Origin of the sequence: Xanthobacter dioxanivorans (assembly GCF_016807805.1) — a bacterium.
Lineage (GTDB): Bacteria > Pseudomonadota > Alphaproteobacteria > Rhizobiales > Xanthobacteraceae > Xanthobacter > Xanthobacter dioxanivorans.
The window spans coordinates 5,325,994-5,383,041 of the sequence record NZ_CP063362.1 but is presented as its reverse complement, the minus strand read 5'-3'; the positions used below and the strand labels follow the sequence as shown (position 1 = coordinate 5,383,041).

The window sequence follows — 57,048 nt, the reverse complement described above, 5'->3', positions numbered from 1 at the left end:
GCGATCCGGCAGCCCTTCGTCTCGGACTGGTGGGGAGTGTTCGAAATCGCATGTAGTAGTAAAATCTGGAACGGGTCTAATATTTCAAATGCGGCCCGGATGCTGATTTACTAAAATTGCTCCAAGGTTCAACCTCAATCTGCAATCGTGCCGCCCGCCGGATGGCGAGGGGGTGAAATTCCAAGCGCCTTCATGCGGTGTCGTGACAGTTCTAAATTTTAATAATTACAGACAGTGGCGTGCCTTTCGCCGGCCCCGGCCAATTGCTCTTTCCTTTCATTCCGATCTGGCCCGCTTTCATCCCGCCGGAGGTTTGACTACTACAGGCCGAGCCGCGACACAGGCGGACAGGAGCCGGCGGCGTCGGGAACGGGCAAGGAACGGGATCGGTGCTTGAACAGCGGGCAGGCGCTCCGGCGCGGGAGGCGGGGGCACCGCGGATCACGGTGGACGCCCTCAAGGCCGGCTACGGCCACCGCCTGATCGTGGACGACGTGAGCTTCACCGTCCCCGCCGGCCGCATGACCGCGCTCATCGGGCCCAACGGGTCGGGCAAGTCGACGCTGCTCTCCACCATGGCGCGCCTGCTGAAGCCGCGCGGCGGCGCGGTGCGGCTCGACGGCCGCGCCATCCACGATCTGCCCACCAAGGCGCTGGCCCGCGCCCTGGGCATCCTGCCGCAGGCGCCGCTGGTGCCGGAGGGGCTCAGCGTGTTCGACCTGGTGTCCCGCGGCCGCTACCCCCACCAGGGCCTGCTCGGCCAGTGGAGCGCGGCGGACGAGGCGGCGGTGGAGGCGGCGCTGCGCCTCACCGGCACCCTGGATTTCGCCGCCCGGCCGGTGGATGCCCTGTCCGGCGGCCAGCGCCAGCGCTGCTGGATCGCCATGGCGGTGGCGCAGGAGACGCAGGTGATCCTGCTCGACGAGCCCACCACCTTCCTCGACCTGCGCTACCAGTTGCAGGTGCTTGACCTGCTGCACCGCCTCACCCGCCTCCACGGCCGCACGGTGGTGGCGGTGCTGCACGATCTCAACCTGGCGCTGGCCTATGCCGACCAGGTGCTGTGCCTGAAGGAGGGTCGCATCCGCGCCGTGGTGGAGGAGGGCGCGCGCCTGTCGCCGGAACAGGTGCGCGACATCTTCGGCGTCGAGGTGGTGGCGGTGGAAAACCCGCGCACCGGCGCGCCGGTGTTCATCCCGGTCGGCGCGGCGGACGACGCACGATGACGCTCGCGCCATGAGATTCGCGCCATGACAGTCGCCGCCTCGCCCGCCGCCCGCCGCCCACGGCTGCGGCCCCTGCGCCTCGGCCGCGTCGCCGGCATGCTCGGGCTCGTGGCGCTGCTGCTGGCGCTGGCGCTGGCCCATCTCGGCGTCGGCGCGCGGCCCGTCGCGCCGTGGACGGTGGTCGAGGCGCTCCTCGCCTTCGATCCCGACAGCTTCGACCACAACGTGGTGGTGTCCCTGCGCCTGCTGCGCTGCCTCGCCGGCCTTGCGGCGGGCGCGGCGCTGGGCCTGTGCGGGGCGCTGGTGCAGTCGGTCACCCGCAATCCGCTGGGCGAGCCGCACGTGCTGGGGCTGAATGCGGGGGCGGCGCTGGCGGTGGTCTCGGCGCTCACCTTCGCCCCGGCGCTGGAGCGCATCCTGCCGGGCCTGTCCGGCCCCGCCGCCCGCCCGTTCCTGGCGGCGCTGGGGGCCGGCGCCGTGTTCGGCCTCGTCGTGGCCACGGCGCGCGCGGGGCGGGGCGGCCTCACGCCGCTGAAGGTGACCCTGTGCGGCGTCGCCTTCTCCGCCTTCGCCGCGGCGCTCACCTCCGCCCAGCTCATCCTCGACGACCAGACGCTGGCGGCCGTGCGGCTGTGGCTCGCCGGCGATCTCTCCGGCCAGTCCTACGCGGCGCTGCAGATGGCGCTGCCACCTCTGCTCTTCGGCCTCACCCTCGCGCTGCTTTTGTCCGGTCGGCTCAATGCCCTGGCCCTGGGCGAGGATGTGGCGCGCGGCCTCGGGGTGGACCTCGCCCGCACCCGCTTCGCCGCGCTGGCGGCGGCGGCGCTCCTGTGCGGGGCGGCGGTGTCGCTGGCCGGGCCCATCGGCTTCGTCGGCCTCGTGGTGCCCCACGCGGTGCGCGGCATGGCCGGGCGGGACATGCGCCTCGTCTTGCCGCTCTCGGCGGTGGCCGGGGCGGCGCTGGTGCTGGCCGCCGACCTCGCGGCGCGCACCCTGTTCGCCCCGCGCGAGCTCGCCACCGGGGCGATGACGGCGCTGGTGGGCGTGCCGGTGTTCCTCCTGCTTGCCGCGCGGAGCCGCAGGTGACCGCCGCCCGCGCCGCCGGCTATGCCCGCTTCGCCTGCGGGCCCTTGGCCTTCCGGCTGCGCCCGCGCGTGGTGGCGACCTGCGTGGGGCTCGCATGCGCCATCGGTGCCGGCGCGCTCGTGGCGCTGTCGTCGGGCAGCCTGCCGATCCCGGCCGCGCAGGTGCTCGCCGCGTTGGTCCGCGCGCAGGTTCCGGCGGAGGTGGCGCAGGTGATCTGGGACATCCGCCTGCCGCGGGTGCTGCTCGCCATGCTCGCCGGCGCCATGCTCGGCCTCGCCGGCGCCGCCATGCAGGCGCTGACCCGCAACAGCCTCGCCGATCCCGGCCTCATCGGCGTGAAGGAGGGGGCGAGCGTGGCCGTGCTCGCCCTCATCCTCGCCGTGCCGGCGGCGGGGGTGGGCCTGCGCCCGGTGGCCGGCATGGCCGGCGGCCTCGCCGTGGCGCTGGCGGTGGCGGGGCTCGCCCGCGACCTCTCCGGGGTGCGTTTCGTGCTGGTGGGCATCGGCATGTCGTGGCTGCTCTCCGCCGCGCTCCTCGTCTTCATCACCACGGCCGACATCAACGACGTGGAGACCGCGCTCGTCTGGCTGGCGGGGAGCCTGCACGCCGCCTCATGGCCGCTGCTGCCGGCGCCGGCGGCGTGGGGCGCGGCCGGCGCGGTCCTGCTGCTGGCCACCGCCCGCGGCGCCGACGCGGCCCTTTTGGGCGACCCGGTGGCGACCGGGCTCGGCGTGCGGCTGAAGGCGCTGTCCGCCGCCCGCCTGGCGGCGCCGGTGCTGATGACGGCGGCGGCGGTCTCGGCCGTAGGGAGCCTCGGCTTCGTCGGCCTCATGGCGCCGCACATGGCGCGCTTCGCCGTGGGCGGCGGCCAGTCGGCGCTCCTGGTGGCGAGCGCCCTCGTGGGCGCCGCCATGGTGCTGGCCGCCGATACCGTGGGCCGCCTCCTGTTCGCCCCCCTCCAGATCCCCGCCGGCATCGTGATGACGGTCGCCGGCGTGCCCTTGTTCCTGTTCCTGCTGTGGCGCCGCCGCGACCAGCTGTGAGCCCTCCCGTGAGGCCCCGATGATCCCCCGCCTGTTCTGCACCCTTCTTCTCGTTGTCCTCGCCGGCGGTGCCGGTGCCCAGACCCGCCCCTTCACCGATGATCTCGGCCGTACGGTGGAGGTGCCGGTTCATCCCCGGCGCATCGTCTCCCTGCATGACCTCGACCTCACCCTGCCGCTCATCGAGCTCGGGGTGATGCCGGTGGCGAGCCACGGGCGGGTGCGGCCGGACGGCACGCGCTTCCTGCGCGCCGGCAAGCTGCTCACCGGGGTGGATTTCGACACGGCGCCCATCGCCTTCCTCGGCGCCAACGCCATCGACCTGGAGGCGGTGGTGGCGGCGAAGCCCGACCTCATCGTCACCTCGCCCACCCGCGACACGCCGCTCGCCCAGCTGGAGGCCATCGCCCCCACCGTGAGCATCGAGCACCTGAAGGGCGGGCCCGCCGCCATCTACGGCAAGCTCGCGGCGCTGACCGGCAGCGAGGCGCGCCTCGCCGCGCTCCAGCAGCGCTATGCGGCGCAGATCGCCCAGCTGAAGGGGCTGGTGGACACCGCGCGCATCACCGTCTCCGCCTTCCAGGCCAACCAGGGCAAGCTCACCGTGTTCCACACCGACCGGGCGCTGGGACGCGTGCTGCGCGATGCCGGCTTCCGCTTCCCCCCGATCATCGACGCCATCCCCGAGGGCGGGCGCATGGACGTGAGCGCCGAACACCTGCCCGACCTCGATGCCGACTTCATCTTCGGCACCTTCCGCTCCGACCAGGGCGGCGGGCCGGGCGAGGAGGTGGCCGCCCTGGAGAAGGTGATGCCCGGCTGGTGCCGCATGCTGAAGGCCTGCCGCGAGGGCCGCCATCTGCTGCTGCCGCGCGACGAGACCATCTCCAACACCTATGCCGCGCTCAGCCTGCTGGTGGCGGTGGTGGAGGCCCAGGTTCTGCGGCGGGAGGTGTTGCGGCGGGAAGCGCCGGGGCAAGCGGGGCCGGGGCGCTAGGGGCCGCCGGGAGCGGGTTTGGTTCTGTGCGGATGACGATGTCCAACCGCGCCGTCATCCCCCGGCTGGTCCGGGGGATCCGCGCCGGGGCCGGGCTTGATGCCGGCCGGTGAGGGCGGAGCGGGCTGCTGGATGGATGCCCCGGACAAGCCGGGGCATGACGCGGCGAGAAAGGGCGAGGGCCGGGGCACAGGGCGGCGCGCGCCGGCCTCCGGCTCCGCCATTGGTGTTCCGCTGTGCCCTGTGCCAGCATGGAGGACGTGGAATGAGGAGAGGAGCGGGGGCGGGCGCCATGACGACGCCGTCGCAAGGGCGCAAGAGCCGGGTGGATCGTTTCGGGGCGCGCCTGCGCGCCCGGGGCGCGACGCTCTCGCCCCGTCTCAAGGTGGTGGCCGACTATATCAACGAGAATCGCCGCGCCGTCCTCGGCCAGTCCGCCCTGGAGATCGCCGCCGAGACCGGGACCTCGGATGCCACCGTGATCCGGGCGGTGCAGGCGCTGGGCTTCGACGGGCTGAGGGACCTGAAGCGCACGCTCGCCGGCTTCCTCGGCGAGGTGATCTCCTCCGTGGACAAGATGAGCGCCACCACCGAGGAGCTCACGCGGGACGTGGACGCCTCCATCGATTTCGTCCGCGCCGGCCACCTCGCCGGCATCGAGCAGGTGACGAAGCCGGAGAACCGGCGGGCCATCGCCGCCGCCATCGAGCTGATGCGGGGCGGGGCGGGGATCGGCCTGTTCGGCATCGGCGCCTCCGCCATCATCGCCGACTATGCCGCCCGGCTGCTGGTGCGCAACGGGCGGCATGCTTATGCGCTGAACCGCACCGGCATCGCGCTCGGGGAACAGCTGCTCGCCATGCGGCGCGGCGACGTGCTGGTGATGATGGGGCAGGCGAGCGCCCACCGGGAGGGAGCGGCCACGCTGGAGGAGGCGCGCCGGCTCGACGTCCCGATGATCCTGCTCACCGGCTCGGCCTCGCCCGCCTTCGGCCGGCAGGCGCGGGTGGTGATCCATGTGCCGCGCGGCAAGTCGGAGACGGTGCCCCTGCACGGCCTCGTGCTCATGTGCATCGAGATGCTGGTGTTCGGCCTCGCCGCCACCGAGCCCGAGCGCTCGGTGCGCTCGCTGGAGCGCCTCCACACCCTCTACGAGGACATCCGCAAGCCGCCGCGCGGCGTTTGAGCGTGACCCACCCGGCATCGGTCGAAGGCCGAGGCCGACGGCACGACATGTCGGGTGCCGACACCGGGGCGACACCGTCCCGACATGCGCGGTGTCGGGACGGTGTCGGCTTTCCCGGCCGGCCGGTCAGCTCATCTCGGGCAGCCGGTCGAGGTGCTTGTCGAGGGTCAGGGGATAGTCGCGGATGCGCACGCCGGTGGCGTTGTAGACCGCATTCGCCACCGCCGCCCCGACCCCGCAGATGCCCAATTCGCCCACGCCCTTGGCCTTCATGGGGGAGGAGAGGGGATCGGTTTCATCAAGGAAAACAACGTCCTGGTGCGGGATGTCCGCGTGCACCGGCACCTCGTAGCCGGCGAGGTCGTGATTGACGAAGAAGCCGTGCCGCTTGTCGACGACCAGCTCCTCCATGAGGGCGGCGCCGGCGCCCATGGTCATCGCCCCGATCACCTGGCTGCGGGCCGATTTCGGATTGAGAATCCGCCCCGCCGCACACACCGCCAGCATCCGCCGAAGCCGGATTTCCCCCGTGGCCACATCCACTCCAACCTCGACGAAATGCGCGCCGAAGGTGGATTGCTGGTGCGTCTTGTCCAGGTCGCCGTATGCGATGGCATCCTCGGCCACGATCTCGCCTTGGGCCGCCGCGCCGCCGAGCGGAGCCGCCCTCTGGCCGGCGCGCACCTCGCCATCGGCGAAGACCGCATCCTCCGAGTTGAAGCCGAGCCTGCGCGCCACCTCCTCGCGCAGCTTCATGCAGGCGGCATAGACGCCGGCGGTAGCATTGTTGGCGCCCCACTGGCCGCCCGATCCCGCGGACACCGGAAATGCGGAATCCCCCAGGTGCACGATGACGTTCTCCATGGGCACCCCCATCATTTCGGCCGCGGTCTGTGCGATGATGGTGTAGCTGCCGGTGCCGATGTCGGTCATGTCCGTTTCCACCGTCACCATGCCGCGCCCGTCGAGGCGAACCCGCGCCCCCGACTTGGTCAGCAGGTTGTTGCGCAAGGCCGCGGCGACCCCCATGCCGCGCAGCCACCGCCCGTGGCGGGTGCGTCCCGGCAGCGGGTTGCGCCGGCTCCAGCCGAAGCGTTCGGCCCCGGTCCGCAGGCAGGTCGCGAGCTGGCGCTGGGAAAACGGCCGCTGCGGCTCTTCCGGGTCCACCTGCGTGTCGTTCAGGATCCGGAATTCGATCGGGTCGAGGCCGAGCTTCTCGGCCATCTCGTCCATGGCGATCTCCAGCGCCATGAGCCCCGGAGCCTCGCCGGGCGCGCGCATGGCGTTGCCCTCCGGCAGGTCCAGCACGGCGAGCCGCGTCGCGGTCATGCGGTGGGCGCCGGCATAGAGCAGGCGCGTCTGGTTGACCGCCGTCTCCGGGCCGCCGCCGGGCAGGTCACCGGACCAGCTTTCGTGCCCGATGGCGGTGATCGTCCCGTCCGGTTTGGCGCCGATGCGGATGCGCTGGATGGTGGCGGGGCGGTGGGTGGTGTTGTTGAACACGAACGGACGATGCAGGGCCACCTTCACCGGCCGCCCCGTCGTCCGCGCCGCCAGCGCCGCCAGCAGCGCATCCGCGCGCACGAACAGCTTGGCGCCGAACCCGCCGCCCACATGATGCGAGATGAGGCGCACATTTTCGCGCCGGATGCGCAGCATGCGGGCGACGTCCGCGACGCCCCAGGCCAGCATCTGGTTGGAGGTCCACAGGGTCAGCCGGTCGCCGTCCCAGGCCGCGATGGAGGCGTGCGGCTCCATCATGGCGTGGGCGTGGTCGGGGGTGGTGTAGGTGGCGTCGAGCTTCACCGGAGCCGCCGCATAGGTGCCGGCGAAATCGCCGATGGCGGTGTCTGGCGAGCCGCCGAAGCCTTCCGCGCTCGGCCTGGCCGCGGAGTCCCGGGCCTCGGCGAGGTCGAACGCGCCCTGCTCCGCCACATATTCCACACGCACGAGCCGCGCCGCGCTCCGCGCCTGCTCGAAGGTCTCGGCAACCACCACGGCGATCGCCTGGTGATAGTGCTCGATCTCGGGACCTCCAAGGAGCCTGGCGGTGTTGAGTTTGCCCTTTTCGAGCCGGCCCGCGTTCTGCGCCGTCACGATCGCCAGCACGCCGGGCGCGCGCTCGGCCGCCGCGAGGTCCATGGCGGCGATGCGGCCCTTGGCGATGGATGCACCCACCACATAGCCGTAGGCGGGATTGGGGGCGGCATCGTTGTGCTCATAGGCATAGAGGGCGGTGCCTGTGGTCTTGAAGCGGCCCTCGATCCGGTCGAGCGGCTGGCCGACGATCTTGAGCCGGTCGATGGGGTTGGTGGTCGCGGGAGCATCGAATTTCATGGTTCAGCCCCTTGCTTCCGCCATCACCGCGCCGAGCGTGCGCTCCACCAGCGTGAGCTTGAAGGCATTGTCAGTGGTGGGTTTCGCGTCGGCGAGGAGATGAGCGGCCACAGTCCTGGCGCCGCGGGCCATCTCCGCCTCGGCGGCCTCGACCCGCCACGGCTTGGGCGCCACGCCGCCGAGCGCAACCCGCCCGGTCCCGTCCTCTTGCCGGATCATCGCCACCGAGACGAGGGCGAACGCGTAGGAGGCGCGGTCGCGGACCTTGCGGTAGACGTGCGTGCCACCCACCGGCTTGGGCAGGGTCACGGCAGTGATGAGCTCGCCCGGCACCAGCGAGGTCTCCAGGTGGGGCGTCTCGCCGGGCAGGCGGTGGAGGTCGGCAATGGGAATGCTCCGCGCGGTGCCGTCGGGCCGCACGGTTTCCACCCGCGCATCGAGGGCGCGCAGGGCCACCGCCATGTCGCTCGGATGGGTGGCGATGCAGGCCTCGCTGGCGCCGATCACCGCCAACTGGCGGGTGAAGCCGCCGATGGCCGCGCAGCCACTGCCGGGGCGGCGTTTGTTGCAGGCCTGGTCGGTGTCGTAGAAATAGGGGCAGCGCGTGCGCTGGAGCAGGTTGCCGGCGGTGGTCGCCTTGTTCCGCAACTGGCCGGATGCGCCGGCCAGCAGGGCGCGCGACAGCAGGGCATAGTCGCGGCGCACCCGAAAGTCGGCCGCCAGTGCGGTGTTGCGCACCAGCGCGCCGATGCGCAGGCCGCCGTCCGGCGTTGCCGCGATGGTGTCCAGGGCAAGCCCGTTGACGTCGATGAGCTGGGAGGGGGTCTCGATCTCGAGTTTCATCAGGTCGAGGAGGTTGGTGCCGCCGGCAATGAACCGCGCCGCCGGATTGCGCGCCGCCGCGGCGGCGGCTTCGGCCGGCGAGGAAGCGCGCTCGTAGGTAAAGGGCTTCATGCCGCGCTCCCTGCCACTTCGGTGATGGCCTCGACGATGTTGGAATAGGCGCCGCAGCGGCAGATGTTGCCGCTCATGCGCTCGCGCAGCTCGTCCGGGGTGAGGGGCGGCGGCGCGGTGAGGTCGGCGGTGACGTGGCTGGGGATGCCGGCCTTGATCTCGGCAAGGACGGCGACGGCCGAGCAGATCTGGCCCGGCGTGCAGTATCCGCACTGATAGCCGTCATGCCTCACGAAAGCGGCCTGCATGGGGTGCAGCGCCTCGGGCGTGCCCAGGCCTTCGATGGTGGTGACCGCGCCGTCTTGGTGCATCACCGCCAGGGTGAGGCAGGAATTGATGCGCTGGCCGTCCAGGATCACCGTGCAGGCGCCGCACTGGCCGTGGTCGCAGCCTTTCTTCGTTCCCGTCAGGTGCAGGTGTTCACGCAGGACGTCGAGCAGTGTCGTACGGGTGTCGATGTCAAGTTCCCGCGCCACGCCGTTCACCCGGAAAGAGACCCGTCCGATCACCGGCGCGTCCGGGCCGGACAGGGGAGCCTTGGGGGTGGCATCGGCCACCGAGGCGGCCCCCGCGACCGGGAGGTCGCGCCGGGACACATGGGATGCGCAGGGCCTCTGCATATGGCGTTCCTTCGAGGGTGATGTGGCGCGCCAACGCGGGCGGCAGCCCGGACACGGGGTGCAGCAAGGGGACACGCGGTCCCGATGTTAATGCAAGTGGCCCCGATGCGTTCCCCCCTTGGGGGTGGGGGCGGGGCACGCTCGCGTGAGCAGAGCCGGCGCGAGCCACACCGGGAAACCGCTGAATTAGACTTTAGTCTGAAGCCGGAAAAAGGCTCTGGCCTTTGCGGAAGGAGGCGTTAGCCTCCCTACAACGTTTTAAAAACCTCAGGGAGCACGCCCGTGCAACGCATCATCACCACAGTCCGTGCCTCCAGGGCGGCGGCTCGCCTCGGCGCGCTCGCCCTTGCCTCGACGCTTGTCCTTGCCCCGGGCGCGGCGAGGGCGGAATTCGTCAACGTCCTCACCGGCGGCACGTCGGGCGTCTATTATCCCCTGGGGGTCGCCATCTCGAAAGTGATCGGCGAGAAGGTGCCGGGCACGCGGCCATCGGTGCAGGCCACCAAGGCCTCGGTGGAAAATCTCAACCTCATCGAGCAGGGCAAGGGCGAGGTCGCCTTCACCCTCGCCGACAGCCTGGCGGACGGGGCGGCCGGCAAGGAGGAAGCGGGCTTCAAGGCGCCGCTGACCAAGGTGGTGGCGCTGGGCGGCATCTATCCCAACTACATCCAGATCGTCGCCTCGAAGGATTCGGGCATCAAGAGCATCGCCGACCTCAAGGGCAAGCGCATCTCGGTGGGCGCACCCAAATCCGGCACCGAGCTCAACGCCCGTGCCATTCTCGGCGCGGCGGGCATCAAGTATTCTGATCTCGGCAAGCTGGAATACCTGCCCTTCGCCGAATCCGTGGAGCTGATGAAGAACCGGCAGCTCGATGCCACGCTCCAGTCGGCGGGTCTCGGCGTCGCCTCCATCAAGGACCTCGCCAATTCGGTGCCGATCGTGGTGGTGGAGGTGCCACCTGCGGTGATCGAGAAGATCGGCGCGCCCTATCTCAAGGCGACCATTCCGGCCAACACCTATGAGGGCCAGGTGGCCGACGTCGCCACCGCCGCGGTGCCCAACTTCCTCGTCACCCGCTCCAGCATGAAGGACGACGACGTCTACGCCATCACCAAGGCGATCTACGACAACCTGCCGGAGCTGGCGGCGGCGCATGCGGCGGCGCGGGGCATCAAGGTCGGGGATGCCATGAAGGGGTCCCCGGTGGCGTTCCATCCGGGCGCCGCCCGGTACTTCAAGGAAAAGGGCGTGACGCCCTGAGGGACCGGCGGGTCGCGGTCTCCGTGCCGCGGCCGCCGGTGCGCGGAGGGACGGGCCGACCCCGGCCTTCCCCCGAGCGCAAGACACCGCGCCAGATGACGATGCCGCATGAGATGAAGGCGTCGCGGAAAGTGACGTATCCCGACCGCAGGCCGGGCTGGCAAGGACCGCTTGAGGCAGAGTTCCGATGACATCCTCGCTCCACACCCCCGCCACCACGCCTCCGGTCAGCCATGACATCAGCACGCCCGGCCATGGCGCCGCGGTGGTGGTGGACGATGCTCTGCTGGACCTTACCTGGGGTCCCGGCGGGTGGGGGCGGACGGTGTTCTGGATCGCGGTGGCCTTCTCCACCTTCCAGGTGATCACCGCCGCCTGGAGCCCGCTGCCGAGCCAGATCGTGCGGTCGGTGCATGTGGGCTTCCTGCTGCTGGTGGTGTTCGCCATCGCCGGCAACCATCTCGCTGGTGGCCGGCGCCTTGCCTTGTGGGGGCTCGGCGTCGTGTCCTTCATCGTCGGCCTGTATCACTGGGTGTTCTATTCGGACCTGATCCAGCGCGCGGGCGACCCGTCCACCATGGACATCGTGGTCGGAACCCTGGCCGTCGCGCTGGTGTTCGAGGGATCGCGGCGGCTGATGGGGGCCTCGCTGCCCCTCATCTGCGGCGTCTTCATCCTGTACGGCCTGTTCGGCGAGTATCTGCCGGCGCCCCTCGACCATCGCCCGTTCGACTACGTGCAGGTGGTGGACCAGATGTTCCTCGGCACCGAGGGCATCTACGGCACGCCCACCTACGTGTCGTCGTCCTTCATCTTCCTGTTCATCCTGTTCGGCGCGTTCCTGGAGCGCGCGGGGATGATCCAGCTGTTCAACGACCTCGCCATGGGCACGGTGGGCCACGCCAAGGGCGGCCCGGCCAAGGTGGCGGTGATCTCCTCGGCGCTGATGGGCACCATCAACGGCTCCGGTGTCGCCAACGTGGTCACCACCGGCCAGTTCACCATCCCGCTGATGAAGCGCTTCGGCTACAAGCCGGCCTTCGCCGGCGCGGTGGAGGCGACAGCCTCCATGGGGGGCCAGATCATGCCGCCGGTGATGGGGGCCGTGGCCTTCATCATGGCCGAGACCATCGACGTGCCCTATGCCACCATCGCCACGGCGGCGGTGATCCCGGCCTTCCTCTACTTCTTCACCGTGTTCGCCATGGTGCATCTGGAGGCGGGAAAGGGCGGCCTGTCCGGCCTGCCCAAGGCCCAGTGCCCGGACGCCTGGCGGGCGCTGACGACCCGCTGGTACCTGATGTTGCCCCTGGTGGCGCTGGTGTGGCTGCTGTTCTCCGGCTACACGCCGCTCTTCGCCGGCACGGTGGGCCTTGCCCTCACGGCGCTGATCGTGCTCGGCACGCCGGTGGCGCGGGTCATCGGCCCCCAGGGCCTGCGCATCGTGTTCTGGATCGTGCTCGGCATCGCGGCTGCGAGCTTCCTCGAATATGGCATCAATGGCGTCGCGGCGGCGGTGGGCGCCCTCGTGGTGATCCTGCTGTTCGTGAAGGGCGGGCGCGAGACCCTGCGCATCAGCATCGAAAGCATGGCGGACGGGGCGCGCAACGCGCTTCCGGTGGGCATCGCCTGCGCCCTCGTGGGCACCATGATCGGCGTGTTCACCCTGACCGGGGTCGCCACGACCTTCGCCACCTTCGTGGTGGAGGTGGGCAAGAGCTCCCTGTTCCTGTCCCTCGTGCTGACCATGATCGCCTGCCTCATCCTCGGCATGGGGCTGCCGACCATCCCCAACTACATCATCACCGCCTCCATCGCCGGGCCGGCGCTCCTCTCCCTCGGCGTGCCGCTCATCGTCTCGCACATGTTCGTCTTCTATTTCGGCATCATGGCGGACCTCACGCCGCCGGTGGCGCTGGCGGCCTTCGCGGCGGCACCCATTGCCGGGGCATCGGGCCAGGCCATCGGCTGGATCGCCACCCGTATCGCCCTCGCCGGCTATGTGGTGCCGTTCATGGCGGTCTATTCCCCGGCGCTGATGCTGCAGGATGGAGATCCCATGGCCGCGGTCATCGGCTTCTGGCCGGCGGTGGCCTATGTGTTCGTGAAGGCGGTGGTGGCCATCATCCTGTGGGCCGGCACCGCCACCGGCTATCTGCTGGGCCCGCTGAACGTGGTGGAGCGCTTCATCGGCTTCGCCGCGGCGGCGCTGCTCATCCTCTCCTTGCCCTGGACCGACGAGGTGGGCTTCGCCACCGCGGCGGCGTTCATCGCCTGGCACTATTGGCGGACCCGCAACGCCACCCCGGCACGAGCCTAGGCCGGCGCGTTGGCCGCCGTCGCCTGCCTGGTCGCCGGGGCGCAGGTGGTGCGGCTCGCCGCCGTCTTCACCCTCGCCTGGACCCACTCGGTGCAGAAGAGCGAGTGGCAGGAGGACTGGCGCGCCACCCCCGGCGGCCTGGTGCTGCAGGAAGTGCGCGTGCAGGGCTCCGGCGCCGGCATGGAGCCGCCCGAGGGCGCGGTGCGCGCGGGCGGCTTCTATGTGGCGCGCCCGCAGCTGGCGCCGCAGCTTTCGGTCATCCTGCGCCGCTCTGGCGCCACCGCCGACTGGCGGGTGTGCACGCAGGGGCGCTGCCGCCCCATGGGCGACCTGGTGGCCGCCGACGCCGACCCGGTCGAGCTGAAGATCTGCGATTGAGGCACCCGGCGACCGGAGCTTCGAACGGGCGAACCTGGGCGCTACAGCACCATGTCCGCTTCTTCCGACAGCCCGAACGCCACCGGCTGCCCGGCGGCGATGGCCTCGGTGAGCTGGCTCCGGCGGGCGAGCGGGTCGGCCGCCGCCAGTGGTCCGAAATCATATCCGGTCGCCGCCGCAAGGTCGGCGATCGTGATCGGGAAGGTCCGGTAGGCGCCGAGCAGGGCGCCCCTCCCGCGCACGCCTGTAGTGGTTTTTGCGGCAGGTCGCCCATATCCACCTGCTGGGCCGTCATCGCCCCGAGGCTCTGATCTCTGCCGCGTGATGCAAGCATTCGCGTCTGCGTTATTTCAAGCAGCCAGCATGTGTTGGTGAAGGGGTGCCTCTATCGATGTCTATAACGTTCGGAAACTAAATAAACCCATCCCATCCCGTGCGCCTAATCTTGCGCGGGCGACGCATGCGGGCAAGGTGCCCCGCGCGGGCTTGCAGCTCATGGGTGCAGGTCGCTGCTCCGCAGTGAAGCCGCCGGCGGTGGGTCCGCTTATCTGCGAGGGCCGGAGAGGGCCGCCAAGTCGTTGGCCTGGAGATGCAGCCGCGTGCGGCGGATGTGGCTTTCCAGCAGGTGCTGCACGTCCACCGGGTCCCGCCGCCGGATCGCCTCCATGATGAGCCGGTGTTCGGCGTGGATGATCCACTGGCCGTCCTTGCCGATAAGGTGGGAATAGGCGCGCCGGTAATGCTGGGTGGTGTTCCAGAAGCGCTCGATCATGGCGAGCAGGGTCGGCATCGCCGCCGCCTTGTAGCTCAGGAGATGGAACTCCCTGTCCAGCTTCAGGAAATCCTCCACCTCCGTGGAGGCCTCGATCTGCGCGCACAGCTCGGCGAGGCGGGCGATGGTCGCATCGTCCATGCGGCGGATGCTCTCGCTGAGGGCGAGGGGCTCGATGCGCTCGCGGATCTGGTAGATCTCGACGCACTCGTTGATGTCGGTCTTGGCGATCCACGCGCCGGAGTTCGGCACCAGCACCACGAGGCCCTCGCTTTCGAGGTCCCGCAAGGCTTCGCGGACGGGAATGCGGCTGGTGCCGTAGCGCTCGGCCAGTTCCTCCTGCCGGACGCGGGTGCCGGGGGTGAATAGCCCGTCGAGAATCCCGGCCCTGAGATCCGCTGCAATGGCGTGGCTGCGCACGCCGGCCTCCCGGTCGGGACTTTCGTTGGCTTTTTCGGTCTTCATCGCATGCCCTTGGGATCATCCCGGCGCGCCGTTCAGGGCCGGCGACCCTTGAAATTGGATACCATGATCCACGGCTTGACGGCAATTGTATCCAAACAGATGGATTTGCACCCGGATTTTGGGTTTTGCACTGCATCATCGGATACATTGGTGTTGACAGCGTATGTGGTGGCCACTATCGGTCGGGAAACGGCGGAGATCGTTGGACGACAGGAGGGAATGCCGGCGAGGGGCCTGGCCGCCGCATGGTCGGCGGGTGCCGCGGTGCCTTGATCCCCCTCTCCTTCGTCGGACGGCGCGCCACCCCTTTGAACGGGTCGAACCATGGTCATCGAGGATCAGCATTTCCAGGCGGCGGACGCGCACGGGCTTCCCGGCCTGCGGGGCACCGACCATATCGGCTTCACGGTTCCCGATATCGATGAAGCGGTGCGCTTCTTCGTCGACGTCATCGGCTGCACGCCGGTCTACGAGCTCGGCCCCTTCCAGGCGGAGGACGACTGGATGGCGCGCCAGCTCAATGTCGATCCGCGCACGGTGATGAAGAAGCTGGTGTTCCTGCGCTGCGGGTTCGGCTCGAATTTCGAGGTCTTCCAGTACATCGCCCCGGACCAGCGCAGCACGCCTCCGCGCAATTCCGACGTGGGCGGCCATCATCTGGCGTTCTACGTGGACGACATGGACGCCGCCGTCGCGCACCTGCGCCGTCACGGCGCCACCATCTGCGGGGAGCCGGTGCTGCGGCAGGCCGGCCCCAGCGGCGGGCAGACCTGGGTCTATTTCCTCACGCCCTGGGGCATGCAGTGCGAGCTGGTGAGCTTTCCGCACGGCAAGGCCTATGAGCGCACCTCCGCGCTCCGGCTCTGGCATCCTGCCGACCCGGCGGGCGGGCTCGAGGCGGCGCCGCCCGGCGCGCCCGCGGGCTGAGCCGGCGTGTCCGCGGCCCGATCGAATTCCTTCCCGCGGGGGCACTGCCTCCCGCCATTCCCCGTGTTCCCGGAGCTGCCGTGATGGCGACCCATGCCGACCTGATACCCGCCGCCCCCTGGCGTGAGCTGACCACCACCCGCGAGGACTGGAACGCGGCCGATCCCGCTCTGCTCGGCACCATGCTCACCTCCATGGTGCTGATCCGCGCCTTCGAGGAGAAGGTGCTGGAGCTGGCCGGGCAGGGGCTGGTGCACGGCCCGGCGCACTCGGCCATCGGGCAGGAGGGCGGCGCCACCGGCTCGGCCGTGATGATGCGGGCGTCCGACCAGGTGAACGGCTCGCACCGCGCCCACCACCAGTTCCTCGCCAAGTCGCTGGCCTATGTGGCGCCGGACGGCCTTGCCCCCACCGCCCCATTCGCCGGCGACGTGCGCGATCTCTCCAAGAAGACGCTGGCGGAAATCCTTGGCCTTGCCCAGGGCTTCTGCAAGGGGCGCGGTGGCTCCATGCACCTGCGCTGGGCGCAGGCGGGCAATCTCGGCACCAATGCCATCGTCGGCGGCGGCGTGCCGCTGGCGGCGGGGGCCGCCTTCGCCCACAAGCGGGCGGGCACTGGCGATGCCGCCTTCACCTATTTCGGCGATGGCGCCACCAATATCGGCTCGGTGCTGGAGACCATGAACCTCGCCTCGGCGTGGAAGCTGCCGCTCTGCTTCTTCATCGAGAACAACCGCTATGCGGTTTCCACCCATGTGGAGGAGTCCACCGCCGAGACGCGCCTGTCGGCGCGCGGACTGGGCTTCGCCATCCCCGCCTGGAAGGTGGACGGCATGGACCCGCTGGCGGTGGCGCTGGCGACGGCCGAGGCGCTGGAGGTGATGCGCTCCGGTGGCGGTCCCACCCTCATCGAGGCGGACGTCTACCGTTTCTTCCACCAGAACGGACCGCTGCCGGGCAGCGCCTTCGGCTATCGCACCCGCGAGGAGGAGCAGGCCTGGCGCCGGCGCGATCCCATCGACCTCGTGGCCCGCGAGATGGCCCAGCGCCAGCTCATCGGCGAGGCGGAGGTCGCCGCCCTGCGCGCCCGCGCCAAGGCGCTGATGGAGGACGTGGCCGGAGAGCTGGTGGAGATGGTGGACGGCAAGCGCCGCATCGTCCCGGCCCTGTGGCCCTCGCCGGACTTCCGCGACTTCGGCATCCGCGGCGACCTCTCGGAGCTCGCCGGCGTGCGCACGGAGGAGCTGGAGACCTTTTCCGGCATCATCGACCCGCAGGCACGCTTCGTGGACGTGGTGGCCGACGTGATGCACCGGCGGATGGAGCAGGACCCGCGCATCGTGGTGATGGGCGAGGACGTGCACCGGCTGAAGGGCGGCACCAACGGCGCCACCCGCGGCCTCAAGGAGGCGTTCGGCGACCGGGTGCTCGGCACCCCCATCAGCGAGAACGCCTTCGCCGGCCTTGCCGGCGGCGCGGCCATGGACGGGCGGGTCGTCCCGGTGGTGGAGTTCATGTATCCCGACTTCATGTGGGTCGCCGCCGACCAGGTGTTCAACCAGATCGGCAAGGCGCGGCACATGTTCGGCGGCGACATCGAGGTGCCCCTGGTGCTGCGCTCCAAGGTGGCCATGGGCACGGGCTACGGCTCGCAGCATTCCATGGACCCCGCCGGCATCTACGCCACCGCGGTGGGCTGGCGCATCGTCGCCGCCTCCACCCCGTTCGACTATGTGGGGCTGATGAACAGCGCGCTGGCCTGCAAGGACCCGGTGCTCGTGCTGGAGCACGTGGACCTTTATAATTCCAAGGGCCCGGCGCCGGTGGACGACCTCGACTATTTCATCCCCCTCGGCAAGGCCAAGGTGGTGCGCGAGGGATCGGCGCTGACCATCCTCACCTATCTGTCCATGGTGAAGCCGACCCTGGAGGAAGTGGAGCGGCTCGGCGTCGACGCCGAGGTCATCGACCTGCGCAGCCTCGACCGCGCCGGCCTCGACTGGCAGACCATCGAGGCCTCCATCGCCAAGACCGGCAACGTGCTGGTGGTGGAGCAGGGCTCGCTGGGCACCTCCTATGGCGGCATGCTGGCGGCCGAGATCCAGGCCCGCTGCTTCGACGCCCTCGACCAGCCGGTGCAGCGCGTCCATGGCGGGGAGGCCTCGCCCTCCATTTCCAAGGTGCTGGAAGCCGCGGCCTGCGCCGGGCCGAAGGACATCGAGGCCGGCATCCGCCGCGTGATGGCCGACCAGGGCCTCGCCCTCGCCTGATCAGGAGCCAGAGATGCCCAAGGAAATCCTGATGCCCGCCCTCGCCGCCGGAATGGAGGAGGGCCACCTCGTCCGCTGGCTGAAGAAGGAAGGCGAGCGGGTGAAGCCCGGCGACCTCCTCGCCGAGATCGAGACCGACAAGGCGGTGATGGAGATGGAGGCGGACGGCGAAGGCCGCCTCGGTCCCATCCTCGTCGGCGACGGCTCGCGCGGGGTCGCGGTGGGGACCCTTATCGCCTCCATCCTCGCCGAGGGAGAGGTGGCGCCTGAGCATCCCGTCGTGGCTCAGGCGCCGGTGGCCGTGGCTGTAGCGGCGCCGGCCCCGGTCGCGGCACCTGCGGCGCCCCTCCCGGCGGTGCCGGTGGCGCCCACCGCCGCTCCGACCCTTGCGGCGCGGGCGCCCTCCATCGCCGCCCTGGTTTCCGCCCGCAAGGTGGCGGCTTCGCCGCTCGCCCGGCGGCTCGCCGACGATTACGGCGTGGACCTGTCCGGCCTCGCCGGCAGCGGGCCGAAGGGCCGCATCGTGCGGATCGACGTGGAGCGGGCGCGTCCCACCGTCGCCCGGCCGTCCCCGGCGCCGCATCGCCCGGCGTTTTCCCCGGCTGCGCAGGGCCTGCTCAACCACGCCTGGCTGCGGCAGGGGGAGGGCCGGCCGCTGGTGCTGGTGCACGGCTTCGGTTCCGAGCTCAACGGCTGGCGGCCCTTCCTCGCGGGCGCAAACCTTTCGCGGCCTGTGCTCGGCATCGACCTGCCGGGTCATGGCGGGTCGGCCGGCCACGGCGCGGTCACCTTCGAGGCGCTGGTGGACGCCGTGGGCACGACGCTGGAGCAGCTCGGCGTCGGCGGTCTCGACCTCGTCGCGCATTCGCTGGGCGCGGCGGTGGCCACCGCCCTGGCCGCGGAGGGGCGCCTTGACGTGCGCTCCTTGTTCCTCCTGGCGCCGGCCGGCCTCGGGCCGGACATCAACGGCGCCTTCATCGCGGGCTTTGCCCGCGCCCGGTCGGCGGAGAGCCTTGCGCCCTGGATGGGCGAGCTCGTCGCCGATCCAGCCGTGCTTACGCCCGCCTTCGTGAAGGCGAGCGCGGCGGCGCGGGCCGACGACACGCTGGTGGCCGCCCAGCAGCGCCTCGCGGCCGGCCTGTTCCCCGATGGGACGCAGGCCTTCAGCGTGCGCGCCGCCCTCGAGCGTCTGCCCGTTCCGGTCGCCGTGGTCTTCGGCGGCGCGGACCGGATCATTCCGCCCAGCCACAGCCGGCGCCTGCCCGGAGCCGTGGCCCTGCACCTGTTCTCCGGCGTCGGCCACATGCCGCAGCTGGAAATCCGCGACGCCGTCTGGCGCCTGCTGGAGCGCCACCTGCGCGCCGCCGGCTGAGCCGGGATCGGCCGAGCCAATGCCCCGAGAAGAGCCAGTACCCCCAAGAAGAGCCGCCTAAACCGAACTCCGATCACCTCTCAGGGAGGACAGACATGAAAGCCAAACATTTCCTCGCGCCCCTCGCCGGCGCGCTTCTGGCATCCGTCGCCGCCGCCGCGTCCGCCGAGCCGCTCAAGATCGCGGTGATCGAGACCCTGTCGGGCCCGCAGGCCTCCACCGGCCTGATCTTCAAGACGGCGGCGAAATACGGCATCGACAAGATCAATGCCGGCGGTGGCTATGGCGGCGAGCCCATCGTGCTGCTCGAATATGACAACCAGGGCGGCCCGGTGGGCGCGGCCGACAAGGTGAAGGCCGCCATCGCCGACGGCGCCCGCTTCATCGTGCAGGGGGCGTCCTCGGCCGTCTCCGGCCAGATCACCGAGGACGTGCGCAAGTACAACATCCGCAACCCCGGCAAGGAAGTGATCTTCCTCAACGTGGGCGGCGAGGCGCTGGAGCTGACCGGCGCCAAGTGTCACTTCCACCACTTCCGCTTCAACCCCAACGCCCAGGTGCGCGTGAAGCCCATGGTGCTGGCGCTGAAGGCGGCGGGCACCCTCGGCACCCGCGTCTATTCGATGAACCAGAACTACAGCTGGGGCATCGACATGCAGGGCGCCATCGAGGAGTACGCCAAGCTCGGCGGCTACGAGGTGGTGGAGAAGACCCTCCACGACGTGAACAAGATCCAGGACTTCTCGCCCTACGTGGCCAAGGTCGCGGCGGCCAACGCCGACACGGTGATCACCGGCAACTGGTCCAACGACCTGCTGCTGCTCATGAAGGCCGCCCACGGCGCCGGCCTGAAGGCCCGCTTCGCCACCGCCTTCCTCGACCAGCCGGGCAACATCGCCAACGCGGGCGACGTGGCGGTGGGCAATTCGGTGTCCCACCCCTTCAACGCCGAGGTGAACGCGGACACCGCCGCCTTCGCCGAGGACTACAAGGCGAAGACGGGCCACTATCCGGTCTATACCGAGCCGCAGACCGCCTTCGGCATCGCCATGTTGGGCGAGGCGCTGAAGCAGGCGCCCCAGAAGGATGGCAAGATCGACGTCAACGCCATCGGCAAGGTGCTGGAGAACGTGACGTTCAAGGGTCCCATGGGCGAGGCTTCCATGCGCGCGGCCGACCACCAGGTGCAACTGCCCATGGTGATCTCGGTGGTGGGCCCGGATGCCAAGTTCAAGGTCGACGGCACCAGCCTCGGCTTCAAGCCGATCAAGGTCTTCACCGCCGCGGAGGCCTCCTCTCCGGTGCAGGACGCCTGCAAGATGAACCGGCCCAACTGAGGCCGGGCGCTTTCCGGCCAGGGAAGCGGTCATGCCCCGGCTTTTCCGGGGCATGACCGGGCTGCGACAGGTCCGTTCGAGACGATGGCGCCAGCCCGGCCGCCGCGTGGATCCCCCGGATAAGCCGGGGGATGACGGTGGAGCAGGGGAGAGGCTGGTGGGAAGCAACGTGGGCCGCGCCCGGGAAAGCCCGGTCGCGGCCCACGAACACAAAAGAGCGGCCATCCAGCCGAACACCTCTGCCTGAAGCGAGGGGACATTTCATGGAACATCTCTTTGTCGCCGTGCTGAACGGGGCGATCTACGGATTGCTGCTGTTCATGGTGTCGGCGGGACTGACCCTCATCTTCGGCATGATGGGCGTCCTCAATTTCGCGCACGCCTCCTTCTACATGCTGGGCGCCTATATCGCCTACGCGCTGTCGGGGGTGCTCGGCTTCGCGCTGGCGGTGATCATCTCCCCGCTCATTGTCGGCGCCGTCGGCGTCGTGGTGGAGCGCTACTTCTTGCGCCGGGTGCACCGCTTCGGGCACGCCCACGAGCTGCTGCTCACCTTCGGCCTGTCCTTCATCATCGCGGAATTGATCAAGCTCTTCTTCGGCAACTTTCCGGTGGACTACCGCCTGCCGGCGGCGCTCAGCTTTTCCGCCTTCCGCGTCGGCGGCACCGACTATCCCGTCTATCGCCTGATCATGGGCGGTGTGGCGGTGGCCATGTTCGCGCTCATCTATGCGCTGCTCACCACCACGCGGGTGGGCATCGTGGTGCGCTCGGCCATCTACCGCCCGCGCATGGCCGAGGCGCTGGGCCACAACGTGCCGCTCGTCTTCATGGGCGTGTTCGGGGTGGGCGCCGCCCTCGCCGGGCTTGCCGGCGCGCTGGCCGGGGCGTTCTACACCACCAACCCCAACATGGCGCTGGAACTCGGCGTGCTGGTGTTCGTGGTGGTGGTGATCGGCGGCCTCGGCTCGCTGGAAGGCGCCATGGTGGCCTCGCTGCTTATCGGCATCGTCACCTCTCTGGCGGTGGGCATCGACGCGAGCCTCGCCGACCTCCTTTCTTATGTGGGCCTCGGCGACTGGGCCCGCGCGGTGGGCGGTCCGCTCACCCTCCAGGTGTCGAGCCTTGCCGCCACCATCCCCTTCGCGCTGATGCTGCTGGTGCTGCTGGTGCGTCCCTCGGGCCTCTTCGGCGAGAAGAACTGAGCCATGAGCACGAACCTGCGCATCGCCGCCGTCCTCATCGCCCTTGCCGTCGCCGCGCTGGTCGCCGCGCCGGCGGTGCTCTCGCCGGGCCTCATCAACGCCGCGATCCAGATGCTGATCGCCGCCCTGTTCGCCTCCGCCTTCTCGCTTCTGTGCGGGCAGGCGGGGATGCTCTCCTTCGGCCACTCGGCCTATTTCGGCCTCGGCGCCTTCGCCACCATCCACGCCATGAACGCCTTCAACGGCGCCGGGCTCCTGCCGACGCCGCTCCTGCCGGTGGTGGGCGGGTTCATCGGCCTGGTCAGCGGGATTGCCGCCGGCTGGTTCGCCACCAAGCGAACCGGCGTCTACTTCTCGATGATCACGCTGGCGCTGGCGGAGCTGTTGCACGCGCTTGCGCCGCACCTGAAGGAGGTGTTCGGCGGCGAGGCCGGCATCTCCGCCATGCGCATGCCCGCATGGGGCATCTCCTTCGGCAGCAACGTGGACGTCTATTACCTCACCCTCGCCTGGGTGCTGGTCTCGCTGGTCCTGCTCTATCTCTACACGCTGACGCCGGTGGGCCGGCTCACGCTCGGCCTGCGCGAGAACACCCACCGCCTGCGCTTCCTCGGCTATGACATCCACAAGCTGGGCGTGCTGGTGTTCTCGGTCTCGGCCATGTTCTCGGGCGTGGCCGGAGGGCTGCAGGCCATGAACATCGAGGCCGCCAACTATGTGGTGCTCGACATGCAGCTCTCCGCCTCGGTGGTGCTCAACAGCTATATCGGCGGCGTGAAGGTGTTCCTCGGCCCGGCCATCGGCGCCGCGATCATGAGCTTCTTCGGCTATGCGGTGTCGGACCTCACCCGCTCCTGGCTGCTCTATCAGGGCGTGCTGTTCGTGCTGGTCATGATGTACCTGCCCGACGGCCTCGTCGGGGAGCTGATGCGCGCGTTGCGGGCGGGGCGGCTGCGGTTCGGCTGGGCCAAGCTCGGCGCCGGACTGGTGTTCGTCGCGGCGCTGGCGGTGAGCATCGTCGGCTTCGTCTGCGCGGTGGAGCTGGCCCAGCGCTTCTTCTCCGCCGACTACCGATCCATGATCGTCGGCGCCACATGGCCCCCCGTGGCCTTGTTCGGCCGCGACTGGGCGCCATTCTCCCCCTTCACCTGGGGCGTGCCGCTGGGCCTGATGGCGGTGGGCCTCGGCTTCCTCGCCATGGCGGCGCGCCGCCTCGATCCCGAGCGCGGAGGCGCGGCATGAGCACTCCCGTCCTTTCCCTCCACGGGGTCCGCAAGTCCTTCGGATCCATCGAGATCATCCGCGGCATCGAGCTGGATGTGGTGCCCGGAGAGCGCCATGCGGTGATCGGGCCGAACGGCGCCGGCAAGTCCACCCTGTTCCACCTCATCTCCGGCCAGTTCGCTCCCACGCAGGGGGAGATCCTGCTCGACGGGGTGCCCATCTCCGGCCTGCCGCCGCACCTGGTGAACCGGCAGGGGCTCGCCCGTTCCTTCCAGATCACCAACATCTTCCCGGGCCTCTCGGTGTTCGAGAACCTGCGGATCGCGGTGATGCAGCGCTTCGGCCTCGACTTCGTGTTCTGGCGCCGGGCGTCTCACCTGAAGGCGGTGACGCGGCTGGTGGAGGAACTGCTGGAGCAGGTGCGGCTGGAAAAGCGCGCGCACGGCCTTGCCAGCGAGCTTTCCTATTCCGAGCAGCGCTCGCTGGAGATCGGCATGACGCTGGCGAGCGACCCCAAGGTGATCCTCCTCGACGAGCCCATGGCCGGCATGTCGCACGAGGAAACTGAGTACACGACCGGCCTCATCCGCGACATCACCAAGGGGCGCACCCTGATCATCGTGGAGCACGACATGGACGTGGTGTTCTCCCTCTCCGACCGCATCAGCGTGCTGGTCTATGGGCAGATCATCGCTACGGGGTCGCCGGCCGAGATCCGCGGCAACCCGCAGGTGCGCGAAGCCTATCTCGGCGAGGAGGCGAGCTGATGAGCGAAAAGCCGCTTCTGTCCATCGACGGGCTCAACGCCCACTACGGCAAGAGCCACATCCTGCATGGCGTCACCTTCCAGGTCGGCCGGGCGAGGTGGTGAGCCTGCTCGGCCGCAACGGCTCGGGCCGCTCCACCACCCTCAAGGCCATCATGGGCCTGGTGCCGCCCACGGGCGGCCACATCGTGCTCAACGGCAGGGACCTGACCGGCGCGCGGCCCTTCGCCATCTGCCGCTCCGGCATCGCCTACGTGCCGGAGGAGCGGGAGGTCTTCCTCAACCTCTCCGTGGACGAAAACCTGCGCATGGGCGAGCAGAAGGGCGTCGAAGGCGCCCCGCGCTGGAGCGTCGAGCAGATGTTCGACTACTTCCCCCGCCTCAGGGAGCGGCGCAACACGCGCGCCGGCAGCCTGTCGGGCGGCGAGCAGCAGATGCTCACCATGTGCCGCTCGCTGCTGGGCAACCCGCTGGTCATCCTCATCGACGAGCCCACCGAGGGGCTGGCGCCGAAGATCGTGACCGTGGTGGGGGAGGCGATCGCCGACATCAACCGGCGCGGCGTTTCCGTTCTGCTGGTGGAGCAGAAGCTCACCATCGCCCTCAAGGTGTCGCACCGAGTCTGCGTCATGGGCCACGGCCGCATCGTGTTCGAAGGCAAGCCGGAGGCGCTCACCTCCGACGCGCGGCTGATGGAGGAGTGGCTGGCGGTGTGAGGCCGGCCACGCGGGTCCTTCTCCCCTCCCGTCCTGTGGCGGCGCGCATCTTGCTTGGATCAGGGTGTGCCGCCGGTTCGGCGCGGCGCGGATCGGGGTTGCAGGGCCATGTCCTTGGCGGACAATCTATATTCCACCGCCGGCCCGGCGGCCGGCACAGGGTGTGAAACGCGACACAAAATGCCGCCGGCGCGCCGCGCCATCCGGGTTCGCGGCCATGGCTGAAGCCGTCGCGGATCCCGATGCGGCGGCTCGACCAGAGACGCCGCCCATCCTGGAGGGGCCGAAGATCGCCGCCTTGTCCTGCGGCAAGCCGGTCTATCTGGTGGTCCTGCTTCCGGCGGAGGGCAGCGACGGGCAGTCGGTGATCGACCTTGCCCTCAACTGGGCGCCGACCATGCCCAAGGCGGATTTCGTCGCCGCCGTGGCGCCCTTTGCCGCACCCGGCGGCGGACGGCGCTGGTTCGACGGTGACGGGATGAGCCCCGATGCGGTGGCGGCGGGGCTCGGCGCCGTGGCGCCCCGTCTCGACGCCTTCCTTGACGAGATGCTGGCGCAACGCCGCCTCGACGACAGCCACCTCGCGCTGGTGGGCTTCTCCCAGGGCGCCATGCTGGCGCTGCACGTGGGCCTGCGGCGGGCGAAGGCCATGGCGTCCATCGTCGCCTTCTCCGGTGCGCTGTTCGACCTGGAGGCCCTGGCCGGCGAGATCCGCGCGCGGCCGCAGGTGCTGATGATCCACGGCGAGGCGGATCCCGTGGTGCCCTTCGCCGCGATGGCGGCGACCCGCGAACGCCTCAAGGCCCTCGGCGTGCCGGCGAAGAGCATGCGGCGGCCTGGCCTCGGCCACGAGACCGACGACGATGGCATCCTCGCCGCCGGCGATTTCCTCACCGCGACGGTGGCGCGCAAGCCCGCCGCCGCCGCGCACGACCACGACCACGACGAAGCCCCCGGCCGCTGACCCGGGCCCGATCAAGGTGAGGAGATCCCCGTGAGAGAGCGCGTTCCGCCCGCCTTGAAGCGGTTCATCTGGGACATCCAGTCCATGGTGGAGCTGGCCGAGGGGGAGCGCGAGATCCTGTTCATAGGGCGGGACCTCATGGCACGCCTCGTCGCAGATCCGGGTTGGCTGCCCGCCGTCTTCGCCACGGCGGCCGACGCGCCCTTCCGCCAGTTCCAGCTCTATGCCGACGCCATGGAGCGCTTCTGCGTGGCGGCGACGGTGCTCGCGCCGGGGGCGCGGCTGCCCGTCTGCCAGGAACCGGTGTGGGAGATCTTCGGCGTGCTTTCGGGGGAGATCGAGCGCCAGCGCTTCAGGGTGGCTCCGGAGGGGCCGCTCCAGGCGAAAGACGCGCCCGTGATCCTGAAGGCCGGTGCCGTGGATACCTTCGCGCCGAAAAGCGCGGATGCGCTCGGCACCGCCAATACGTCGACGACAGCCGCCGCCATCGCCATCCATGCCTATGGCGGCGAGATCGCAAGCCTCGCCCGACCCGCCTTCACCGCCGAGGGAGCGGCCGGGGCCTTCACCACCACCTACGCCAATCCACCGGATGCGCCGGCCTACGACATCCTGTCCATCCAGACCGAGATCGTGGACTAGCGCGGATCGACATTCAGATCGCCGGCGCCCTCCCTCCACCGCCGTCATGGCCGGGCGTGTCCCGGCCATGACGGTGGTCGAAGAAAACGCGGACACGGAAGGTCGATCGGTCCTAGTTCCGCCGCACCGGCGTCGGCATGGGCGTTGCCGGCGCTGCGGTCGGCACCGGGCGGGGCGCGTCGGCGGGCGCCGCGATGGAGGCCGTGGGACCGGGCACGAGCTTCGTCTCGGCGTCCTTGAACAGCCGCTCCAGCCCGGCGAGCCGCTCGGCCGAACGGGGCGAGAGGGTCACCGGCCGCTCGGAATCGGCGAGACCCGGCACGTTCAGCAAAGGCGGCGGCTCGTCCAGCTTCGGGATGGGCGTGGTGACGCCGGGGATGGGCTTGATCTCGATGCCCTGGTGGGCATAGGCCATCACCTTCTGCCAGGTCATGGCCGGCAGGGTGCCGCCGGTCATCTTGTTCATCATGGCGTAGTCGTCATTGCCGAACCACACGCCGGCGACGTAATTGCCGGTGAAGCCCATGAACCAGGCGTCGCGATAGGCATTGGTGGTGCCGGTCTTGCCCGCCACCTTGGAATTGACCAGCCGGGCGCGGCGGCCCGTGCCGTTCTCCACCACGTTATTCAGCATGTCGTTGATGTCGTTGAGCTGCTGCGTGGGGATGATCTGCACCGGCTTGGGCGCATCCCGGTCGAAGCGCCAGGCCACCTCGCCGTTGCCGATGCGCATCTCCACCACCGCGTGGGGATAGACGCTGCGGCCCGCATTGGCGAACACGGCATAGGCGGTGGTCATGTCGAACAGCGTGACCTCGGCGGCGCCGAGCGGCAGGGGCGCGCTGATGGGGAGCTGGGTGCGCAGGCCCATCTGGTGGGCGAGGTCGACGATCTTCTTGCGGCCGAAGCGCTCGGCGAGGCGCACCGCCACCGTGTTCAGCGAGTGCTGGAGCGCGGTCTTCAGGGTGATGGAGCCCATGTAGGAGCGCCCGTAATTCTGCGGGCACCAGTTGCCGAGGCAGATGGGCGCGTCCTGCACCATGGTGGAGGGCTTCATGCCGTTCATCAGCGCCACGGTGTAGACGAAGGGCTTGAACGAGGAGCCGGGCTGGCGCAACGCATCGGTGGCGCGGTTGAACTGGCTCTCGCCATAGTCGCTGCCACCCACCATGGCGCGCACGGTGCCGTTGGGCTCCATCACCACGATGCCGCCCTGCTTCACCTTGTAGTCGCGGCCGAACTCGGCGAGGGAGGATTCCAGCGCCGCATCCGCCACCTTCTGGATGTTGGGGTCGAGGCCGGTGCGAACGATGAAGTTGCGCTCCACCACGGAGGGGGGTAACTGCTCCACCAGCTTCTTCACCTCGCCGAAGGCATAGTCGAGATAGAAGTCCGGCACCTCGTCGTCGCGCCGGTCCACGGGGGTGGCGGGGTTGCGGCGAGCGCCGAACACCTGGCCCTCGGTCATGAAGCCGGCTTCCACCAGGTTGTCGAGCACGGTGGAGGCGCGGGCGCGGGCGGCGGGCAGGTTGATGTGCGGGGCGTACTTGGACGGGGCCTTGAACAGGCCCGCCAGCATGGCCGCCTCGGCGAGGTTCACCTCGCGCACCGACTTGCCGAAATAATAGCGCGCCGCCGCGTCCACCCCATAGGCGCCGCCGCCGAGATAGGCGCGGTCGAGGTAGAGCTTGAGGATCTGGCTCTTGGTGAGGCGCGCTTCCAGCCAGATGGCGAGAAACGCCTCCTTGATCTTGCGCTCGAGCGTGCGCTCGTTCGACAGGAACAGGTTCTTGGCGAGCTGCTGGGACAGGGACGAGCCGCCCTGCACCACGCCGCCCGCCCGCGCATTGGAGACGAAGGCGCGCATGGTGCCCGCCACGTCGATGCCCCAGTGCTCATAGAATCGCCGGTCCTCGGTGGCGAGGGTGGCCTTGATGAGCTGGTCGGGAATGTCTTCCAGCGGCACGGTGTCGTTCTGCTTGACGCCGCGCTCGCCGAGGGTGTTGCCGTAGCGATCGAGGAAGGTCACCGCGAGCTCGGTGCGCTTCAGCCAGTCGTCGGAGGTCTCGCGGAAGGCCGGCATGGCGAGGGCGAGCATGGCCACGGCCCCGGCCACGCCGAGGGTGAAGCCTTCGGACGCCATCCCCACCGCCCAGCGCGACACTCCGGTGAGGTTGAAGCGCTCGGTGAAGGCGGCGTAGGCGGAGGCCGCCCGCCGCGTGCGCGCGCCCAGGCTGAACAGGCCGCTGTCGACGAGGGCGTCGAAGTCCAGCAGCAGTCCGCGCAGTCGTGTCAGCAAGGAAGGGCGCTTTTGCTCACTCACGTCAATGGCTCGGCTTCGGCTCGGCTGTGGCGGGCCGGCGGCATCCCCGCGCCGGTCGTCGGCTGGCTTCTATATAGCGCGGCGCAGCGTCGAGCGCGAGCGGGGGCCGGCCGGAGCCGGAATCGCCCTGCCGTGGCCGGGTGTCAGCGCCCCGGCGTCTCCAGCACCCCGTTGGGGGAAAGCCGGTCGATGATGGTGGGCAGGTGCTGGGCGAGGAGGTCGGGCAGCGCCTCCACCGAAAGCCCGAGCGACGTGGCGACCGTGCCGATCTGGCTTTCGCCCAGCGCCGCGGCGATCTGCTCCGCGCTCACCGGCAGGTTGGGGCCGCTGGAGATCCAGCTCGCCACCTGGTCGGCGAGGCCCGCCTGCTGAAGTTGGGCGACGACGCCGTCGAGGCTGCCGAACGGCGTCTTGGCCAGCGCCGAATTGAGCAGGCCCGGCACCGCCTGGGCCATCGGCCCGCTGAGCATGGTGTTCAGCAGGGTGCCGAGGGCGCCGGAATTCCCCGCCTGGGTGAGCATGTTGTTGAGCATGCCGCCCATCATCTGGTCAAAAAGGCCCATGGCGTTTGCTCCCCCTTGCGTCCCCGGTGCCCTTGCTTCCGGCAAATTCCGCTGCACTGCACGATGCGGCCGTGCTGGTCATGGTGTACCGGAACGGATGGCCGAAGTCGATCACAAGCCGGAGTGCCCCTGCGGCCCCGCGCCGCTGAGACGGTGTGAGGCCTTTGCATCCGTGCATTCTCCCGCTAACGGCTGACGTGATGATCTCAACTGCCCTGTTCGCAGCTTTTGCGCTCATGACCGCGCTCGCGGCGCTCGCGGTGCTGTGGCCGCTGTCGCGTGCCCGCGCCGTGAAGGCGGCCCGCGAGGCCGATCTCGCCGTCTATCGCGACCAGCTGGCCGAGATCGGCCGTGACGCCAAGGCCGGCCGCCTGCCACCGGCGGAGGCCGAGGCGGCGCGTACCGAGGTGGCGCGGCGCATGCTCGCGGCCGATGCGGCGCGGGAGACGGGCGCGGGCGAAGATCCGGCGCGGTCCGCGCGCCGCCGCCGCGCCGCGGCTGTGGCCGCCCTGGTTTTCGTGCCCGCTTTTGCGGCAAGCCTCTATTTTGCCCTCGGCTCTCCGGCGATTCCCGGTGCCCCTTTGGCCGAACGCCTGACGGCGTCGCCCGAGCGCAGCGACCTCGCCATCGTGGTGCGGAAGATCGAGGAGCATCTGGCGCGCAATCCCGATGACGGGCAGGGGTACGAGCTGCTCGCCCCGGTCTATCTGAGCCTCGGCCGGCCGGAGGATGCCGCGCGGGCGTATGGCGAGACGATCCGGCTGCGCGGCCCCACGGCGCTCCGTTATGCGGCTCGTGGCGAGGCGCTGGTGATCGCCGCGGACGGCCTCGTCACGGCCGAGGCCGCGAAGGCGTTCGCGGAGGCGATCAGGCTCGACCCCGGCGAGCCGGGTGCGAACTATTATCTCGGCCTCGCCGCGGCGCAGGACGGGCGGGACCAGGACGCGGCGCGCATCTGGGGCGAGCTGCTCGCGCGCTCGCCGCCTGACGCGTCCTACCGGGCGGATCTCCAGAGGGCGCTTGCCCGCATCGGCCGCGCGCCCGCGACCCCGCCGCCCGCGGCGGTCCAGTCGCCGGCGGCGCCCGGTCCCGGCGCGGCGGACGTGGCGGCCGCCGCGCGGATGTCGCAGGATGATCGCAATGCCATGGTGCGCGACATGGTCGCGCGCCTCGCGGACCGTCTCGCCAGCGAGCCGCACGACATTGACGGCTGGCTTCGCCTCGTGCGCGCCTATGCTGTGCTGGGCGAGAAGGACAAGATGGCGGACGCCCTGAGGAACGCCCGCAACGCGTTCAAGGACGATGCGGCGGCCCTCGGCCGGCTCGACGAGGCCGAAAAGGCGCTCGCAGCGGGAGGAAAAGGATGACGCGCAAAGGCCGGCGGCTGGTGCTGATCGGGTCCGGGCTGGGCGTGCTGGCGCTCGCGGCCGGGCTGATCCTGTCCGCCCTCAACGACACCATCGTTTTCTTCCGCTCGCCCACCGAGGTCACGCAGCAGCAGGTGGCGCCCGGCGCGCGGCTGCGGCTCGGCGGGCTGGTGGAGACCGGCAGCGTGACCAAGAACGGCACGCTCACCACCTTTTCGGTCACCGACGGCAACGCCACGGTGAAGGTGGCCTATTCCGGCATCCTGCCGGACCTGTTCCGCGAGGGGCAGGGCGTGGTGGCGGAGGGGGCGTTGCAGCCGGACGGCCTCTTCAAGGCCGACAGCGTGCTGGCGAAGCACGATGAGCGCTACATGCCGCGCGAGGTGGCCGATGCCCTCAAGCAGCAGGGCCACTGGAAGGACGGCGCGCCGGCTCCCGGCGCCGCCACCCCCGCCCAGCGCCAGCCGGGGAGCTGAACCATGATCGCCGAAATCGGCCAGTATGCCCTCGCCCTGGCCTTCGCCCTGGCCCTGGCGCAGGTGGTGATCCCGGCCTGGGGCGCCCAGCGCGGGGACGCCGTGCTCATGGGGGCTGCGGCTCCCATCGCGCTTGCCCTGTTCGGCTTCGTGGCCTTCGCCTTCGGCGCGCTGGTCCAGCTCTATGTGAGCTCGGACTTCACCGTGCTGAACGTGGCGGAGAACTCCCACTCCCAGATGCCGCTGATCTACAAGATCACCTCGACCTGGGGGAATCACGAAGGCTCCATGCTGCTGTGGGTGTTCGTGCTCGCGTTCTTCGGGGCGCTGGTGGCGGTGTTCGGCGCCAACCTTCCGGATCGCCTGAAGGCCTATGTGCTCTCGGTGCAGGGCGCGGTGGGAGCGGCCTTCCTCTCCTTCATCCTGTTCACCTCCAACCCCTTCCTGCGCCTCGTGCCGCCGCCGGCGGAAGGGCGCGACCTCAATCCCATCCTCCAGGATCCCGGCCTCGCCATCCACCCGCCGCTGCTCTATCTCGGCTATGTGGGGCTCTCCGTCTCCTTCGCCTTCGCCATCGCGGCGCTGATCGAGGGGCGGATCGACGCCGCCTGGGCGCGCTGGGTGCGCCCGTGGACGCTCGCCGCCTGGATCTTCCTGACCCTCGGCATCGCCATGGGCTCCTACTGGGCCTATTACGAGCTCGGCTGGGGCGGCTGGTGGTTCTGGGACCCGGTGGAGAACGCCTCCCTGATGCCCTGGCTCGCCGCCACGGCTCTGCTGCATTCCGCCGTGGTGATGGAGAAGCGCGACGCGCTGAAGGTGTGGACGATCCTGCTCGCCATCCTCGCCTTCTCGCTGTCGCTGGTGGGCACCTTCCTGGTGCGCTCGGGGGTGCTCACCTCGGTACATGCCTTCGCCTCCGATCCGACGCGGGGCGTGTTCATCCTCGCCATCCTCACCTTCTTCATCGCCGGAGGGTTCACGCTCTTCGCCTTCCGCGCCTCGGAGCTGAAGCAGGGGGGGCTGTTTGCGCCCGTCTCGCGGGAAGGCGCGCTGGTGTTCAACAACCTGTTCCTCACCGCCGCCACCGCCGCGGTGCTGGTGGGCACCCTCTATCCGCTGGCGCTGGAAGCGCTCACCGGGGCGAAGATCACGGTGGGCCCGCCCTATTTCAACCTCGCCTTCGGCGGTCTCATGCTGCCCCTCGTCTTCGCCATGCCGTTCGGGCCGCTCCTGGCCTGGAAGCGGGGCGACCTGCTCGGCGTCGGCCAGCGCCTGATGCTGGCGGCGGGCCTCGCCGTCGTCGCCGCCGTGGTGACCGCGGCCGCGGCCTCGGGCGGGCCGGTGCTGGCGCCGCTGGCGGTGGGGCTTTCCGCCTTCATCATGCTCGGCGCGCTCACCGACATCGCCGAGCGCGCCGGCATCGGCCGGGTCAACGCCCGCGTCGCGCTCGCCCGTCTCGCCGGCGTGCCGCGCTCCACATATGGCACGGCCATCGCCCATTTCGGCGTCGGCGTGTGCCTGCTCGGCATCGTCTGCGAAACCTCCTGGAGCCTGGAGAAGATCGCCTCGGTGAAGCTCGGCGACACGGTCTCCATCGGTTCGCGGACCCTGACCCTCGACCGGCTGGAAAACCGCACCGGCCCCAATTTCCGCGCTCGCACCGCCGTCTTCGCCATTCGCGACGACGGCACGCCCCAGGGCACCATCGAGGCCTCGCGCCGGCTGTTCTCCGCCCGGCAGATGGCGACCACGGAGGCGGGCATCCGCACTTTCGGCCTCAGCCAGCTTTATGTGAGCATGGGCGAGGAGAGCCCCGACGGCCGCATCTCCATGCGCGCCACCTACAAGCCGTTCGTGACGCTGATCTGGCTTGGTGCCGTGGTGATGGCCCTGGGCGGTGGACTGTCGCTGGCGGACCGCCGCCTGCGCGTCGGCGCCCCGCGCCCCGCCGCGCGCCGGCCCCGCGCGCCGGTGCCGGCGGAGTGAGGACGATGCGCGCGCTCCTTGCCGTCCTCCTCCTTGCGGTGCTCGCCGTCCCCGCCCTCGCGGTCCAGCCGGACGAGGTGCTCGGTGATCCGGTGCTGGAGAGCCGAGCCCGGGCCATTTCCGCCGAGCTGCGCTGCATGGTCTGCCAGAATCAGTCCATCGACGATTCGGACGCGCCCCTTGCCAAGGACCTGCGCGTCATCGTGCGCGAGCGCCTGAGCGCGGGCGACAGCGACGGGCAGGTGCTGGACTTCATGGTGGCGCGCTATGGCGAATTCGTGCTGTTGCGCCCCCGCGTCTCCTGGCGCAACGCGCTGCTGTGGGCCGCGCCGGTGATGGTGCTGGCCCTCGGTGCCCTGGCCGCCTTCCTGGGCCTGAAGCGCCGGCGCTCCGGCGCTCCGCCGCGCCTCTCGCCGGAGGAGGAGGCCAAGCTCAGGCGCCTGCTCGACGAAGGCGAGGAGACGCCCGCAAAGGGGCGCTGAGCCGCCTTGCGGGCGTCCGTCCGGCGGCATTGTCGCCGGCAAAATCGCGTCACGCACGCGTGAGCCACATTACCGAACCTTAATCCCCCCGCCAGACTGCCGTAACGGTCCGCGTCTTAGCTTGCCTCTCGATCCTGCCGGTGAGGCAGACAACGAGAGAGACGCGAACTCACATGACCCGCTCCGACAACACTCCTTCCGTGACGAAGCGCTACCGCCGGGCCCTGCTCGCGGGTGTCTTCGGCCTCGCGATCGCCGGCGTCGCGGCCGGCCAGTTCGTGCCCCCGATGAACACCCCCGCGCTGGCCCAGATCACCACCAGCCAGCCCGCCGGAACCTTCTCCTTCGCCGACATCGTCGAGAAGGTCTCGCCGTCGGTCGTCTCGGTGAAGGTGAAGAAGGACGGCGGCGACCAGGTGGCCATGGGCGGTGAAGGCCCCGGCGGCCAGGTGCCTCCCCAGATCGAGGAATTCCTGAAGCGCTTCGGCTTCGGCGAGGGCCGCGGCCCCGGCATGGGTCCTGGCGGTCCCGGCATGGGCCCGCGCGGCGGCATGGGCCCCAGGGGCGAGCGGCCGGTGGTGGGCCAGGGCTCCGGCTTCATCATCTCGGCTGACGGCTATGTGGTGACCAACAACCACGTGGTGGATGGCGCCGATGAGGTGGACGTGACCACCACCGACGGCAAGGAATACGTCGCCAAGGTGATCGGCACCGATCCGCGCACCGACGTGGCCCTGCTGAAGATCGACAACGTGACCAACCTGCCGTGGGTCAAGCTCGCGGACGGCGCCCCGCGCGTCGGCGACTGGGTGATCGCGGTGGGCAACCCGTTCGGCCTCGGCGGCACGGTGACCGCCGGCATCGTCTCGGCCCGCGGCCGCGACATCGGCTCCGGCCCCTATGACGACTTCATCCAGATCGACGCCCCCATCAACCGCGGCAATTCGGGCGGCCCGACCTTCTCGCTCAACGGCGAGGTGATCGGCATGAACACCGCCATCGTCTCCCCCTCGGGCGGCAACGTGGGCATCGCCTTCGCCATCCCCTCGGAGACGGTGAAGACGGTGGTGACCCAGCTGCGCGAGAAGGGCTCGGTGGCCCGTGGCTATATCGGCGTGCAGATCCAGCCGGTGACCGAGGAGCTCGCCTCCGGCCTCGGCATCAAGGACGCCGAAGGCGCCCTCGTGGCCCAGGTGCAGCCGAACACCCCCGGCGCCAAGGCGGGCCTGAAGGCCGGCGACGTGATCGTGAAGATGAACAACGACCCGATCAAGGAAGCCCGCGACCTCACACGCAAGGTGGGGATGCTGAAGCCCGGCACCGAGGTGCAGCTGTCGCTCATCCGTGATGCCAAGCCCATGAATCTGTCGGTGGTGCTCGACCAGCTGCCGGCCGATACCCAGGTGGCCTCCCGCGGGAATGACCAGAAGGGCGAGGACGACAGCGCCGGCGGCAAGGACCTGCCGCGTCTCGGCCTCCAGCTCGCTCCGTCCAAGAGCGTGCAGGGCGCCGGTTCGGATGGTGTCGTGGTCACCGGTGTCGATCCCAACGGTGCCGCCGCCCAGCGCGGCTTCAAGACCGGCGACGTGATCCTGAAGGTGGGCGACAAGGCCGTCTCCACCCCCAAGGACGTGCGCGACGGCCTCGCCGCCGCCAAGGCCGAGAACCGCAAGGCCGTGCTCATCCAGGTGAAGAGCGGCGAGGGCGTGCGCTTCGTCGCCATCACCCTCGAGGGCAAGGCGAAGGGCTGACGAGGCCGACTGACGGGTGGCTGATCGGCTGGCGCTGATCGCCCCGCGCAAAACCTCCGGCGGCGCGCCGCCGGAGCGATCCCACCGGACCGAGGCGGATGTTCGCCATCGCCCCTGATGCCGCTTCGGCTCCGCCGGCGCGGGAAGCTCCAGAGGGCTTCCCGCGCCACATTTTTGAGCGCCTTCATCCCGCGGCCCCCTCTCCCGCAAGGGGAGTGGGCGCGCCCGCTCCACCCGTCCGCATGGACCTGCCCGCAAGGTGAGCTAGAGTGATGACAGCGAATCTCGATCCGGGTCCCCTTTCCGCCATGCGCCTCCTCCTCGTCGAGGACGACCGCGACGCCGCCGAATATCTGCGCAAGGCCTTCCGCGAGGCCGGCCATGTGGTGGACCTTGCCGGTGACGGGGAGGCGGGGCTCGCCCTCGCGCTCGACGGCAAGTACGACGTGATGGTCGTGGACCGCATGCTCCCGGCGCGCGACGGCCTCTCCCTCGTCGCCGAGCTGCGCGGGCGCGGGCACACCACGCCGGTGCTCATCCTCTCGGCGCTGGGGCAGGTCGACGACCGGGTGCAGGGGCTGCGGGCGGGCGGCGACGACTATCTGCCGAAGCCCTACGCCTTCACCGAACTCCTGGCGCGGGTCGAGGCCCTGTCGCGGCGGGGCGTCTCACAGGGCGCCGAGACGGTCTACAAGGTGGCGGACCTGGAGCTCGACCGCCTCGCCCATCGCGTCACCCGCTCCGGCAAGGAGATCCCCCTCCAGCCGCGCGAATTCCGCCTGCTGGAGTATCTCATGCGCCACGCCGGGCAGGTGGTGACCCGCACCATGCTGCTGGAAAACGTCTGGGATTACCATTTCGACCCGCAGACCAACGTGATCGACGTGCACGTCTCCCGCCTGCGCTCGAAGATTGACAAGGGCTTCGACGTGCCCTTGATCCACACCGTGCGCGGCGCCGGCTACATGGTGCGCGCGGGTGCTGTGTGAGCGTCCGCATATGCGCGGCGCGGTGGGACGCCGGGGGACCCTTCCGGTGGGGATGATCGACATGGACGGCCGGCACGAGGCCGGGCATGCCGGCGTGCGGGGAGGGCGCCGCGGCCGCGCCGTCACCGGGGCGGGGAGCGGACGCTTCCCATGAGGGCTCTGTCCCACCTCATGCGCCTGGTGCGCACCACCGCGTTCAAGCTGCTCGCGGCCTATCTGCTCGTGTTCGCGGTGTTCGCCGTCTCGGTCATCGTCTACACCGCGTGGCACACGCGCGAGCTCATCCAGGGCCAGGTGGCGGACGACCTCGACCGGGAGGTGCGCTTCCTCGCCGACCAGTATCGCATCGGCGGCATCCAGCGCCTCTCCTATGTGATCGACCGGCGCACGCGGCGGCCCGGCTCCTCCATCTACATGCTCACCAATTTCCAGGGCGAGGTGCTGGCCGCCAACGTCTCCGACCTGCCCATCGGCCTCCTCGACCGGTCCGGCACGCGTTTCACCACCTACAACCGGCCCGACGAGGGGACGGTGAAGAGCCACGTGGCGTTCGTGCAGTCCATGATCCTGCCGGGCGGCTACCGGCTGCTGGTGGGACGCGACATCGAGGAGCGCGACACCCTGCGCGACCTCGTCGCCCGGCCGGCGCAGTGGGCGGTGCTGCTCATCGTGGTGCTGGGTCTTGCCGGCGGCGTGTTCGTGACGCGGCGGGTGCTGAAGCGAATCGATTCCATGACCGCCACCGCCGAGACCATCATGGCCGGTGACTTCTCCGGCCGCCTCGCCCTCGCGGGGACCGAGGACGAGTTCGACCGCCTCGCCCATTCCCTCAATGCCATGCTGGACCGCATCGAGGGCTTGATGCAGGGGCTGAAGGAGGTCTCGGACAACATCGCCCACGACCTCAAGACGCCGCTCACCCGCCTGCGCAACGGCGCGGAAGCGGCGCTGCGCACGGCCCATACCGAGGAAGACTGGCGCGCCGCGCTGGAATCCACCATCGAGGAGAGCGACGGCCTCATCCGCACCTTCGATGCCCTGCTGATGATCGCCCGCGCCGAAGCCGGGCAGGCCCGCGCCATCATGAGCGACCTCGATCTCGCCGAGATCGCCGAGGCGGTCTCCGAGCTCTACGAGCCGCTGGCGGACGAGCAGGGGCTCGACCTGGTGGTGAGCGTGGCGCCAGTGCCGATCCACGGCGTCAGCGAGCTTCTGGCTCAGGCGCTGTCCAATCTCATCGACAACGCCATCAAGTACGGCCGGCCCGCCGATGGCGGCCGGGGACGCATCGCCGTCACCCTCTCCCGGCAGGGGCAAGAGGCCGTGCTCACGGTGGCGGACACCGGCCCGGGTATCCCTGCCTCGGAGCGCGACCGGGTGGTGGAGCGCTTCGTGCGGCTGGAGATGAGCCGCACGCGGCCGGGCTCGGGCCTCGGCCTGTCGCTGGTGGGAGCGGTGGCGCGGCTGCACGGCGGTAGCCTCAGCTTCGCCGACAATGGGCCGGGCCTCGCGGCCACGCTGCGCCTGCCCGCGAAGTAGCTCCCCCCGCATTGCGGCGCGCCCTGCCTCGGGCTCCCCCTTCAGGAGAAGCACACGCCGCCCGCTGACGGGGGCGCGCAATTTTCTTTCGGCTTTGGAGCCGCATGCCGCTGCGTGGCGTCGCTTTGCGAAAGAGGGCTTGCGCAGGAGAAAAGGCTCGTGCCTTTAGATCTCACCATGCTCTGGCCCCAGGAACCGGATTCGGCCGACCGGCCCCCCCTCGCCGTATTGATGCGGGAAGCTCCCGTGCTCGCCGCCGCCGAGACGGCGAAGACCAGGCTGCGTCAGGCCACCGAATCGCTTTCCCCGGCCGGACGCGCGGAGCTCGACGCGCTGTTCGCCGCCGCGCCCTGCGCGCGGGACGTATGCCTCGGCGCGGCCGAGGGCTCGCCCTTCCTCGTCGAGCTCATCCGGGCCGAGCCGGAGCGTCTGCTGCGTGTGCTGGGCAGCGATCCGCACCGCCATATCGCGCGCCTCATCGCCGACTGCGCGGCGGTTGGGGCGGCGGCGACCGACGAGGCGGAAGTGATGCGCGCGCTGCGGCGCATGCGCAGCGAGGCCGCGCTCCTCATCGCCCTTGCCGACATGGGGGGCGCGTTCGATCTCTCCGCCGTCACCGGCGCGCTGACCGACATCGCCGATGCGGCGGTGCGCACGGCCCTGGCGTTCCTGCTGGCGGATGCCGCGCGGGCGGGCCGCGTGCATCCTCCCGACCCGTCCGATCCCGCCGGCGGCTGCGGCCTCGCGGTGATCGCCATGGGCAAGCACGGGGCGCGCGAGCTCAACTATTCGAGCGACATTGACCTCGTGGTGGTCTACGACCGCGACCGCGCGCCGCTGGCGGACGGCGTCGCCATCTCGCCCTTCTTCGTGAAGATCACCCAGGGGCTCGTGCGCCTGCTGCAGGAGCGCTCGGCGGACGGCTACGTGCTGCGCGTGGACCTGCGCCTGAGGCCCGATCCCGGCTCGACCCAGGTCGCCCTCTCCACCGCCGCGGCCCTGGCCTATTACGAGCGCGAGGGCGCCACCTGGGAGCGCGCCGCCTACATCAAGGCCCGCCCGGTGGCCGGCGACCTTGATGTGGGCCGCCAGTTCCTCGCCGATCTTTCCCCCTTCGTCTGGCGCCGGGTTCTGGATTTCCAGGCCATCGCCGACGTCCACGCCATGAAGCGGGAGATCCACGCCTTCCGCGGCCACGACGTGGTGGCGGTGGAAGGCCACAACGTGAAGCTCGGGCGCGGCGGCATCCGCGAGGTGGAGTTCTTCGTCCAGACCCAGCAGCTCATCGCCGGCGGCCGCGACCCGCTGCTGCGCACCTCGCGCACGCTGGACGCCCTGGACGCGCTCACCGCCCATCGCTGGATCGACCCCAAGGTCCGCGACGCCCTCGCCGAGGCCTATGTGTTCCTGCGCCGGGTGGAGCATCGCATCCAGATGGTGGCGGACGCGCAGACCCATGCGCTGCCCGAGAGCCGGGAGGCCATGGAGGGCTTCGCCCGCTTCATGGGCTATGCCGACCGGGATGCCTTCGCCGCCGCCCTGGTGGCGCGGCTGCAAACGGTGCAGACCCACTACGCCAACCTGTTCGAGGACGCGGCGCCCCCTGCCGTGCTCGACGCCGACCTCCTCTTTCCGCCGGATGAGAACGACCGGCCCACGCTGGCCGCCCTGTCGCGCCTCGGGTTCCGCGAGCCGGCGGCGGCGAGCGGCATCGTGCGCCGCTGGCTCGCCGGCGGGCCGCGGGCGCTGAAGGGGGAGGCCGCGCGCATGCACCTTGCCCGCATCGTGCCGCTGATGCTGGAGGCGCTGGCGCGGGGCGGAGATCCGGACGGCGCGCTGATCAGCGCCGACCGGTTCTTCACCGACCTGCCGGGGCCGCACCTGCTGACCGCCCTCGACCGGCATCCCGACCTCGTGCGCCTGCTCGCCACCATCCTCACCGCCGCGCCGCGCCTCGCCGAGACGCTGGCCCGCCGGCCCTCGCTGACGGATGCGCTGCTCGACCCGGCCTTCTTCGACGTGCTGCCGGACGAGGAGAGCCTCACCCGACATCTCGACCATCTGCTCGACACCGCCGAGACCGACGAGGAGCAGCTCGACCGCGCCCGGCGCTTCCGCCAGGAGCAGCACGTGCTCATCGGCGTGCGCATCGCCTCCGGCACGCTGCCGGCGGCGCGGGCCGGGGAGGCCTATGCGACGCTGGCGGAAGTGATCATCCGCGCCCTGCACCGGCGGGTGTGGGCCCGCTTCACGGAGGCCCACGGCTGCATCGCCGGCGCCGAGACCGCGGTGCTCGCCATGGGCAAGCTCGGCGGGCGGGAGATGACCGCGGGCTCGGACCTCGACCTCATCGTGCTCTATGATTTCGACGCCGACGCGGACCCGTCCTCGGACGGGCCGCGCCCGCTGCACGGGGCGCAGTATTTCGCCCGCTTCACCCAGCGGCTCGTCACCTCGCTCACCTCGCTCACCAATGCCGGCAAGCTCTACGACGTGGACCTGCGGCTGCGTCCCTCCGGCCGCTCCGGCCCGGTGGCGACGCGGCTCGCCTCCTTCGGCACCTACCAGCGCGAGGAGGCCTGGACCTGGGAGCACATGGCGCTGACGCGGGCGCGGGTGATCGCGGCGACGCCGGACTTCGGGGCGAAGGTGAAGGCCGTGGTCGGCGCGGTCATGGGCCAGCCCCGCGACCCGCGCCGGCTTGCCGGCGACATCCTGGACATGCGCCACGCCATTGCCGCCGAGAAGGGTGAGAACGACCGCTGGAATCTGAAGCACGCCGCAGGCGGCCAGGTGGATGTGGAGTTCCTCGCCCAGTACCTCGTGCTGGCGCACGCCTATGACCATCCCGAGATCGTGGACACGGCCACCGCGCGCGTGCTGGCCGCGGCCCAGCGCCTCGGCCTGCTGGCGCCCGAGGATGCGCATGTGCTGGTGCGCGCATGCCGCCTCTATCAGGACCTGACGCAGGTGCTCCGGCTGTCGGTGGATGCGCACGTGGTGCCCGCCGATGCCAGCCCGGCGCTGAAGGCGCTCCTGGCGCGCGCCGGCGAGATGCCCGACTTCGCCACCCTGGACGCGGACCTCGCCGACACGCAGGCCAAGGTGCGCGCCATCTTCGAGCGCATGCTGGAGCCGGAGGCGGGGTGAGGCGTTCCCCGTTGAAGAGGGCGCCTCGCCCTCCCGGCCGGGGGAGGGGGCGTTCGGACGTAGCTTTGCGGAGCCGGGACTTCCCCGCCCTCACCTGCGGACGAAGGTGCCGAGGCCGTTGTCGTTGAAGAACTCCACCTTCATCCGCCCGTCCGCGAACGTGACCTGCGAGATCGAGCCCGCCGGCGCGGTCTCCTCGCCTTCCGGGCGGAAGACGAAGTCGTCCCCGCTCCAGTGGTCGAGGGTGAAGATCCGCGGCTTCGGCCCCACGCTGAGGACGAGGCGGCCTTCCGCCTCGCTCACCGTCGCCTCGCCGAAATAGGGATTGGCATAGGTGCCCGCATAGGCCGAAAGCGGCTTGGCCGGCGCGGGGCGTGCCGGCGCGGTCTTCCCGGCCAGGGCGCCGAGGGGCTTGTACAGGGGCGCCATCAGCTGGCCGTAGGCGGCATACCAGTCGCGGGTCACCGTGCCGAACTGCACCAGGTCCATGAAACTCATGGAAAGGGCCTCCGCCGCGCCCTCGGGCTGCGCATTGGTCAGCACCACGATGCCCAGCTTCTCCGACGGCAGCAGCACGAAGTTGGTGCCGGCGCCGAGGATGAAGGCGCCCGAGTGGTCGATCATCACCCGGCCGGACGGCGCGACGTTCACGCCGAAGCCGAAGCCGTAGTAGGAGGCGCGCGCGTCCACCGCATGGGCGGGCGAGGAGATGGTCTCGGCCCGCATCGCCGGCAGCAGCGCCTTTGCGGGCACGACCTCGCGGGTCTCATAGGTGCCGCCGCCGAGCACGAAGGCGAGCCAGCGCCCCATGTCCCGCACGCTGGAGGAGACCCCGCCGGCCGGCGACTGGGCATCGGGCTGGCGCTGGTATTTGGCGGCGAAGTGGTCACCGTCGCGCACATGCGGCACGGCGCGGTTGGGGCGGGCGATGTAGTCGGCGAAGCGCGAGGAGGTGGAAGCCATGCCGAGGGGTTTGTAGAGCGCCTCCTCGGAAAGCGTCGCCCAGTCCTTGCCGGCGTTGGTGGCGATCGCCTCGGCGGCGGAGGTGAGGCCGAAATTGGTGTAGGCGTAGGCGGCGCGGAACGGGGCCAGCGGCAGCAGCTTCAGCCGCTCCATCACCTGCCGGCGGTCGTAGCCGATATCTTCCAGCTCGTCGCCCGCATGGTCGGGAAGGCCCGAGCGATGGCTGTAGAGGTCGGCGATGGTGACGTGGGCGCCGACCCACGGATCGTTCAGCGTGAACCAGGGCAGGAGCTGCTCGACCGGCGTGTCCCACGCCACCGCGCCCTTGGCCACCTCGTGCGCCACCACGCCGGCACCCACCGCCTTCGAGAGGGAGGCGAGCTGGAACACGGTGTCGGCATCGACGGTCGCGCGCTCGCCCACCTTGCGCACGCCGTATCCCTTGAGGAACACCGGCTTGCCCTCGTGCACCACCACTACGGCGAGGCCGGGAATGCCGGAGCGCTTCATGAGGTCCGCGGCGAGGCCGTCGATCTGGCCGACGGCGGCCTCGATCCGGTCCTTGGGAATGACGTTGGCCCAGGTCTGCGGCGGGGGGCGGGAGGCGTCGAAGGGGACTTGGGCAACGGCGGGGGAGGAGAGACCCGAGCCGGCGATGAAGAGGAGGGCGAGATGGCCGAGCGATCTCGACAGGCGGGTTCGTCCTTGGGCCATGAGTATCCGTTTCCCCCTTACGCCTCTTATGCGCCGGCTTGCGTCTCCATGGCTTATCGATGGTCGGCACGCTTCCGCAAGAGTGGAGGCTGATACCAGGCACAGGAGATGCCCGCCCACCTCTCGAGCGCAATTTCTGATTGTAGGTATATTTTCCTATAATGTGTTGCCGAAGGATTGGAGGGGGGCGAGCATGTCCGACAGACGGGCCTTGCTTCGATTGCAGGTGGATCACGCGGCACTGAGACTGAAGGTGGCGCCGATAAAGTTCGGATTAGGGAACAAGTATAATCCCGATCAACCCAGAGTCTCCGCGGGGAGCCCGCACGGCGGGCAATGGGTGGGTGCGGGCGGCGGCTCTGCTTCCGGCGCGAGGTCGCAACGTCCCAGGAGAACCCGCGGCGGGTGCGCACCGCGCAGGTCGTGATGGGGTCGCTCGTGACCCAGCCCGGCTCGGGACGCGACATCCGGTGCGTGTACCGGTTCGGCTTTGGCGACGTGGTCGTTCAAGGATCCGTCCTGGGGACGTGCCAAGACCGCGTGCCGCCCTCGGCCGTCGTTCACGGCCGGATGCTCAATGACAATCGCAAGGGGTGACCACCATAAACGACCCGCGCATGCCTGCCATCAATTTCACGCTCACTCAGAATGCCCGCCGCGGCATAGAGGAAATCCGGCAGATCTATCTCGACAACTACCCTGACGAGCCCCCGGAGTTTCCCTCCGTCTGTCTCGCCACCTACCATCTGGACAATGGTATCGTGTTCGAGAACGTCATGGTTGGTTTTTATCAAAAGGGAGAGGCGGCGGAGAACATGCGTCCCTTCCTGCAGCGCGTGGGCGATATCGATCTCATCTATTTCGTAACCGAAGAAGGCCACCGCAAACTCGAAGGCGCCATCATCGACTACAGGACAGGCGAGGGCTTCTTTATGCGCGATCCCGTCACCGGCGCGGAGAACCGCCTCCCGCAGGACGTGATCGATGACGCCCGCGCGCTCCGCGAGGGGGGCCAAGCCCGCAAGGATTGATTTCGAGGGGTCCTGCGCTGCACCTCGGGACGCACCGTGAGAGTCCGGGCAGCAGCGCTCCCCCTCACATCACCGCCGCGAGCCGAGGCGTCTCGTTGGAGTTCGCCGCCCGCCCGTTCACCGGCAGGCGCACGATGACCGAGGTGCCGGTGCCCTCCACCGAACGGATGCGCATGGCGCCGCCGTGCAGTTCCACCAGAGACTTCGCGATGGCGAGGCCCAGGCCCGAGCCCTTGTGGGTCTTGGTGAACTGGCTCTCCACCTGCTCGAACGGCCGGCCGATCCGCGCCAGCGCGTCCCGGGCGATGCCGATGCCGGTGTCCTCGATGGCGATGACCGCGGCCGAGCCATTGATGCGCGCCTTCACCGAGATCTTGCCGCCTTCGGGGGTGAACTTCACCGCGTTGGACAGGAGGTTGAGCAGGATCTGCTTCAGCGCGCGGCGGTCGCCGGAGATGGAGAGGCCCTCGGCCGCCTCCACCGTCATGTCGATGCTCTTCTCGTCGCCGTTCACCGCCGTCACGCGCATGGCATCGGCGATGATCTCGTCGAGGGCCACGTCCTCCACTTCGAGCTGCATGCGGCCGGCCTCGATCTTCGACATGTCGAGGATGTCGTTGATGACGTCGAGGAGGTAGGTGCCGGAGCCTTTGATGTCGGTGCAGTATTCGGCGTACTTCTCCGAGCCGAGCGGGCCGAACATGCCGCTCTCCATGATCTCCGAGAAGCCGATGATGGCGTTGAGCGGCGTGCGCAGCTCGTGGGACATGTTGGCGAGGAACTCGCTCTTGGCGCGGTTGGCATCCTCGGCCTTGTTGCGCTCTTCCGAATATTTCTCCGCCAGCTCGGCGAGCTGCTGGGCCTGGTGCTCCAGGGTCTGCTGCGACTTGCGCAGGTCGGCGACCAGCGCCATCAGGCGCTTCTCGTTGTCCATGAGGCGCTCTTCGTGGCGCTTCATGGTGGTGATGTCGGTGCCCACCGAGACGTAGCCGCCGTCCTTGGTGCGGCGCTCGGCGATCTTCAGCCAGCGGCCGTTGGAAAGCTGGGCCTCGAAGGCGCGCGAGCCTTCCTCGGGCTTGTCCTCCGGCTTCAGGGGGGTGCGCGTCACCGGGTGGCGGCCTACGGAGGCGATGGTGTCGAACGGGGTGCCGGCGACGATGGCCTCGTCCGGCAGCTCGTGCAGGGACTGGAACTTGGAATTGCAGAGCACGAGGCGGTTGTGGCTGTCCCACAGCACGAAGGCCTCGGAGATGCTTTCGATGGCGTCGCGCAGGCGCATGTCGGCGGTCACCGTGCGCTCGGCCATGCGCTGGGCCTCGGTGACGTCCATGGCGATGCCGATGAGGTGGGGCCCGTCCTCGCCCTGCTGCTGCACCACTTCCGCCCGCATCCGCAGCCACACGAAGTCGCCCTTCGCCGTGCGCATGCGGAACACCCGGTCCACCGCCGTGCCGGGCCGCTCCGCCAGCTCCTGCGCCAGCTCGTAAAGGTCGCCGTCATCGGGGTGCACGAGCTTGGCGATCTCGCCGAAGGAGATGAGCTCGTCCTTCCGCTCCAGCCCGAGGATCTCGAACATGGTGTCGGACCAGTACATGCGCCCGCGGGCCATGTCCCAGTCCCACATGCCGCAGCGGCCGCGGTTGAGCGCGGTGTCGATGCGCCGGCGGACGGTGTCGTAGATGAGGTCGGCTTCGCGCGCCCGGCTCGCCTGCCAGTGGAAGGAGAAGCCGAGGATCAGCAGCACCGCGCCGGTGGTGGTGAACAAGGTCACCGTCAGCGTGGTGGAGTCCGACCAGGCGGAGAGCGCCCGGCCGGTGGGCTGGATGAAGATGATCTGGCCCAGCGGCGCCTGCAGGTTGCGCACGGTGGCGAGGGCGGTGCCCTCGCCGAAGGGCACTTCGAGCACGCCGGCGCGCTCGGCGAAGATGACGAGCGGCTGGCCCGGATCGAGCAGGGCGGAGAGGGTTTCCGGCACCTCGCCTTGCTGCGGGGCGGAGGCGATGATGTGGCCCAGCGCGTCGGTAACGTAGACGTGCCGGCCGGCCTCGGTGGCGCGGGGCGGCAGGCTCTCCTCCAGCGCGGCGGGAACCTTCGGCAGCGCGTTGCCGGCGCGCAGCATCAGGCCCTCGGCGGTGGCGAGGGCGAGGAGGGAGAGATCGTCCTTGGCGTTGTTGATCTCGGCGAGGCGGTGCGAATGCACCTGCACCACCGCGCCCACGCCGATCACCACGAGGAACGTGACGATGAGGGCGGGGACGATCCGGCGCAGGACCGGCTCCGCGTCGAGCAGGCGCTGGTAGGCAGGGCGCGCAATCGACCGTGCCAGACCTCGAATGGCTTGGTCGCGCGCACCGACGCTCGCAGCGTTGGCGCGTGCCATCGCCGGTATCCTCCGGGTATCCGGGGGCACGGGACGGCCTTGTCCTTCGCCCCCAACGTCCTCGATCGGGAGGGACGTGCCGCATCTCTCCGAATCGAGGCCATTGGAATCGAATCGGGGGGCTGTTGTCTAGAGTCCTCCGGAGTCAAGAGGCGAAAAAATGTCGGCCACGCTTCGGTTTCCGAGGCGTTGCTCCGGCTTTGGGAGAGGAGATGTTCCCCCGTGGCGGCGGCCTGCCGGGCCTGCGCTTCGGTCCCGCCGAGGATGCCGGCCCGCTTTGCCCGGCGGGCAGGCCCATGGCCGGCAACAGCGACGCTGCGTCGCCGTGGACGCGGGTGGCGCCGGGTGTTTCTCTGCGGCGGCCAACGAGGAGGAAAACATGACCGACATCTGGTTCAAGGCGGGCGAAGCCACGGTGCTGGCGGCGGATGGGCAGGCGACCGATGCCATGCCGGAAGTGCTCATCGGCTCGGTGCGCGGCCCCGTGGGGCAGGCGCTGGCCTCCATGATGGGGCAGGTGCAGGGCCACACCCGCATGTTCGTGGTGCGCGACCTGAACCAGATGGTGCGGCCGCTCGCCATGATGACCACCAAAGCCACCATCCACACGGCGGAATACGTGGAGCTGCTCGGCGGCGTGGTGCAGGCGGCCATGGGCGACGCCATCGTGGATTGCGTGAGCGAGGGCGTCCTGCCTAAGGATCAGGTGGACGAGATCTGCATGATCATCATGGTCTGGCTCGACCCGCGCTGCGCCGATGACCCGAACCTCGACAAGGCCGACCTCTACCGCACCAACTACGAGGCGACGAAGCTCGCCATCGCCCGCGCCATGAAGGGCGAGCCCACCATCGACGAGCTCATCGCCAACCGCAAGACGGTGAAGCACTACGCCCTGGACGGCGTGATCGACTACTAGATCCGGCGATCACCGGCCTCAGGGCCTGCTCCGAGCGTGCCGTCATCCGCCGGACAATCCGGAGAAAGCCGGCACGGTAAGGAAAAGGGCGTCGCAGCCGTGACGGTTCAAGACGATCTCCAGGGTCGGTCGACATTCAGTGTCCGCATCGGCCGCCGTCATGGACGGGACAAGCCCGGCCATGACGGGGGTGTTGGGGCGCGCCGGTCGATCTGATTGTCGATCCGCGCTAGGTCGGCGCCTTGCTGTCGGCCATCGGCACCTGCGCGGGTGCGGCGGGTGGTTCGCCCTTGATCCAGCGGGCGAAGGCGTCGGCCAGGAAGTCGAGGAACACCCGGACCTTGAGGTCCTGGGTCGCCCGCGCCGAGAACAGCGCGACGGTTTCGAGCCCGTCGCGGTGCCGCCATTCGGGCAGGATGACCTCCAGCTCGCCGCTGCCGATGCGATGGCGGGCGAGGCATTGGGAACTCATCATGATGCCGGCGCCGCTGATGGCCTGGCGCATGGCCATGATGACGTCGTTGGTGACGAACACGGGTTCGAGCTTCAGCTCGAACGAGCCCTGCGGGCCTTCCAGCGGCCAGCTCAGTGGACCGGGAGTGCTGCGCACGGCGAGCAGCTCGTGCTGCTCCAGCTCCCGTGGATGGCTCGGCCGCCCCGCCCGGTCGAGATAGGCCGGGCTCGCCAGCAGATGCAGGGGGGCATTGCCGAGGCGCCTCAGGTGATAGCTGGAATCGCGCACCGGCCCGTGCCGCACGGCGAGGTCGAAGCCGTGCTCCACCGGGTCCAGGGCGTGATTGTCCAGCGTGAGATGCAGCTGGACCTTGGGATAGAGCGCGCGGAAGCGGGCCAGCTCCGGTTCTATGACGAGGATGGCGGGGCCATAGGCCATGAGAACCTTCAGCGGGCCTTCCGGCTCCTGGGTCAGGGCGCGGACCGCCGCATCCGCACGGTCCAGCATGGCCACCGCCGTCACACAACGTTGATAGTAGGCTTGGCCCGCCTCGCTCGGCCAGACGCGCCGGGTGGTGCGATGCAGGAGCTGCACGCCCAGCCGGTTCTCGAGCAGCTTCAGGCGGCGGCTGACCGTGGACGCGGGCATGCCCAGCTGGGCCGCCGCCCCGATGAAGCTGCCGCGCTCCACCACGCGCAGGAAGACTTCCACTTCGTCGAAGCGTGTCATGCGGACCTCTCGGACGAATGGGTCATGTCCACCGCATCAGCCGCCCCGGCCGGACCGGACGTCCGGTCCGGCCGCAGGCGACGACCATCACTCGCCGCCGATGCCACGGTCGCCGAGGCGCAGGAACTCGGAATCGGCCGACAGCTGCGCGTTCGCGGCGGCGTGGGCGCGGGAGGTGGCGAGCGGATGGCCCTGCCAGCGGCTCTCGGAATAGCCGAGGGCGTGCCCCGCCTGCTCATAGGGCGACTGAACCGCCGCTTCCGCCTGGGCATCGGCTTCCTCGCGGGAGAGGTCGTCGGCGGCCCGGGCGAGGCCGGACACGCCGAGGGTGGCGGCAAGGGCGATGGCGCCGAGGGTCAGATAACGCATGATGGTCTCCATTGAATGGCAGCGATGGCGCTGCTTTCGATGGAGGGGAAGCTAAGCCTCCCTCGTCTCTGGGATAATACGCCAGTTTCGCATCTTTTTATCCCATTTTCCGATGTAATCGAGGCGCCCCTGCGCGCCAGCCCCTGGACGAAAGCGGGCCGGCGCGCAGGCGGATGCGTCGCTACGCCAGCGAGCGGGTGGCGATGTCGGCCACGTCCGGCGACAGGCCCGGTGTTTCCGCGATGCGGCGAAGGGCACGCTCGGCATTGCTGCGACGCACCGGTTCTAGCTGACGGAAGGTCTTGAACGAGGCGAGGAGACGGGCGGCGACCTGCGGATTCTTGCTGTCGAGGGTGAGCACAACGTCCGCCACGAAAGCGTGACCTTCCCCATCGGCACGGTTGAACTGGGTGGGGTTGGCGGCGGCGAAGGCGCCGATGAGGGCGCGCACGCGATTCGGATTCGCCAGGGAGAAGGCTGGGTGCAGCATCAGGTCCTTCACCCGGTCCAGGGTCCCGGCGGAGGCGATCTGCGCCTGCAGCGTGAACCATTTGTCGATGACGAGGGCGTCGCGCTCGAAGCGGTTGTAGAAGGCGCCGAGCGCCGCCTCGCGCTCGGGAACGTCGTGCTGGGCGAGCACGGCGAGGGCGGTGAGGCGGTCCGTCATGTTGTCGGCGCTCTCGAACTGGGCCTTGGCGCGAGCGATGCCATCCGCCGAACCGGTGACGGCGAGGTAGTCGAGGCTGAGATTGCGCAGCGCGCGCCGGCCGGCGGAGGCCGCGTCGGGCGAGAACGGGCCGCTCGCCGCTTCGGCGCCATAGGCCGTCGCGAATGCGTCGGCCAGCGCCGTGCCGAGGGCGACGCGCAGCCCCTTGCGGGCGGCGTAGACGGCGTCGGGGTTCACGTCGCTGGCAAGCTCGCGCGCCACTTCACCCTCGCCGGGCAGGGCCAGCGCCTGGGCCTTGAAGGCGGGGTCGAGGCCGGCATCGGCAAGGATGGCCCCGGCGGCGGTGACGAGCGCGTCCGGCGCCGGCAGCGTGCCGGAGCGCGCCCCCGCCTTCAGTTGCTCGAGGGCGATGCGCTGGAGCGCGTCGAAGCGGTTGAAGGGGTCGGCGTCATGGGCGGCAAGGAAAACGCGGTCGGCCTCGGTGAGGTCGCTCGCCAGGTTCACCGGCGCCGAGAAGCCGCGGTTGAGCGAAGGCACGGGCCGCGCGTCGAGGCCGGTGAACACGAAGCTCTGCTGCGCCTCCTTCACCTCGATGACCCCGTGCTCCACCGGGATGTTGCCAAGCATCAGCGGCTGGTCGCGCCCGTCCGGCCCCACGAGGCCGAGGGCCAGCGGGATCAGCATGGGCTTCTTGTCGCCCTGCCCGGGGTGGGGGGAACCGACTGGGTCACGTCGAGCCGGTAGGTGCCGGCGGCGGCGTCATAGGTGCCGTGCGCGGTGAGGAGCGGCGTGCCCGACTGGGCGTACCACAGGGCGAACTGGGAGAGGTCGCGCCCGGTGGCGTCGGCGAAGGCGGCGACGAAATCCTCGATGGTGGCCGCCTCGCCGTCGTGGCGCTGGAAGTAAAGGTCCATGCCGGCGCGAAAGCCCGCCTCGCCGAGCAGGGTTTTCAGCATGCGGACCACCTCCGCGCCCTTCTCGTACACGGTGGCGGTGTAGAAGTTATTGATCTCGCGATAGGTTTCCGGTCGGACCGGATGGGCGAGGGGGCCGGAATCCTCGGTGAACTGGGCCGCCTTGAGCATGCGCACGTCGGCGATGCGCTTCACCGGCCGCGAGCGTTGGTCGGAGGAGAATTCCTGGTCGCGGAAGACGGTGAGGCCCTCCTTCAGGCACAGCTGGAACCAGTCGCGGCAGGTGATGCGGTTGCCGGTCCAGTTGTGGAAATATTCGTGGGCGATCACCCCTCGATGCCGGAATAGTCGGCGTCGGTGGCGGTCTCGGGGGTCGCCAGCACATACTTGTCGTTGAAGACGTTGAGGCCCTTGTTCTCCATGGCCCCATGTTGAAATCGGAGACGGCGACGATGTTGAACACGTCGAGGTCGTATTCGCGGCCGAACGCTTCCTCGTCCCAGCGCATGGAGCGCTTCAGCGCGTCCATGGCGTAGCCGGCCCGAGCCTGCTTGCCTTCTTCCACATAGATGCCAAGCTCCACCCGCCGGCCCGAGACGGTGACGAAGCTGTCCGCCACCTTGGCCAGCCGCCCGCCCACCAGGGCGAACAGGTAAGAGGGCTTCGGCCAGGGGTCGTGCCACACGGCAAAGTGCCGGCCGGTGCCGGGAATGTCGCCGCTTTCGACACGGTTGCCGTTGCCGAGCAGGATCGGCGCCTCGTCCTTGCCGGCCTCGATGCGAGTGGTGAAGATGGAGAGCACGTCCGGCCGGTCGGGATAATAGGTGATGCGGCGGAAGCCCTCCGGCTCGCACTGGGTGCAGTAATTGCCCGAGGTGCGATAGAGGCCCATGAGCTGGGTGTTGGCGGTGGGGTCCACCAGCGTCTCGATTTCCAGCGTGAAGGCGTCCGCCGGGGGATGGGCCAGGGTGAGCTTGTCCGGCGTCGCCTCGAAGCTCGGCCCGGCCAGCGGACGGCCGTCCACGGCGAGGCGCACCAGCGTGAGGCCATCGCCGTCGAGCACCACCGGCGCGTCGTCAGCGCCGAGCGGGTTGCGCTTCAGGGCGAGGCGGGCGGTGACGCGGGTCTGGGAGGGGTGGAGCGCGAAGTCGAGGTCCACCCGTTCCACAAGCCAGTCCGGCGGGCGGTAATCGGCAAGGCGGATCGGGTGCGGCTCGGCATCACGCATGTCAACGCTCCTGGCGCGGGCTCGGGAGGCACGAGCCGGCGCATCGCTCATCTGTCGGGTCCGGCGGAAGACTAGAGCGCGATCGCGGCGGAGGAAAGCGCGGGGCCCGCCGGCGCTCAGCCGTGACGCCAGACTTTTATCGCCGAGAGGGCGAGCAGGCCGGCGAGCAGCGGCAGCAGGACGCCCGTGGGGATGATCCCCAGGAGGCGGCTGCCCACGAACGCTCCGGCGATGGAGCCGAGCCCCATGGCCAGCAGGAAGCCGCGATTGTGCCCCAGCACCGCGAAGCTGCGGTCGCGGCTGTAGCGGGCGAAGCCCACCAGCATGGTGGGCAGGCTGATGGCGAGCGAGAGGCTGCCGGCGAGCTTCACGTCCATGCCGAAGAGCAGGATCAAAGTGGGAATCAGCAGCTCTCCGCCGGCGACGCCGAGGACGGACGCGAAGATCCCGATGGCGAAGCCCGCGGCCACGCCCGCCGCCAGCTGCGGCCAGCCGGTTAGTAGCGCCTCGGCCGGGGCCGCCCCATGGCCGAAGGCCAGCACCACGGCGATCGTGCCGAGCAGGAGCGCGATGACCCGGTACAGGACCCCGGAGGAGAGCCGGACGGCGAGCCCGGCGCCGGCCCAGGCGCCGAACAGGCTGCCGGCCAGCAGGTTGGCGATGATGCCCCAATGGGCGGCCACATCGGCGAACGGCACCACGCTGGCGCGGAACGGCAGGGCGAAGGCCACCACCACGAGGCTCACTGCCTTGTTGACGATGACGGCGTCGAGGGCCTTGAAACCGAAGACCGAGATGAGCACCGGCAGGCGGAATTCCGCGCCGCCGAGGCCGATGAGGCCCCCGAGCGTGCCGATGACGCCGCCGGCTGAAAAGGCGATGGGCGGGCGCGATGTCACCTTCATGGCCTGGACGATCAAAAGTGAAGCTGGGTGCCACACTTTCCAGAAACCCGGTGGCGCGTCCAGATTTATTTGATCATCTTTCTCGAATATGCAAATTCACTCGGTGATCGTGTGAATGAAGTGTTGTATATATAAGAATATATCTTTTGGGGCGACCTGCGTTGCTTGAGGTGTCCGGCTGGATATCGCTTGCGCAGGGCGTGTCCGCGCCGGGGCTCAGGCGTGGTCCTGCCGGGTGCTGTGCCGCCAGATCTTCACCGCCGAGGCGACGAGGATGAGGCCGAGCAGGGGCAAGAGCACCACCGACGGCAGGATGCCGAGCAACTGCCCGCCGATGAAGGTGCCGGTGATCGACCCCGCCACCATCACGCCGAGAAAGGGCGCGTTGTCGCGGATGACCCCGATGGTGTTGTCGCGGCCGAAGCGGGCGAAGCCGACGAGGATGGTCGGCAGGGCGATGACGAGGGCGACGCTGCCGGCGAGCTTCACCGGCAGGGAGAACAGCAGCACCAGCGTCGGCACCAGGAGTTCGCCGCCGGCCACGCCCATCATGGCCACGGCGAGGCCGATGGCGAAGCCCGCGGCCACCCCCGCCACGACGCGCACGGTTCCATCGACGGGCATGTGCCTCAACTCGGGATCGCCGCCGGCGACGAGCAGCACCGCGGTGACGAGGAGCAGCACCGCGATGGCGCGGAACAGGGTGCGCGAAGCGAAGCGGGTGGCATAGGTGGCGCCGGCGAAGGCGCCGGCGAGGCTGCCCGCCAGCATGGTGAGGATGATGGGCCCATGCGCCGCCACGTCCGCATACGGCACGGCCTCGGCCCTGAAGGGCAGCGCCGAGGCCACCACCACGAGGCTCAGGGCACGGTTGAGGATCACCGCCGGCAGCGCGTCGAAGCCGAAGGCGATGAGCACCGGCAGGCGGATCTCCGCCCCGCCGAGGCCGATCAGGCCGCCGACAATGCCGATGGCGGCGCCGGAGCCGAAGCCGCCGAGCAGGCGGGCGGGTGATAGCGGTGTGACCGGCTCGGACGGCAGCATGACGAATCCCCCCACGAACACGGCATCTTAGCGGGGGTATCAGCGTCGCCGCCGGTTTTTGGGGATGGAGTGCTGACCTAATTGTCCCGAATTTTGCACCGCACTGTTGCGGAAAAGGGCCCTTATCCGGCGGTGGTCCGATGAATAGCTCCATGTCCATCGGAGCGGCGCTGATTGCGCCGCAACACATGGAGATGAAAATGCGCAAGCTGACTTTTGGTGCCGTCGTGCTGGCCACCACCCTTCTCGCCACCGGCGCCGTGCGGGCGGCGGACGAGCCTTCGCGCGAGGCCGCCGACACCGCGGCCGAAGCGGCGGCTTCCTCGGGTCATCAGGGTCTCGCCTACGCCGCGAGCCAGGCCCGCAGCTCCGCCTTCGCCCGCATCCGGCAGGACAATGGCCCCGCGCTGTCGCAGGGCGACCAGTTGTTCCTGCAGCAGGGTGACCGCGGCATCGGCAACAACTGAGCGCGTCCGCCGATCGCACATGGAGGCACCGCCGGTCCGCGCGGCCGGCGGTGCCTCCATGCGCCGGACGGGCGGCGGTCAGCCGAGCCGGGCTTCCAGGGCCTCGAACAGCGGATTGTCGGCGGCGAACACGTATTCGATCGGCCCCACCGTCACCATGCTGGCCCCGCCCTCGCGCAGGAAGGTGGCGAGGCCGTGCAGGGTGTCGGGCGGGCAGTGCAGGGTGAGCATGCCCGACGAGGTCGGTCCGCCGAAGGGCGCGACGCAGCGGTAGCGCGCCACGGCCTGGTCCACCAGCGACGCATCGCAGCTGGCGAAGCGGGTGCGCACCTCGCGCATGGTGCGGGCGCGCTTTTCCGCGCCCAGCCGGTCGAACATGGCCCGCGCGGCCGAAAGGGCCCCGGCGCTCCAGCTGGCGGTCAGCGAGGCGACGAGGTTCGCCTCGGACTTCAGGATGATCCCGTCGTCCACCACCTTCAGCGCGTTGGCGGCCAGCGTCGCGCCGGTGGTGGTGATGTCGACGATGAGCTCCGCCGAGCCGGAGGCGGGGGTGCCCTCGGTGGCGCCGGCGCTCTCGACGATGCGGTAGTCGACGATGCCATGGCGGGCGAAGAAGCCGCGCGTGAGGTTGACGTATTTCGTCGCCACGCGAATGCGGCGGCCGGTGCGGCCGTGGAAATGGCTCGCCACGTCGTCGAGGTCGTCCATGGTGCGCACGTCGATCCAGGCCTGCGGCACCGCCACCACCACATTGGCATGGCCGAAGCCCAGCTTCTCCAGCAGCGCCACGCGGCTGTCCGCCTCCAGGATGTTCTCGCGCACCAGGTCCTCGCCGGTGACGCCCATATGGGCGGCGCCGGCGGCCAGCGCGGCGGCGATCTCCGAGGCGGAGAGGTAGGCCACCTCCACATTGTCCACGCCGCCCAGCGCGCCGCGATATTCGCGCGCGCCCCGGGCCTGCGTCAGCGGCATGCCGGCGCGGCCGAAGAAGGCGTGGACATTCTCCTGCAGCCGCCCCTTGGACGGCACGGCAAGGATGAGCGGGCTCGTCATCGGGCGGCCTCCGCTGAAAGATCGAGGGCGGCGAGGCGCTCCACCCATGCGGCGAGGCCGACGCCCGGCACGCAGTGCTCGGCGCCGAGGCGCGACAGCAGCTTGTCGTAGCGCCCGCCCGCCACCAGCGGCCCGGCGGTGCGGTCGGAGATGCTCGCCTTGGGGTCGTGCAGCTCGAACACCATGCCGCTGTAATAGTCGAGCGGCCGGCCGAAGGCCGTGGAGAAGCGCACGTCGGCAAGGTTCACCGCATAGGCGGTGAGAAAGCCACTGCGCCGGTCGAACACGTCGAGGGCGGCGGAAATGTCGATGCCGGCCTCCGCCGTCAGCGCGCGCATGCGGGCGGAGGCGTCGTCCGGCGTGCCGGAGATGGAGAGGTAGCGGGAAAGGATCTGCGCGGTCTCGGCGGACAGGCCCGCGCCGGCTTCCAGCGAGGATTGCTCAAGGAAGCGCTCGGCGATCTCGGAGACGGTGCGCCCGCCCACGGTGGAGATGCCGGCGATGGAGAGCAGGTCGGTGATCAGCGCCCGCGCCGCCGCCGGGTCGGCCCCGGCGAGGGCGGCGAGGACGCCGGCATGGGCGGAAGCGCCTTCCTGCGGGCGATCCCGCAGGCGGCCGAGGTCGGCGTCGAGCCGGCCCTGGCCGAAATCCTTGAGCAGCCGGCGGCGCAGGGCCGGGGCCAGAGGCAGCGCCTCCAGCAGGGCCGCGAACAGGCCCACGTCGCCGAGCCGGATCTGCGGCTGGGGCAGGCCGTAGAGCGCGCAGGCATTGAGCCCGAGGGCGACGATCTCGGCGTCCGCCGCCTCGATGTCGGTGCGGCCGAAGGATTCGACGCCCGCCTGCCGGAACTCGCCCGAGCCTTCGCCGCGAAAGCGGAACACCGGACCAAGATAGCTGACGCGTGCCGGCATCCGCATCCCGCCCGCGATGACGGCGCGGGCGACGGGGATGGTGAGGTCGGGCCTCAGGCACAGCTCGCGGCCCTCGGCATCCGCCGTCAGGTACATGCGGCGCCGGATGGATTCCCCCGAAAGGTCGAGGAACACGTCCGCAGGCTGGAGGATGGGCGGATGGATGCGCGCGAAGCCGGCCGCGTCGAAGGCGGCGAGGAGCGCGTCTTCGAGGCTGGATGGGTCGCGGGGCTCAATTGGCGCGGACGCCGCGGGGAACATGGGATCGGTGTTTTCCGTGAAAGCTCGCCGGCTTCTACCAAAGGGCGGGCGCGGGGGCCACCCCGGCGGCTTTCTGACCCCGCGACCGCTCGTCTATGGTGGACCGGGCAGAATCAGCGGAGGCGGCCATGGCCGAGGCGAACCAGGGCAGTGCAGGCAAGGGCAAGGCCGTGCCCGCCGCGGGAGCGGGCGTGGACGCGCTGAGCTTCGAGGCGGCGCTGGCCGAACTCGAGGCCATCGTCACCAGCCTCGAGAAGGGCAACGTCCCGCTGGAGGAGTCCATCGCCATCTATGAGCGGGGCGAGGCCCTCAAGAAGCGGTGCGAGACGCTGCTGAAGGCGGCGGAGGCGCGGGTGGAGACCATCACCCGCGACGCCGACGGCCGCCCCACCGGCACCGCTCCGCTGGACCCGGAAGGGTAGGGGTCTTCGCCCTTCCACGGCCGGTGAGGGGCCGATACGGCATGTCCGGGCCGAAGGAGGCCATTGTCCCATTCCGGGACATTCCTCGCCCGCCCCGTGGACGTCCCGCGAACGCAGCGTGACCGAATCGGCGCGGGCCCGCCTTTCCCGCTTCGTTCCGCGCCCTCAATAGATGCCGGGGATGATGCGCTTGGTGCGCTTCTCATAGGCCTCGTACTGCGCGCCGAAGGCCTCGCGCATCATCTGTTCCTCCCGCCCAACGCGGAAAAAGAACAGCGTGCCGAAGCCGATGAGCCCGGCCGGGCCGGCGATGAGGTTCGGCAGCAGCAGCACCTGCGCCAGCGCCCACAGGAAGAAGGCGGAATACATGGGGTGGCGCACCTTCTCGTAGACGCCGGTGGTAATGAGCTGGTGCTTGTCCTTGATCTCCAGCGTCACCGACCAATAGCGCCCCAGCTGGCGATGGGTGCGCCAGAACAGCCACAGCGCCGCGGCGAAGACCAGCACCCCCGCCGCCACCTGCGCCAGGGACGGCGGGTAGGAGGCGAAGCGCGGGAAGGAGGTGGCGGCGTAGACGGCGGGCACCACGCCGAGCCCGAGCGTCGAGATGGACAGGAGGATGATCTCCCGCGCCGTGCGGTGGCGGGCATCGGCCACGCCCTGGCGCTTGGCCTTGCGCTCGAACGGGATGCGCAGGACGTACCAGGCGGCGACGCCCACCGCCCAGGCGATCTTGGCGAAGGTGACGAGGCTCATGGAGGGCTTTCGGAGGCTGGAAGGGGCAGGATGCGCCCGGTCTCGTCGACGACGAGGGGGCGCAGGGTTCCGTCTGGCTCGGTATAGGCGCGCAGCCCGTTGGTGTGCGCGGCCACCACGTCGAAGGCGAGCGGGCCGCAGACATAGGCGTAGAAGTCGTGG

Annotated in this window: 48 protein-coding genes and 2 pseudogenes (1 of these 50 only partly in view); 30 read left to right on the top strand and 20 right to left on the bottom strand. The window is 69.9% G+C overall.

Features of this window, described 5'->3' with window-relative positions:
* The first annotated feature begins 389 nt into the window (after positions 1-389).
* From EZH22_RS25165 to EZH22_RS25145, 5 genes are all read left to right on the top strand, one after another.
* Complete coding sequence (locus EZH22_RS25165) at positions 390-1,226, top strand: ABC transporter ATP-binding protein (RefSeq protein WP_231711140.1); 837 nt, start codon at positions 390-392, stop codon at positions 1,224-1,226.
* Between the two features lie 24 nt (positions 1,227-1,250).
* Positions 1,251-2,312 (top strand): FecCD family ABC transporter permease, encoded by a 1,062-nt coding sequence (locus tag EZH22_RS25160; protein WP_231711139.1) that lies wholly within the window; start codon positions 1,251-1,253, stop codon positions 2,310-2,312.
* A complete protein-coding gene (locus tag EZH22_RS25155; RefSeq protein WP_203193127.1) occupies positions 2,309-3,355 on the top strand; it encodes a FecCD family ABC transporter permease in 1,047 nt (348 codons plus the stop codon). Before EZH22_RS25160 ends, EZH22_RS25155 begins: the two co-directional genes overlap by 4 nt.
* A gap of 19 nt (positions 3,356-3,374) precedes the next feature.
* A complete protein-coding gene (locus tag EZH22_RS25150) occupies positions 3,375-4,352 on the top strand; it encodes an ABC transporter substrate-binding protein (protein WP_203193126.1) in 978 nt (325 codons plus the stop codon).
* Positions 4,353-4,644: 292 nt separating this feature from the next.
* On the top strand, positions 4,645-5,538 hold the full coding sequence (locus EZH22_RS25145; protein WP_203193125.1) for a MurR/RpiR family transcriptional regulator: 894 nt from the start codon (positions 4,645-4,647) through the stop codon (positions 5,536-5,538).
* Positions 5,539-5,664: 126 nt separating this feature from the next.
* On the opposite strand, the gene paoC is transcribed toward EZH22_RS25145, so the two are convergent.
* The 3 genes from paoC to paoA are packed head-to-tail and all read right to left on the bottom strand — an operon-like array spanning position 5,665 to position 9,449.
* Positions 5,665-7,875, bottom strand: a complete 2,211-nt coding sequence (paoC, locus tag EZH22_RS25140; RefSeq protein ID WP_203193124.1) for an aldehyde oxidoreductase molybdenum-binding subunit PaoC — start codon at positions 7,873-7,875, stop codon at positions 5,665-5,667.
* Between the two features lie 3 nt (positions 7,876-7,878).
* Positions 7,879-8,829, bottom strand: a complete 951-nt coding sequence (locus EZH22_RS25135) for an FAD binding domain-containing protein (protein ID WP_203193122.1) — start codon at positions 8,827-8,829, stop codon at positions 7,879-7,881.
* Positions 8,826-9,449, bottom strand: a complete 624-nt coding sequence (paoA, locus tag EZH22_RS25130; protein WP_203193120.1) for an aldehyde dehydrogenase iron-sulfur subunit PaoA — start codon at positions 9,447-9,449, stop codon at positions 8,826-8,828. Before paoA ends, EZH22_RS25135 begins: the two co-directional genes overlap by 4 nt.
* A gap of 282 nt (positions 9,450-9,731) precedes the next feature.
* On the opposite strand from paoA, the gene EZH22_RS25125 reads away from it, so the two are divergent.
* From EZH22_RS25125 to EZH22_RS25115, 3 genes are all read left to right on the top strand, one after another.
* The gene (locus tag EZH22_RS25125; protein ID WP_203193119.1) at positions 9,732-10,712 is read left to right on the top strand and encodes a TAXI family TRAP transporter solute-binding subunit; all 981 of its coding nucleotides are present in this window, start codon (positions 9,732-9,734) and stop codon (positions 10,710-10,712) included.
* A gap of 187 nt (positions 10,713-10,899) precedes the next feature.
* The gene (locus tag EZH22_RS25120) at positions 10,900-13,032 is read left to right on the top strand and encodes a TRAP transporter permease (RefSeq protein WP_203193118.1); all 2,133 of its coding nucleotides are present in this window, start codon (positions 10,900-10,902) and stop codon (positions 13,030-13,032) included.
* 9 nt (positions 13,033-13,041) lie between these two features.
* Positions 13,042-13,410: a DUF1850 domain-containing protein gene (locus tag EZH22_RS25115; RefSeq protein ID WP_203193117.1), complete on the top strand. Its 369-nt coding sequence runs from the start codon at positions 13,042-13,044 to the stop codon at positions 13,408-13,410.
* 41 nt (positions 13,411-13,451) lie between these two features.
* On the opposite strand, the gene EZH22_RS25110 is transcribed toward EZH22_RS25115, so the two are convergent.
* Both EZH22_RS25110 and EZH22_RS25105 read right to left on the bottom strand, forming a co-directional pair.
* Positions 13,452-13,652, bottom strand: coding sequence for a hypothetical protein (locus tag EZH22_RS25110; protein ID WP_203193116.1), 201 nt, complete (start codon positions 13,650-13,652; stop codon positions 13,452-13,454).
* Between the two features lie 302 nt (positions 13,653-13,954).
* On the bottom strand, positions 13,955-14,647 hold the full coding sequence (locus tag EZH22_RS25105; RefSeq protein WP_203193115.1) for a GntR family transcriptional regulator: 693 nt from the start codon (positions 14,645-14,647) through the stop codon (positions 13,955-13,957).
* Positions 14,648-14,971: 324 nt separating this feature from the next.
* Here EZH22_RS25105 and EZH22_RS25100 point away from each other — a divergent pair, with 324 nt between their 5' ends.
* From EZH22_RS25100 to EZH22_RS25055, 10 genes and pseudogenes are all read left to right on the top strand, one after another.
* Positions 14,972-15,574 carry a VOC family protein gene (locus EZH22_RS25100; protein ID WP_203193114.1) on the top strand — a complete coding sequence of 201 codons (603 nt, stop codon included), beginning with the start codon at positions 14,972-14,974 and terminating at the stop codon, positions 15,572-15,574.
* An 83-nt stretch (positions 15,575-15,657) separates the two neighbouring features.
* Positions 15,658-17,844, top strand: a complete 2,187-nt coding sequence (locus tag EZH22_RS25095) for an alpha-ketoacid dehydrogenase subunit alpha/beta (RefSeq protein ID WP_203193113.1) — start codon at positions 15,658-15,660, stop codon at positions 17,842-17,844.
* A gap of 13 nt (positions 17,845-17,857) precedes the next feature.
* On the top strand, positions 17,858-19,216 hold the full coding sequence (locus EZH22_RS25090) for an acetoin dehydrogenase dihydrolipoyllysine-residue acetyltransferase subunit (protein ID WP_203193111.1): 1,359 nt from the start codon (positions 17,858-17,860) through the stop codon (positions 19,214-19,216).
* 95 nt (positions 19,217-19,311) lie between these two features.
* The gene (locus EZH22_RS25085; RefSeq protein WP_203193109.1) at positions 19,312-20,553 is read left to right on the top strand and encodes a branched-chain amino acid ABC transporter substrate-binding protein; all 1,242 of its coding nucleotides are present in this window, start codon (positions 19,312-19,314) and stop codon (positions 20,551-20,553) included.
* Positions 20,554-20,816: 263 nt separating this feature from the next.
* Positions 20,817-21,758, top strand: coding sequence for a branched-chain amino acid ABC transporter permease (locus EZH22_RS25080; RefSeq protein WP_203193107.1), 942 nt, complete (start codon positions 20,817-20,819; stop codon positions 21,756-21,758).
* Positions 21,759-21,761: 3 nt separating this feature from the next.
* Positions 21,762-23,000: a branched-chain amino acid ABC transporter permease gene (locus tag EZH22_RS25075; RefSeq protein WP_203193105.1), complete on the top strand. Its 1,239-nt coding sequence runs from the start codon at positions 21,762-21,764 to the stop codon at positions 22,998-23,000.
* Positions 22,997-23,749: an ABC transporter ATP-binding protein gene (locus EZH22_RS25070; protein ID WP_203193103.1), complete on the top strand. Its 753-nt coding sequence runs from the start codon at positions 22,997-22,999 to the stop codon at positions 23,747-23,749. The genes EZH22_RS25075 and EZH22_RS25070 overlap by 4 nt, the downstream gene beginning before the upstream one ends.
* Positions 23,749-24,464: pseudogene (locus EZH22_RS25065) on the top strand (ABC transporter ATP-binding protein). The gene EZH22_RS25070 and the pseudogene EZH22_RS25065 overlap by 1 nt, the downstream one beginning before the upstream one ends.
* Positions 24,465-24,681: 217 nt before the next feature.
* The gene (locus tag EZH22_RS25060; RefSeq protein WP_203193101.1) at positions 24,682-25,428 is read left to right on the top strand and encodes an alpha/beta hydrolase; all 747 of its coding nucleotides are present in this window, start codon (positions 24,682-24,684) and stop codon (positions 25,426-25,428) included.
* Between the two features lie 30 nt (positions 25,429-25,458).
* On the top strand, positions 25,459-26,070 hold the full coding sequence (locus EZH22_RS25055) for a cysteine dioxygenase family protein (RefSeq protein WP_203193099.1): 612 nt from the start codon (positions 25,459-25,461) through the stop codon (positions 26,068-26,070).
* A gap of 112 nt (positions 26,071-26,182) precedes the next feature.
* On the opposite strand, the gene EZH22_RS25050 is transcribed toward EZH22_RS25055, so the two are convergent.
* The gene (locus EZH22_RS25050) at positions 26,183-28,369 is read right to left on the bottom strand and encodes a transglycosylase domain-containing protein (protein WP_231711138.1); all 2,187 of its coding nucleotides are present in this window, start codon (positions 28,367-28,369) and stop codon (positions 26,183-26,185) included.
* A 167-nt stretch (positions 28,370-28,536) separates the two neighbouring features.
* Positions 28,537-28,956 carry a YidB family protein gene (locus EZH22_RS25045; RefSeq protein ID WP_203193098.1) on the bottom strand — a complete coding sequence of 140 codons (420 nt, stop codon included), beginning with the start codon at positions 28,954-28,956 and terminating at the stop codon, positions 28,537-28,539.
* A gap of 200 nt (positions 28,957-29,156) precedes the next feature.
* Here EZH22_RS25045 and ccmI point away from each other — a divergent pair, with 200 nt between their 5' ends.
* The 8 genes from ccmI to EZH22_RS25005 all read left to right on the top strand — a co-directional run bounded on the left by ccmI (position 29,157) and on the right by EZH22_RS25005 (position 40,699).
* Positions 29,157-30,323, top strand: a complete 1,167-nt coding sequence (ccmI, locus tag EZH22_RS25040) for a c-type cytochrome biogenesis protein CcmI (RefSeq protein ID WP_203193096.1) — start codon at positions 29,157-29,159, stop codon at positions 30,321-30,323.
* The gene (gene ccmE, locus EZH22_RS25035; protein ID WP_203193094.1) at positions 30,320-30,799 is read left to right on the top strand and encodes a cytochrome c maturation protein CcmE; all 480 of its coding nucleotides are present in this window, start codon (positions 30,320-30,322) and stop codon (positions 30,797-30,799) included. The genes ccmI and ccmE overlap by 4 nt, the downstream gene beginning before the upstream one ends.
* 3 nt (positions 30,800-30,802) lie before the next feature.
* The gene (locus tag EZH22_RS25030) at positions 30,803-32,788 is read left to right on the top strand and encodes a heme lyase CcmF/NrfE family subunit (protein ID WP_203193092.1); all 1,986 of its coding nucleotides are present in this window, start codon (positions 30,803-30,805) and stop codon (positions 32,786-32,788) included.
* Positions 32,789-32,793: 5 nt separating this feature from the next.
* Positions 32,794-33,270 (top strand): cytochrome c-type biogenesis protein, encoded by a 477-nt coding sequence (locus EZH22_RS25025; RefSeq protein ID WP_203193090.1) that lies wholly within the window; start codon positions 32,794-32,796, stop codon positions 33,268-33,270.
* A gap of 173 nt (positions 33,271-33,443) precedes the next feature.
* Positions 33,444-35,021, top strand: coding sequence for a Do family serine endopeptidase (locus tag EZH22_RS25020; protein WP_203193088.1), 1,578 nt, complete (start codon positions 33,444-33,446; stop codon positions 35,019-35,021).
* A gap of 272 nt (positions 35,022-35,293) precedes the next feature.
* Positions 35,294-36,010, top strand: coding sequence for a winged helix-turn-helix domain-containing protein (locus EZH22_RS25015; protein WP_269902892.1), 717 nt, complete (start codon positions 35,294-35,296; stop codon positions 36,008-36,010).
* 150 nt (positions 36,011-36,160) lie between these two features.
* Entirely contained in the window at positions 36,161-37,549 is a 1,389-nt protein-coding gene (locus EZH22_RS25010; RefSeq protein ID WP_203193087.1) for an ATP-binding protein, read from the top strand.
* Between the two features lie 159 nt (positions 37,550-37,708).
* On the top strand, positions 37,709-40,699 hold the full coding sequence (locus tag EZH22_RS25005) for a bifunctional [glutamine synthetase] adenylyltransferase/[glutamine synthetase]-adenylyl-L-tyrosine phosphorylase (RefSeq protein WP_231711137.1): 2,991 nt from the start codon (positions 37,709-37,711) through the stop codon (positions 40,697-40,699).
* A gap of 90 nt (positions 40,700-40,789) precedes the next feature.
* Here the strand turns inward: EZH22_RS25005 and EZH22_RS25000 are convergent, their stop codons facing one another.
* The gene (locus tag EZH22_RS25000; protein WP_203193085.1) at positions 40,790-42,376 is read right to left on the bottom strand and encodes a serine hydrolase; all 1,587 of its coding nucleotides are present in this window, start codon (positions 42,374-42,376) and stop codon (positions 40,790-40,792) included.
* Between the two features lie 617 nt (positions 42,377-42,993).
* Here EZH22_RS25000 and EZH22_RS24995 point away from each other — a divergent pair.
* Positions 42,994-43,407 (top strand): hypothetical protein, encoded by a 414-nt coding sequence (locus EZH22_RS24995; protein WP_203193084.1) that lies wholly within the window; start codon positions 42,994-42,996, stop codon positions 43,405-43,407.
* A 64-nt stretch (positions 43,408-43,471) separates the two neighbouring features.
* Here EZH22_RS24995 and EZH22_RS24990 read toward each other — a convergent pair whose 3' ends face one another.
* Positions 43,472-45,787, bottom strand: a complete 2,316-nt coding sequence (locus tag EZH22_RS24990; protein ID WP_203193082.1) for a sensor histidine kinase — start codon at positions 45,785-45,787, stop codon at positions 43,472-43,474.
* A 379-nt stretch (positions 45,788-46,166) separates the two neighbouring features.
* Here EZH22_RS24990 and fae point away from each other — a divergent pair, with 379 nt between their 5' ends.
* On the top strand, positions 46,167-46,706 hold the full coding sequence (fae, locus tag EZH22_RS24985; RefSeq protein ID WP_203193081.1) for a formaldehyde-activating enzyme: 540 nt from the start codon (positions 46,167-46,169) through the stop codon (positions 46,704-46,706).
* Between the two features lie 229 nt (positions 46,707-46,935).
* Here the strand turns inward: fae and EZH22_RS24980 are convergent, their stop codons facing one another.
* The 7 genes and pseudogenes from EZH22_RS24980 to EZH22_RS24960 all read right to left on the bottom strand — a co-directional run bounded on the left by EZH22_RS24980 (position 46,936) and on the right by EZH22_RS24960 (position 53,031).
* Entirely contained in the window at positions 46,936-47,889 is a 954-nt protein-coding gene (locus tag EZH22_RS24980) for a LysR family transcriptional regulator (protein ID WP_203193079.1), read from the bottom strand.
* A gap of 87 nt (positions 47,890-47,976) precedes the next feature.
* Positions 47,977-48,258 carry a hypothetical protein gene (locus EZH22_RS24975; protein ID WP_203193077.1) on the bottom strand — a complete coding sequence of 94 codons (282 nt, stop codon included), beginning with the start codon at positions 48,256-48,258 and terminating at the stop codon, positions 47,977-47,979.
* A gap of 181 nt (positions 48,259-48,439) precedes the next feature.
* Positions 48,440-49,609, bottom strand: coding sequence for a DUF3458 domain-containing protein (locus EZH22_RS32045; protein WP_231711136.1), 1,170 nt, complete (start codon positions 49,607-49,609; stop codon positions 48,440-48,442).
* Complete coding sequence (locus EZH22_RS32040; protein WP_231711577.1) at positions 49,603-50,277, bottom strand: M1 family aminopeptidase; 675 nt, start codon at positions 50,275-50,277, stop codon at positions 49,603-49,605. The genes EZH22_RS32045 and EZH22_RS32040 overlap by 7 nt, the downstream gene beginning before the upstream one ends.
* Positions 50,278-50,548: 271 nt before the next feature.
* A pseudogene (gene pepN, locus EZH22_RS32685) lies at positions 50,549-51,067 on the bottom strand (aminopeptidase N); the annotation flags it as partial.
* A 116-nt stretch (positions 51,068-51,183) separates the two neighbouring features.
* Positions 51,184-51,972, bottom strand: a complete 789-nt coding sequence (locus EZH22_RS24965) for a sulfite exporter TauE/SafE family protein (RefSeq protein ID WP_203193076.1) — start codon at positions 51,970-51,972, stop codon at positions 51,184-51,186.
* A 216-nt stretch (positions 51,973-52,188) separates the two neighbouring features.
* Positions 52,189-53,031 (bottom strand): sulfite exporter TauE/SafE family protein, encoded by an 843-nt coding sequence (locus tag EZH22_RS24960; RefSeq protein WP_231711135.1) that lies wholly within the window; start codon positions 53,029-53,031, stop codon positions 52,189-52,191.
* 137 nt (positions 53,032-53,168) lie between these two features.
* On the opposite strand from EZH22_RS24960, the gene EZH22_RS24955 reads away from it, so the two are divergent.
* A complete protein-coding gene (locus tag EZH22_RS24955; RefSeq protein WP_203193073.1) occupies positions 53,169-53,483 on the top strand; it encodes a hypothetical protein in 315 nt (104 codons plus the stop codon).
* A 78-nt stretch (positions 53,484-53,561) separates the two neighbouring features.
* On the opposite strand, the gene hisG is transcribed toward EZH22_RS24955, so the two are convergent.
* Positions 53,562-54,536, bottom strand: a complete 975-nt coding sequence (hisG, locus tag EZH22_RS24950) for an ATP phosphoribosyltransferase (protein WP_203193070.1) — start codon at positions 54,534-54,536, stop codon at positions 53,562-53,564.
* Positions 54,533-55,708, bottom strand: coding sequence for an ATP phosphoribosyltransferase regulatory subunit (locus tag EZH22_RS24945; RefSeq protein WP_203193069.1), 1,176 nt, complete (start codon positions 55,706-55,708; stop codon positions 54,533-54,535). The genes hisG and EZH22_RS24945 overlap by 4 nt, the downstream gene beginning before the upstream one ends.
* A gap of 128 nt (positions 55,709-55,836) precedes the next feature.
* Between EZH22_RS24945 and EZH22_RS24940 the strand changes: the two genes are divergently transcribed.
* Entirely contained in the window at positions 55,837-56,130 is a 294-nt protein-coding gene (locus tag EZH22_RS24940) for an exodeoxyribonuclease VII small subunit (RefSeq protein WP_203193068.1), read from the top strand.
* A 165-nt stretch (positions 56,131-56,295) separates the two neighbouring features.
* Here the strand turns inward: EZH22_RS24940 and EZH22_RS24935 are convergent, their stop codons facing one another.
* Positions 56,296-56,886 carry a protein-S-isoprenylcysteine O-methyltransferase gene (locus tag EZH22_RS24935; protein ID WP_203193067.1) on the bottom strand — a complete coding sequence of 197 codons (591 nt, stop codon included), beginning with the start codon at positions 56,884-56,886 and terminating at the stop codon, positions 56,296-56,298.
* A protein-coding gene (locus EZH22_RS24930) for a hypothetical protein (RefSeq protein ID WP_203193066.1) crosses the window boundary here: on the bottom strand, positions 56,883-57,048 show its end. 1,142 nt of this gene lie beyond the right edge of the window; 166 of the gene's 1,308 nt are visible here — the last part of the coding sequence; its start codon lies off the right edge, out of view — the gene reads right to left on this strand; the stop codon is at positions 56,883-56,885. Before EZH22_RS24930 ends, EZH22_RS24935 begins: the two co-directional genes overlap by 4 nt.

Coding starts and splice junctions, on each gene's coding strand:
- EZH22_RS25120 (WP_203193118.1), top strand. CDS start 10,900: ATGACATCCTCGCTCCACACCCCCGCCACCACGCCTCCGGTCAGCCAT.
- EZH22_RS32045 (WP_231711136.1), bottom strand. CDS start 49,609: ATGCTGATCCCGCTGGCCCTCGGCCTCGTGGGGCCGGACGGGCGCGAC.
- EZH22_RS25030 (WP_203193092.1), top strand. CDS start 30,803: ATGATCGCCGAAATCGGCCAGTATGCCCTCGCCCTGGCCTTCGCCCTG.
- EZH22_RS24965 (WP_203193076.1), bottom strand. CDS start 51,972: ATGAAGGTGACATCGCGCCCGCCCATCGCCTTTTCAGCCGGCGGCGTC.
- EZH22_RS25000 (WP_203193085.1), bottom strand. CDS start 42,376: ATGGCCCAAGGACGAACCCGCCTGTCGAGATCGCTCGGCCATCTCGCC.
- EZH22_RS25075 (WP_203193105.1), top strand. CDS start 21,762: ATGAGCACGAACCTGCGCATCGCCGCCGTCCTCATCGCCCTTGCCGTC.
- ccmI (WP_203193096.1), top strand. CDS start 29,157: ATGATCTCAACTGCCCTGTTCGCAGCTTTTGCGCTCATGACCGCGCTC.
- EZH22_RS25070 (WP_203193103.1), top strand. CDS start 22,997: ATGAGCACTCCCGTCCTTTCCCTCCACGGGGTCCGCAAGTCCTTCGGA.
- EZH22_RS24980 (WP_203193079.1), bottom strand. CDS start 47,889: ATGACACGCTTCGACGAAGTGGAAGTCTTCCTGCGCGTGGTGGAGCGC.
- EZH22_RS25150 (WP_203193126.1), top strand. CDS start 3,375: ATGATCCCCCGCCTGTTCTGCACCCTTCTTCTCGTTGTCCTCGCCGGC.
- EZH22_RS25105 (WP_203193115.1), bottom strand. CDS start 14,647: ATGAAGACCGAAAAAGCCAACGAAAGTCCCGACCGGGAGGCCGGCGTG.
- EZH22_RS24975 (WP_203193077.1), bottom strand. CDS start 48,258: ATGCGTTATCTGACCCTCGGCGCCATCGCCCTTGCCGCCACCCTCGGC.
- EZH22_RS24955 (WP_203193073.1), top strand. CDS start 53,169: ATGTCCATCGGAGCGGCGCTGATTGCGCCGCAACACATGGAGATGAAA.
- EZH22_RS25020 (WP_203193088.1), top strand. CDS start 33,444: ATGACCCGCTCCGACAACACTCCTTCCGTGACGAAGCGCTACCGCCGG.
- EZH22_RS25015 (WP_269902892.1), top strand. CDS start 35,294: ATGACAGCGAATCTCGATCCGGGTCCCCTTTCCGCCATGCGCCTCCTC.
- EZH22_RS25135 (WP_203193122.1), bottom strand. CDS start 8,829: ATGAAGCCCTTTACCTACGAGCGCGCTTCCTCGCCGGCCGAAGCCGCC.
- paoC (WP_203193124.1), bottom strand. CDS start 7,875: ATGAAATTCGATGCTCCCGCGACCACCAACCCCATCGACCGGCTCAAG.
- EZH22_RS24990 (WP_203193082.1), bottom strand. CDS start 45,787: ATGGCACGCGCCAACGCTGCGAGCGTCGGTGCGCGCGACCAAGCCATT.
- EZH22_RS25160 (WP_231711139.1), top strand. CDS start 1,251: ATGACAGTCGCCGCCTCGCCCGCCGCCCGCCGCCCACGGCTGCGGCCC.
- EZH22_RS25010 (WP_203193087.1), top strand. CDS start 36,161: ATGAGGGCTCTGTCCCACCTCATGCGCCTGGTGCGCACCACCGCGTTC.
- EZH22_RS24995 (WP_203193084.1), top strand. CDS start 42,994: ATGCCTGCCATCAATTTCACGCTCACTCAGAATGCCCGCCGCGGCATA.
- EZH22_RS25085 (WP_203193109.1), top strand. CDS start 19,312: ATGAAAGCCAAACATTTCCTCGCGCCCCTCGCCGGCGCGCTTCTGGCA.
- EZH22_RS24945 (WP_203193069.1), bottom strand. CDS start 55,708: ATGTTCCCCGCGGCGTCCGCGCCAATTGAGCCCCGCGACCCATCCAGC.
- EZH22_RS25080 (WP_203193107.1), top strand. CDS start 20,817: ATGGAACATCTCTTTGTCGCCGTGCTGAACGGGGCGATCTACGGATTG.
- EZH22_RS25090 (WP_203193111.1), top strand. CDS start 17,858: ATGCCCAAGGAAATCCTGATGCCCGCCCTCGCCGCCGGAATGGAGGAG.
- EZH22_RS25145 (WP_203193125.1), top strand. CDS start 4,645: ATGACGACGCCGTCGCAAGGGCGCAAGAGCCGGGTGGATCGTTTCGGG.
- paoA (WP_203193120.1), bottom strand. CDS start 9,449: ATGCAGAGGCCCTGCGCATCCCATGTGTCCCGGCGCGACCTCCCGGTC.
- EZH22_RS25060 (WP_203193101.1), top strand. CDS start 24,682: ATGGCTGAAGCCGTCGCGGATCCCGATGCGGCGGCTCGACCAGAGACG.
- EZH22_RS24935 (WP_203193067.1), bottom strand. CDS start 56,886: ATGAGCCTCGTCACCTTCGCCAAGATCGCCTGGGCGGTGGGCGTCGCC.
- EZH22_RS24940 (WP_203193068.1), top strand. CDS start 55,837: ATGGCCGAGGCGAACCAGGGCAGTGCAGGCAAGGGCAAGGCCGTGCCC.
- fae (WP_203193081.1), top strand. CDS start 46,167: ATGACCGACATCTGGTTCAAGGCGGGCGAAGCCACGGTGCTGGCGGCG.
- EZH22_RS25100 (WP_203193114.1), top strand. CDS start 14,972: ATGGTCATCGAGGATCAGCATTTCCAGGCGGCGGACGCGCACGGGCTT.
- EZH22_RS25025 (WP_203193090.1), top strand. CDS start 32,794: ATGCGCGCGCTCCTTGCCGTCCTCCTCCTTGCGGTGCTCGCCGTCCCC.
- EZH22_RS25045 (WP_203193098.1), bottom strand. CDS start 28,956: ATGGGCCTTTTTGACCAGATGATGGGCGGCATGCTCAACAACATGCTC.
- EZH22_RS25095 (WP_203193113.1), top strand. CDS start 15,658: ATGGCGACCCATGCCGACCTGATACCCGCCGCCCCCTGGCGTGAGCTG.
- hisG (WP_203193070.1), bottom strand. CDS start 54,536: ATGACGAGCCCGCTCATCCTTGCCGTGCCGTCCAAGGGGCGGCTGCAG.
- ccmE (WP_203193094.1), top strand. CDS start 30,320: ATGACGCGCAAAGGCCGGCGGCTGGTGCTGATCGGGTCCGGGCTGGGC.